Source organism: Pseudomonas sp. FSL R10-1339 (assembly GCF_009600545.1).
GTDB classification, from domain to species: domain Bacteria; phylum Pseudomonadota; class Gammaproteobacteria; order Pseudomonadales; family Pseudomonadaceae; genus Aquipseudomonas; species Aquipseudomonas bubulae.
On record NZ_WIVQ01000006.1, the window covers coordinates 57381 to 107310 of the forward strand.

The 49930-nt window shown below is 58.8% G+C and carries 42 protein-coding genes and 1 pseudogene (1 of these 43 running past the window's edge); 17 read left to right on the top strand and 26 right to left on the bottom strand.

All coding sequences use genetic code 11. The features are described from left to right. Window positions 1-1424 carry the 3' portion of a SurA N-terminal domain-containing protein gene (locus GHO03_RS03865; protein ID WP_153399197.1) on the top strand. The gene continues 448 nt to the left of window position 1, outside the view, so the window shows 1424 of its 1872 coding nt (coding positions 449-1872); the start codon falls outside the window, past its left edge; its stop codon occupies window positions 1422-1424. Window positions 1425-1664: 240 nt separating this feature from the next. Here GHO03_RS03865 and fabI read toward each other — a convergent pair whose 3' ends face one another. The 8 genes from fabI to gloB form a co-directional block, all read right to left on the bottom strand. Next, on the bottom strand, window positions 1665-2459 hold the full coding sequence (gene fabI, locus GHO03_RS03870; RefSeq protein ID WP_016782317.1) for an enoyl-ACP reductase FabI: 795 nt from the start codon (window positions 2457-2459) through the stop codon (window positions 1665-1667). Between the two features lie 19 nt (window positions 2460-2478). Then, window positions 2479-4089: an ABC transporter ATP-binding protein gene (locus GHO03_RS03875; protein WP_095020904.1), complete on the bottom strand. Its 1611-nt coding sequence runs from the start codon at window positions 4087-4089 to the stop codon at window positions 2479-2481. Window position 4090: 1 nt separating this feature from the next. Further along, on the bottom strand, window positions 4091-5110 hold the full coding sequence (locus GHO03_RS03880; RefSeq protein WP_095019320.1) for an ABC transporter permease: 1020 nt from the start codon (window positions 5108-5110) through the stop codon (window positions 4091-4093). Window position 5111: 1 nt separating this feature from the next. Next, window positions 5112-6185, bottom strand: coding sequence for a microcin C ABC transporter permease YejB (locus GHO03_RS03885; RefSeq protein ID WP_153399199.1), 1074 nt, complete (start codon window positions 6183-6185; stop codon window positions 5112-5114). After that, window positions 6186-8027, bottom strand: a complete 1842-nt coding sequence (locus GHO03_RS03890) for an extracellular solute-binding protein (RefSeq protein ID WP_095001703.1) — start codon at window positions 8025-8027, stop codon at window positions 6186-6188. Beyond that, window positions 8024-9829 carry an extracellular solute-binding protein gene (locus tag GHO03_RS03895; RefSeq protein ID WP_372241704.1) on the bottom strand — a complete coding sequence of 602 codons (1806 nt, stop codon included), beginning with the start codon at window positions 9827-9829 and terminating at the stop codon, window positions 8024-8026. The genes GHO03_RS03890 and GHO03_RS03895 overlap by 4 nt, the downstream gene beginning before the upstream one ends. Before the next feature lie 180 nt (window positions 9830-10009). Then, a complete protein-coding gene (locus tag GHO03_RS03900; RefSeq protein WP_095001701.1) occupies window positions 10010-11410 on the bottom strand; it encodes a lytic transglycosylase domain-containing protein in 1401 nt (466 codons plus the stop codon). A 97-nt stretch (window positions 11411-11507) separates the two neighbouring features. Next, window positions 11508-12287 (bottom strand): hydroxyacylglutathione hydrolase, encoded by a 780-nt coding sequence (gene gloB / locus GHO03_RS03905; RefSeq protein WP_153399203.1) that lies wholly within the window; start codon window positions 12285-12287, stop codon window positions 11508-11510. A 109-nt stretch (window positions 12288-12396) separates the two neighbouring features. Between gloB and GHO03_RS03910 the strand changes: the two genes are divergently transcribed. From GHO03_RS03910 to GHO03_RS03925, 4 genes are all read left to right on the top strand, one after another. After that, on the top strand, window positions 12397-13155 hold the full coding sequence (locus GHO03_RS03910) for a class I SAM-dependent methyltransferase (protein ID WP_095001699.1): 759 nt from the start codon (window positions 12397-12399) through the stop codon (window positions 13153-13155). Window positions 13156-13241: 86 nt separating this feature from the next. Continuing rightward, window positions 13242-13694 (top strand): ribonuclease HI, encoded by a 453-nt coding sequence (rnhA, locus tag GHO03_RS03915; RefSeq protein ID WP_095001698.1) that lies wholly within the window; start codon window positions 13242-13244, stop codon window positions 13692-13694. Beyond that, the gene (gene dnaQ, locus GHO03_RS03920) at window positions 13687-14445 is read left to right on the top strand and encodes a DNA polymerase III subunit epsilon (RefSeq protein ID WP_095001697.1); all 759 of its coding nucleotides are present in this window, start codon (window positions 13687-13689) and stop codon (window positions 14443-14445) included. Before rnhA ends, dnaQ begins: the two co-directional genes overlap by 8 nt. Before the next feature lie 67 nt (window positions 14446-14512). Then, complete coding sequence (locus tag GHO03_RS03925; RefSeq protein WP_095019315.1) at window positions 14513-15088, top strand: GNAT family N-acetyltransferase; 576 nt, start codon at window positions 14513-14515, stop codon at window positions 15086-15088. 53 nt (window positions 15089-15141) lie between these two features. Here GHO03_RS03925 and GHO03_RS03930 read toward each other — a convergent pair whose 3' ends face one another. Continuing rightward, window positions 15142-16053 (bottom strand): LysR family transcriptional regulator, encoded by a 912-nt coding sequence (locus GHO03_RS03930; protein WP_153399205.1) that lies wholly within the window; start codon window positions 16051-16053, stop codon window positions 15142-15144. A gap of 171 nt (window positions 16054-16224) precedes the next feature. Beyond that, window positions 16225-16446 carry a hypothetical protein gene (locus GHO03_RS03935; protein WP_095001694.1) on the bottom strand — a complete coding sequence of 74 codons (222 nt, stop codon included), beginning with the start codon at window positions 16444-16446 and terminating at the stop codon, window positions 16225-16227. A 196-nt stretch (window positions 16447-16642) separates the two neighbouring features. Here GHO03_RS03935 and GHO03_RS03940 point away from each other — a divergent pair, with 196 nt between their 5' ends. Beyond that, window positions 16643-17191 (top strand): NADPH-dependent FMN reductase, encoded by a 549-nt coding sequence (locus tag GHO03_RS03940; RefSeq protein ID WP_095001693.1) that lies wholly within the window; start codon window positions 16643-16645, stop codon window positions 17189-17191. A gap of 63 nt (window positions 17192-17254) precedes the next feature. On the opposite strand, the gene phnX is transcribed toward GHO03_RS03940, so the two are convergent. Further along, a complete protein-coding gene (gene phnX / locus GHO03_RS03945) occupies window positions 17255-18082 on the bottom strand; it encodes a phosphonoacetaldehyde hydrolase (RefSeq protein ID WP_153399207.1) in 828 nt (275 codons plus the stop codon). Window positions 18083-18154: 72 nt separating this feature from the next. Beyond that, window positions 18155-19264 (bottom strand): 2-aminoethylphosphonate--pyruvate transaminase, encoded by a 1110-nt coding sequence (locus GHO03_RS03950; RefSeq protein WP_095001691.1) that lies wholly within the window; start codon window positions 19262-19264, stop codon window positions 18155-18157. Between the two features lie 113 nt (window positions 19265-19377). Here GHO03_RS03950 and GHO03_RS03955 point away from each other — a divergent pair, with 113 nt between their 5' ends. Continuing rightward, on the top strand, window positions 19378-20235 hold the full coding sequence (locus GHO03_RS03955) for a LysR substrate-binding domain-containing protein (RefSeq protein WP_095001690.1): 858 nt from the start codon (window positions 19378-19380) through the stop codon (window positions 20233-20235). Between the two features lie 44 nt (window positions 20236-20279). Here GHO03_RS03955 and GHO03_RS03960 read toward each other — a convergent pair whose 3' ends face one another. After that, a complete protein-coding gene (locus tag GHO03_RS03960; protein ID WP_095001689.1) occupies window positions 20280-21149 on the bottom strand; it encodes a LysR substrate-binding domain-containing protein in 870 nt (289 codons plus the stop codon). Between the two features lie 291 nt (window positions 21150-21440). On the opposite strand from GHO03_RS03960, the gene GHO03_RS03965 reads away from it, so the two are divergent. The 3 genes from GHO03_RS03965 (at window position 21441) to GHO03_RS03975 (ending at window position 24985) form a co-directional block, all read left to right on the top strand. Next, window positions 21441-22766 carry an MFS transporter gene (locus GHO03_RS03965; protein WP_153399209.1) on the top strand — a complete coding sequence of 442 codons (1326 nt, stop codon included), beginning with the start codon at window positions 21441-21443 and terminating at the stop codon, window positions 22764-22766. A gap of 15 nt (window positions 22767-22781) precedes the next feature. Continuing rightward, complete coding sequence (locus GHO03_RS03970) at window positions 22782-24173, top strand: FAD-dependent oxidoreductase (protein WP_095001687.1); 1392 nt, start codon at window positions 22782-22784, stop codon at window positions 24171-24173. 107 nt (window positions 24174-24280) lie between these two features. Then, window positions 24281-24985 (top strand): YebC/PmpR family DNA-binding transcriptional regulator, encoded by a 705-nt coding sequence (locus GHO03_RS03975; protein ID WP_016782338.1) that lies wholly within the window; start codon window positions 24281-24283, stop codon window positions 24983-24985. 56 nt (window positions 24986-25041) lie between these two features. Here GHO03_RS03975 and GHO03_RS03980 read toward each other — a convergent pair whose 3' ends face one another. From GHO03_RS03980 to GHO03_RS03990, 3 genes are all read right to left on the bottom strand, one after another. Then, window positions 25042-26352, bottom strand: a complete 1311-nt coding sequence (locus tag GHO03_RS03980; RefSeq protein ID WP_153399212.1) for a protein kinase — start codon at window positions 26350-26352, stop codon at window positions 25042-25044. A 173-nt stretch (window positions 26353-26525) separates the two neighbouring features. Then, window positions 26526-27677, bottom strand: coding sequence for a M14-type cytosolic carboxypeptidase (locus GHO03_RS03985; RefSeq protein WP_153399214.1), 1152 nt, complete (start codon window positions 27675-27677; stop codon window positions 26526-26528). Between the two features lie 535 nt (window positions 27678-28212). Continuing rightward, complete coding sequence (locus GHO03_RS03990; RefSeq protein WP_095001684.1) at window positions 28213-28680, bottom strand: Lrp/AsnC family transcriptional regulator; 468 nt, start codon at window positions 28678-28680, stop codon at window positions 28213-28215. A gap of 170 nt (window positions 28681-28850) precedes the next feature. On the opposite strand from GHO03_RS03990, the gene GHO03_RS03995 reads away from it, so the two are divergent. Further along, window positions 28851-29903, top strand: coding sequence for a Glu/Leu/Phe/Val dehydrogenase dimerization domain-containing protein (locus GHO03_RS03995; RefSeq protein ID WP_153327878.1), 1053 nt, complete (start codon window positions 28851-28853; stop codon window positions 29901-29903). 47 nt (window positions 29904-29950) lie between these two features. Here GHO03_RS03995 and GHO03_RS04000 read toward each other — a convergent pair whose 3' ends face one another. Next, complete coding sequence (locus GHO03_RS04000) at window positions 29951-30298, bottom strand: DUF6124 family protein (protein WP_095001682.1); 348 nt, start codon at window positions 30296-30298, stop codon at window positions 29951-29953. A 129-nt stretch (window positions 30299-30427) separates the two neighbouring features. Here GHO03_RS04000 and GHO03_RS04005 point away from each other — a divergent pair, with 129 nt between their 5' ends. After that, a complete protein-coding gene (locus GHO03_RS04005) occupies window positions 30428-31087 on the top strand; it encodes a LexA family transcriptional regulator (RefSeq protein ID WP_095001681.1) in 660 nt (219 codons plus the stop codon). Window positions 31088-31147: 60 nt separating this feature from the next. On the opposite strand, the gene GHO03_RS04010 is transcribed toward GHO03_RS04005, so the two are convergent. The 4 genes from GHO03_RS04010 to GHO03_RS04025 are packed head-to-tail and all read right to left on the bottom strand — an operon-like array spanning window position 31148 to window position 36713. After that, window positions 31148-33088: an acetyl/propionyl/methylcrotonyl-CoA carboxylase subunit alpha gene (locus tag GHO03_RS04010; RefSeq protein WP_133144182.1), complete on the bottom strand. Its 1941-nt coding sequence runs from the start codon at window positions 33086-33088 to the stop codon at window positions 31148-31150. After that, window positions 33085-33903 carry a gamma-carboxygeranoyl-CoA hydratase gene (locus tag GHO03_RS04015; protein ID WP_095038682.1) on the bottom strand — a complete coding sequence of 273 codons (819 nt, stop codon included), beginning with the start codon at window positions 33901-33903 and terminating at the stop codon, window positions 33085-33087. Before GHO03_RS04015 ends, GHO03_RS04010 begins: the two co-directional genes overlap by 4 nt. Window positions 33904-33930: 27 nt before the next feature. Continuing rightward, window positions 33931-35538, bottom strand: a complete 1608-nt coding sequence (locus tag GHO03_RS04020; protein WP_095022893.1) for a carboxyl transferase domain-containing protein — start codon at window positions 35536-35538, stop codon at window positions 33931-33933. Window positions 35539-35549: 11 nt separating this feature from the next. After that, window positions 35550-36713 carry an isovaleryl-CoA dehydrogenase gene (locus GHO03_RS04025; protein ID WP_153399216.1) on the bottom strand — a complete coding sequence of 388 codons (1164 nt, stop codon included), beginning with the start codon at window positions 36711-36713 and terminating at the stop codon, window positions 35550-35552. A 204-nt stretch (window positions 36714-36917) separates the two neighbouring features. Between GHO03_RS04025 and GHO03_RS04030 the strand changes: the two genes are divergently transcribed. Further along, complete coding sequence (locus GHO03_RS04030) at window positions 36918-38600, top strand: AMP-binding protein (RefSeq protein WP_095019305.1); 1683 nt, start codon at window positions 36918-36920, stop codon at window positions 38598-38600. Window positions 38601-39272: 672 nt separating this feature from the next. On the opposite strand, the gene GHO03_RS04035 is transcribed toward GHO03_RS04030, so the two are convergent. The 3 genes from GHO03_RS04035 to GHO03_RS04045 form a co-directional block, all read right to left on the bottom strand. Beyond that, a complete protein-coding gene (locus tag GHO03_RS04035; protein ID WP_153399218.1) occupies window positions 39273-40169 on the bottom strand; it encodes a hydroxymethylglutaryl-CoA lyase in 897 nt (298 codons plus the stop codon). 108 nt (window positions 40170-40277) lie between these two features. Then, complete coding sequence (locus GHO03_RS04040; RefSeq protein ID WP_095001674.1) at window positions 40278-40688, bottom strand: MerR family DNA-binding transcriptional regulator; 411 nt, start codon at window positions 40686-40688, stop codon at window positions 40278-40280. A 26-nt stretch (window positions 40689-40714) separates the two neighbouring features. Next, window positions 40715-41668: a LysR family transcriptional regulator gene (locus GHO03_RS04045; RefSeq protein WP_095019303.1), complete on the bottom strand. Its 954-nt coding sequence runs from the start codon at window positions 41666-41668 to the stop codon at window positions 40715-40717. A 155-nt stretch (window positions 41669-41823) separates the two neighbouring features. Between GHO03_RS04045 and GHO03_RS04050 the strand changes: the two genes are divergently transcribed. After that, on the top strand, window positions 41824-43029 hold the full coding sequence (locus tag GHO03_RS04050) for an acyl-CoA dehydrogenase (protein WP_095019302.1): 1206 nt from the start codon (window positions 41824-41826) through the stop codon (window positions 43027-43029). A gap of 27 nt (window positions 43030-43056) precedes the next feature. Here the strand turns inward: GHO03_RS04050 and GHO03_RS04055 are convergent, their stop codons facing one another. Further along, a complete protein-coding gene (locus GHO03_RS04055) occupies window positions 43057-44364 on the bottom strand; it encodes a substrate-binding domain-containing protein (RefSeq protein WP_095019301.1) in 1308 nt (435 codons plus the stop codon). Window positions 44365-44486: 122 nt separating this feature from the next. Next, the gene (xthA, locus tag GHO03_RS04060; protein ID WP_095001670.1) at window positions 44487-45299 is read right to left on the bottom strand and encodes an exodeoxyribonuclease III; all 813 of its coding nucleotides are present in this window, start codon (window positions 45297-45299) and stop codon (window positions 44487-44489) included. A 182-nt stretch (window positions 45300-45481) separates the two neighbouring features. On the opposite strand from xthA, the gene GHO03_RS04065 reads away from it, so the two are divergent. From GHO03_RS04065 to GHO03_RS04075, 3 genes and pseudogenes are all read left to right on the top strand, one after another. After that, entirely contained in the window at window positions 45482-46132 is a 651-nt protein-coding gene (locus GHO03_RS04065) for a GNAT family N-acetyltransferase (RefSeq protein ID WP_095001669.1), read from the top strand. A 64-nt stretch (window positions 46133-46196) separates the two neighbouring features. Further along, entirely contained in the window at window positions 46197-47924 is a 1728-nt protein-coding gene (locus tag GHO03_RS04070) for an autotransporter assembly complex family protein (RefSeq protein ID WP_095001668.1), read from the top strand. Continuing rightward, a pseudogene (locus tag GHO03_RS04075) lies at window positions 47921-49930 on the top strand (translocation/assembly module TamB); the annotation flags it as partial. The gene GHO03_RS04070 and the pseudogene GHO03_RS04075, both read left to right, overlap by 4 nt.

Below are 49930 nucleotides of genomic sequence, written 5' to 3' on the forward strand. Positions count from 1 at the left end.
TCCGTAACATGCTGGGCGAAGAAATGCTGATTGGTCAGCTGCGTGCCGGTCTGGCGGGCAGTGGTTTCGTGACCGACGAACAGGTGAATGCGTTCGCCCGTCTTGAGAAACAAACCCGTGATTTCGCTTCGCTGAACATCAAGGCCGACCCGGCTGCGGTGAAACTGAGCGATGACGAAATCAAGGCTTACTACGACGAGCACGCCAAGGAATTCATGACCCCTGATCAGGTCGTGATCGACTATATCGAGTTGAAGAAATCTTCTTTCTTTGACCAGGTAGCCGTGAAGGATGATGAGCTTCAAGCGTTGTATCAAAAGGAAATCGCCAACCTGGCCGAACAGCGCCGCGCTGCGCATATCCTGATCGAAGTGAACGACAAGGTCAGCGACGAGCAGGCCAAAGCCAAGATCGCCGAGATTCAGCAGCGTCTGGCCAAAGGTGAAAGCTTCGAAGCTCTGGCCAAGGAGTTCTCCCAGGATCCGGGTTCGGCTGCCAATGGCGGTGACCTGGGCTTCGCAGGCCCTGGTGTTTACGATCCTGTGTTCGAAACGGCTGTTTACGGGTTGAAGCAGGACCAGGTTTCGGAGCCGGTACGCACCAGCTTCGGTTATCACCTGATCAAGCTGCTGGGTGTTGAAGCACCTGAAGTGCCGAGCTTTGCCAGCCTGAAAGACAAGCTGACCCATGACCTGAAAACCCAGCAGGTTGAACGCCTGTTTGTCGATGCAACCAAGCAATTGGAAGACTCGGCATTTGAAGCGTCCGATCTGGCTCAGCCAGCTCAAGAGCTTAAGCTGACTGTGCATACCTCTGCGCCATTTGGTCGCGAGGGCGGCGAGGGTGTCACCGCCAATCGCGCTGTGATTCAGGCCGCATTCAGCACCGAAGTGATGGATGAGGGCGCGAACAGTACAGCCCTGGAGCTGGACCCTGAGACCGTAGTGGTGTTGCGCGTCAAGGAGCACAGCAAGCCTGAGCAGTTGCCGCTGGAGGCTGTTGCCTCGAGCATTCGTGCGCAACTGGTCAAGGAGCACGCCAGTGCTGCGGCCAAAGCCCGTGCCGAAGAAATCATCAAAGAGCTGCGCGATGGCAAGCTGCCGTTGAACCAGCCGGTTGATGGTCAGGCGTGGAAGGTCCAGGAAGCGGTTGCCCGTGGTCAGGAAGGTATTGATCCTGCCGTGCTGCAAGCGGTATTCCGCATGCCGAAACCTGCAGCCAAGGACAAGCCGACATTCAGCAGTGTCACCCTGGCAGATGGCACTGTGGTTGTATTGCGTTTGAACGGCGTCAACGATGCAGTAGCGCCGACTGAAGAAGAGAAAGCGTCGTATCGCCGCTTCCTCGCTTCGCGTGTTGGCCAGCAAGACTTTGCTGCCTACCGCAAGCAGTTGGAAAACGAAGCCAAGGTTGAGCGCTACTAAGTTCAGCCTGCTTCGCTAAAAATGGCCGCTCATTGAGCGGCCATTTTTTTGCGCCGGTTTTTTTGTGGGAGCGGGCTTGCTCGCGATGGCATCCATGCGCTCTGTCTGGCGTATCGCGTCGTTTGTTTCGCGGGCAAGCCCGCCCCCACAGATCATCTCCCAGAGATTGTCGCGAGGCAAAAAAACGCCCGATGCAATCTCTGCACCGGGCGTTTTTGAGTAGCGCTTGTAACGAAGGGTTTACTCTTCGAGGCTGCCCATGGCGGTAGTGTTGAAGCCACCGTCTACGTACATGATTTCGCCGCTGATGCCCGATGCCAGATCCGAGCACAGGAAGGCGCCGGCATTGCCGACTTCGTCGATGGTCACGTTGCGACGCAGTGGCGTCTGCGCTTCGTTGGCCGCCAGCATTTTGCGGAAGTTCTTGATGCCCGACGCTGCCAGGGTACGGATCGGGCCTGCCGATACGCAGTTAACGCGAGTACCCTCAGGGCCCAGGCTGCCTGCCAGGTAACGTACACCGGCTTCCAGGCTGGCCTTGGCCATGCCCATCACGTTGTAGTTAGGCATGGTGCGCTCGGCGCCCAGGTAGGACAGGGTCAGCAGGCTGCCGTTGCGACCTTTCATCATCGGGCGACCAGCCTTGGCCAGGGCCACGAAGCTGTAGGCGCTGATGTCGTGAGCGATGCGGAAGCCTTCACGGGTGGTGGCGTCGGTGAAATCGCCATCCAGCTGGTCGCCAGGAGCGAAACCTACGGAGTGAACGATGCAGTCCAGACCGTCCCACTTCTTGCTCAGGTCTTCGAAGACCTTGGCGATTTCTTCATCGCTGGCAACGTCGCAAGGGAAGCACAGCTCAGGGTTCGAACCCCAGCCTGCGGCGAATTCTTCAACACGACCTTTCAGCTTTTCGTTCTGATAAGTGAAAGCCAGCTCGGCGCCTTCACGGTGCATGGCGGCAGCAATGCCAGAAGCGATGGACAATTTGCTAGCGACACCAACGATCAGTACGCGCTTACCGGTGAGAAAACCCATGTGTTGTTCCTCTATCAGGTTAATCGACAGCCACTGGTGCCAAAAAGGCGGCTTCCAGCAGCTGTTGTGTATATGGATGTTGCGGTGAGGCAAAGATACTTTGCGCATCACCCTGTTCGACCACTTGGCCATGCTTGACCACCATCAATTGGTGGCTCAGCGCTTTGACGACAGCCAGGTCATGGCTGATAAACAAATACGTCAGGTTGTGCCTGGCTTGCAGTGAGCGCAGCAGTTCAACAACCTGGCGTTGTACTGTGCGGTCCAGCGCAGAGGTTGGCTCGTCCAGCAATATCAACTCCGGCTTTAACACCAGTGCGCGGGCAATGGCGATTCTTTGCCGTTGTCCGCCTGAAAACTCGTGAGGGTAACGGTGCCGGGTTTCCGGATCCAGACCTACTTCTCGCAAGGCTTCAATAATTGCACTTTCCTGTTCCGCTTCGGTGCCCATACGGTGAATGCGCAACCCTTCACCGACAATCTCGCTGACGCTCATGCGCGGGCTGAGACTGCCAAACGGGTCCTGGAATACCACCTGCATTTCCCGTCGCAATGGCCTGACTTCTTTCTGTGACAGACAGTCTAGCCGTTTGCCTTCAAAGCTGATCAGGCCCTTGCTGGCAATCAGACGCAAAATCGCCAGGCCCAGCGTTGATTTGCCCGATCCGCTTTCACCCACAATTCCCAGGGTCTGCCCCTGGGGCAAGCTGAAATTGATACCGTCCACCGCTTTCACGTAATCGACGGTCTTGCGCAGCAGGCCTTTCTTGATCGGGAACCATACCTTCAGGTCCTCGACTTGCAGCAATGGCGGACCGGCAATGGTGCTGGCCGGGCCTCCGCTGGGCTCTGCGCTGAGCAGTTCCCGGGTGTAAGGATGCTGCGGCGAACGGAACAGCTGCTCGCACGATGCTTGTTCGACGATTAAACCGCGCTGCATGACACATACGCGATGCGCAATTCTTCGTACAAGGTTCAAATCGTGACTGATCAGTAACAACGACATGCCCAGGCGGGCTTGCAGATCCTTGAGTAAGTCGAGGATTTTAAGCTGAACGGTCACGTCCAGGGCGGTGGTAGGTTCGTCGGCAATCAGCAGTTCGGGTTCATTGGCCAGGGCCATGGCGATCATCACGCGCTGTCTCTGACCCCCTGAGAGCTCGTGTGGCAGCGCCTTGAGGCGTTTGTGAGGCTCGGGTATGCCTACCAGCTCCAGAAGCTCCAGGGTGCGCAGGGTAGCGGCCTTGCCGGTGATCCCCTTGTGAATGCCGAGCACCTCATTGATTTGTTTTTCAATGCTGTGCAGCGGGTTCAGGGAGGTCATGGGCTCCTGAAAAATCATCGCAATGCGGTTGCCGCGAATGTTGCGCAGCTTTTTCTCGTCCACGCTGAGCAAATCCTCGCCGCCGTAGGCGATGCTGCCGCTGGGGTGGCGTGCAAGGGGGTAGGGCAGCAACCTGAGGATCGAGTGCGCGGTCACGGATTTGCCCGAACCGCTTTCGCCCACCAGGGCCAGGGTTTCGCCGCGCCTGATATCAAAACTGACGCCTTGCACCACCCGCTGCGGTGTGTCACCCGCTACAAACTCGACGCTGAGGTCGCGCACTTCGATCAGATTGTCCTGCGTCATCTTATTTCCTCGGGTCGAAGGCATCGCGAGCGGACTCACCGATAAACACCAGCAGGCTGAGCATGATGGCCAGCACTGCGAATGCACTGATGCCCAGCCAGGGCGCTTGCAGGTTGGACTTGCCCTGGGCCACCAGTTCGCCCAGCGACGGCGCGCCCGGGGGCAGGCCGAAGCCCAGGAAGTCCAGGGCAGTGAGGGTGCCGATGGCGCCAGTGAGGATAAACGGCATAAAGGTCATGGTGGAGACCATGGCGTTGGGCAGGATGTGGCGGTACATGATGGCCATGTCCTGCATGCCCAGGGCGCGGGCGGCGCGCACATACTCCAGATTGCGCCCACGCAGGAATTCGGCGCGCACGACGTCCACCAGGCTCATCCACGAGAACAGCAGCATGATGCCCAGCAGCCACCAGAAATTGGGCTGCACAAAACTGGCGAGAATGATCAGCAGGTACAACACGGGCAAGCCTGACCAGATTTCCAGAAAGCGCTGACCGGCCAGGTCGACCCAGCCACCATAAAAGCCCTGCAAGGCCCCGGCGATCACGCCGATGATGGAGCTCAGTACCGTCAGGGTCAGGGCGAACAGCACCGATATGCGAAAGCCATAAATCACTCGGGCCAGCACGTCGCGGCCCTGGTCGTCGGTGCCCAGCCAGTTCTCGGCGGAGGGCGGTGCAGGGGCAGGGACTTTCAGGTCGTAGTTGATGCTTTGATAGCTGTAGGGGATGGGTGGCCACACAACCCAGGCATCTTTCTTGGCCAGCAGTTCACGGATATACGGGCTTTTGTAGTTGGCTTCGAGGGGGAATTCACCGCCGAAGTCGGTCTCTGGATAGCGCTTGAGCGCCGGGAAATACCACTCCCCGTCGTAATTGATCACCAAGGGTTTGTCGTTGGCAATGAACTCGGCGTTCAGGCTGAGCCCGAACAGCACCAGGAAGATCCACAGCGACCACCAGCCACGCTTGTTGGCTTTGAAACGGGCAAAACGGCGTCGATTGAGGGGGGATAGCTTCATCTCAATGCTCCCTGCTTTCAAAGTCGATACGCGGATCGACCAGGGTGTATGAGAAGTCACCGATCAGCTTCACCACCAGCCCGACCAGCGTAAAGATAAACAGGGTGCCGAAGACAACCGGGTAGTCGCGATTGATAGCAGCCTCGAAACTCATCAGGCCCAGGCCATCGAGGGAGAAAATCACTTCGACCAGCAGTGAGCCGGTAAAGAAAATTCCGATAAAGGCCGACGGGAAACCGGCAATAACCAGCAGCATGGCATTGCGGAATACATGGCCATAGAGCACCCGGTGGTTGGTCAGGCCCTTGGCTTTGGCAGTGACGACATACTGTTTGTTGATCTCGTCGAGAAAGCTGTTTTTGGTCAGCAGGGTCATGGTGGCGAAGTTGCCGATAACCAGTGCCGTAACGGGCAAAGCCAGATGCCAGAAGTAATCGAGAATCTTGCCGCCCAAGCTCAGTTCGTCAAAGTTGTTGGACGTCAGGCCGCGCAGGGGGAACCAGTCCAGGTAACTGCCCCCGGCAAACAGCACGATCAGCAGGATGGCAAACAGAAAGGCCGGGATGGCGTAGCCGATGATGATCAGTGAACTGGTCCAGACATCAAAGTGGCTGCCGTGTCGCGTGGCCTTGGCGATCCCCAGGGGGATCGACACCAGGTACATGATCAGGGTGCTCCACAACCCCAGCGAGATGGAGACCGGCATTTTCTCCTTGATCAGGTCGATGACCTTGGCGTCGCGGAAGAAGCTTTCGCCGAAGTCCAGTCGGGCGTAGTTTTTAATCATGATCCACAGGCGTTCCGGCGCCGACTTGTCGAAACCGTACATCTTTTCGATTTCCTTGATCAGTTCCGGATCCAGCCCTTGGGCGCCACGGTAGTTGGAGCCAGCCACCGATACTTCCGAACCACCACCGGCGATGCGGCTGGTGGCGCCGTCAAAGCCTTCGAGCTTGGCGATCATCTGTTCAACCGGGCCGCCGGGGGCCGCCTGGATAATGATGAAGTTAATCAACAGAATCCCGAACAATGTCGGAATGATCAGCAGCAGTCGCCTGAAAATATAAGCCAGCATTTAAGGCTCCTGGCTTGCGCTTGAAGGTTTGGTAGAGGGCGCAGGTTTTGCGTCAGGTTTGGCCCACCAGGTGTTGGTGCCGATATCGTATTTGGGCGTAACTTCGGGATGGCCGATATGGTTCGAGTAGGCCACGCGCCAGGTTTTGATATGCCAGTTGGGGATCACGTAGAAGCCCCACTGCAACACACGGTCTAGCGCCCTGGCATGGTTGATCAGGCTTTGCCGTGACTCGGCGTTGATCAGGCCCTCGGTCAACTGGTCGATGGCCGGGTCCTTGAGGCCGATAAAGTTTCGGCTGCCGGGTTTGTCGATACTTTGTGATTCCCAGTACTCGCGCTGCTCGCTGCCGGGTGAGCTGGACTGCGGGAAGCTGCCGACAATCATGTCGTAATCCCTTGAGCGCAGGCGGTTGAGGTATTGGGAGGTGTCGACCCGGCGAATCTGCAAATCGATGCCCAGGTCGCTGAGGTTGCGCTTGAACGGCAGAAGGATGCGCTCGAATTCGGTTTGTGCCAGCAAGAATTCGATCTTCACCGGCTTGCCCTGGGCGTCGACCATCTTGTCATCGACGATGCGCCAGCCGGCGTCTTGCAGCAGTTGGTAGGCGCGGCGCTGTTGCTCGCGAATCATGCCGCTGGCGTCGGTGACGCTGGGTTTGAACACCTGGCTGAACGCCTGCTCGGGAATCTGGCCGCGCAAGGGCTCCAGAATGGCCAGTTCAGCTTCGGTCGGCGGCGCCTTGGCGGCCATTTCCGAGTTTTCGAAGTAGCTGCCAGTGCGCGCATAGGCACCGTTGAACAGTTGCTTGTTGGCCCATTCAAAGTCGAACAGCAGGCTTAGCGCCTCGCGTACACGCACATCCTGGAACATTGGCCTGCGCAGGTTGAAGACAAATCCCTGCATGCCTGTTGGATTGTGGTTGCGGATTTCTTCTTTTTTCAGGCGGCCCTGAGTAAATGCCGGAGAGTTGTAGGCTCCGGCCCAGTTTTTGGCGCTGATCTCCAGCCAGTAATCAAACTGACCGGCCTTGAGGGCTTCGAAGGCAACGCTGTTGTCGCGAAAGTAATCGACCGTGATGGCATCAAAATTGTACAGGCCCTTGTTGATGGGCAGGTCCTTGCCCCAATAGTCCTTGTTGCGCTCGTAGCGGATCGAGCGCCCGGGCTTGATCTCGGCGATGGTGTAGGGGCCGCTGCCGGGAGGGATTTCCAGGTTGCCCTTGTTGAAGTCGCGGGTTTCCCACCAGTGCTTGGGCAGAACCGGGAGCTGGCCAAGGATTAGCGGCAGTTCACGGTTTTTGTTGTGCTTGAAGGTGAATTTCACTTGCAGCGGGTTTTCCGCGATGGCCTGGTCGACATCGCTGTAATAACCCTTGTACAGCGGCGAGCCACTTTTCATCAGGGTATCGAAGCTGAACACGACATCTTCGGCGCGAATCGGATGGCCATCGCTGAACTTCGCTTCCGGGCGCAGGTAAAACCGCACCCAGCTGTTATCCGGGGCTTTCTCGATTTTCCCGGCAATCAGGCCGTAGGACGTAAAAGGCTCGTCGAGGGTTTGCCGGGCCAGGGTATCGAAGGTCAGATCAATGTCGTCGGCTGGCACGCCTTTATTGATAAACGGGTTGAGGCTGTCAAAGCTGCCCAGCGCAGACTTGCGAAAGGTACCGCCCTTGGGGGCTTGCGGGTTGACGTAGTCGACATGCTTGAAGTCGGCAGGATATTTCGGCGGCTCGTCATAGAGGGTCAAGGCATGCTGGGGAGCGGCCATGGCCGTGCAGGCAAAACCGGCAAACAACAAGCTGGCAAGGGGCTTTAGCCATGTACGCAAAGGCATCATTGTTTTTTCTCCGTAGGCTTAAGCCACCACGCGCTGAGGCCCAGGGTGTAGGGCGGCGTAGTCACAAAGGCGAACCGGTTGCGGTACGCCAGGCGGTGATAGTTCAGATACCAGTTGGGAATGATGTAGTGCTGCCAAAGCAACACGCGGTCCAGGGCCTGGCCGGCAGACAATTGCTCGTCGCGGGTCCGTGCGGCCAGCAGGCGCTCGAGCAGTTGGTCCACCACCGGGCTGGCTACCCCTGCATAGTTTTTGCTGCCCTTGACGTTGGCCTGGCTGGAGTGGAAGTACTGCCACTGTTCAAGGCCGGGGCTCAGGGTCTGGTCAAGGGTCATCAGGATCATGTCAAAGTCGAACTGGTCCAGGCGCTGCTTGTATTGCGCGCGATCCACGGTGCGCAGCCGGGCATCGACGCCAATGCTGGCCAGGTTCTCCACATAGGGTTGCAGGATGCGCTCAAGGTTCGGGTTTACCAGTAATATTTCGAAACGCAGGGGTTTGCCTTCACTATTGACCAGGCGCTGGTCCGACAGTTTCCAGCCGCTTTCATCCAGCAGTGCCAGTGCCTGGCGCAGAGTTGCGCGGGGGATGCCGCGGCCGTCGGTTTGCGGCAAGGTAAAGGCCTGGTTGAACAGTTCGGGCGGTAGTTGGCTGCGCCAGGGTGACAGCATCAGCCACTCATGCCCCTGGGGAATGCCGCTGGCCGAGAATTCGCTGTTGGGGTAATGGCTCACGGCGCGCTGGTAGGCGCCGTTGAACAGGGTGCGGTTGGTCCATTCAAAATCAAACATAAGGCCCAGGGCCTCACGGGTTTTGTTTTGCGCAAAGGTGGCGCGGCGACTGTTCATAAACAGCCCCTGGGTTTGTGTCGGGATCTGGTGGGTAATTTCGGCCTTGATCACATCGCCGCGGCGTACCGCCGGGAAGTTATAGCCATTGGCCCAGTTCTTGGCCTGGTGCTCGATGTAAATGTCGAACTCGCGGGCCTTGAACGCCTCGAAGGCGACATCGCTGTCGCGGTAGAACTCCACTTCAACCCGGTCGAAGTTGTATTTGCCGCGGTTGACCGGCAGGTTGGCGCCCCACCAGTTCTTGACGCGCTCAAAGACCAATTGGCGCCCGGGGGTAACCCGGGTAATGCGATAGGGGCCGCTACCCAGCGGTGGCTCGAAGGTGGTGGCTTTGAAGTCGCGCTTTACCCAGTAATGCTGGGGCAACACGGGCAGTTCGCCCAGGCGCAAAATCAGCAACGGGTTGCCTGAGCGCTTGAAGACAAAACGAATTCGTTTGGGGCCCAGGATATCGACCCGCTGGACTTCCTGAAGATTGGTGCGGTACTGCGGATGACCTTCTTTTAGTAACAGGTCGTAGGAGAAGGCAACATCGTAGGCAGTGATCGGCGTCCCATCATGAAAGCGGGCTTCGGGTCGCAGGTTAAAGACGACCCAGCTGCGGTCCTCGTTGTACTCCACTGATTGAGCGATCAAACCATAGCTGGATGTTGGCTCATCGCCGGAGGGGGCATATTGGCCCGTACCGGCCATCAGGGTTTCGTTGAGTTCATTGACCCCGTACTGCAGGAAGTTGGGAGTCGAAACCGGGCTGGTGCCTTTGAAGGTGTAGGGGTTGATCGTGTCGAACGTGCCGAACGCCATGACCTTCAAGGTGCCGCCCTTGGGGGCGTCAGGGTTTACCCAGTCGAAATGGGTAAAGGTGGCGGGGTACTTGAGTGTGCCGAACTGCGCATAACCGTGGCTTTCGCTCAGGTTTGCGCTGGCGGTGAAGCTCAAGGCCAGGCAGATAAATAGCGTAAGGAGGGGACGCGTCAAGTCAGAGATCCGATCCAGGCATTGGGCTTAAGGTTTCCGTACAGTAACAGCTTGTATCTGTAGGAAAAAGGCCACGCTGGTAAGCACGACCGGCAAGCTGCGGCCTACTTTTGTGTAGGAATCAGCTTGCCCGCGGGGATGTCAGCGCTGTGCTTATCGGGGTTTGGAAACGGTCAGCATTTGCCCCGGCTTGAGGGCTTTTGCGCTGTTTGGATTCCAGCGCTTGAGATGCTGCATTTCAACGTTGAAACGCTTGGCCACCATATACAGCGAGTCGCCTTTCTGGACCTTGTATTGGGTCGGCTTTTTGCCCGAGGGCTTGCGTGTGTCCTGCATCACCAGGACCTGGCCGGCCTTGAGGTTGTTGCCGCTGAGCTTGTTCCAGTGTTGCAAGTCTTTGACATTGACCTTGTTGGCCTTGGCAATCAGGGTCAGGTTGTCGCCGCTCTTGACCCGGTACTTGCGGTTCAGGCGAGCTGGGGATGTGCTTGCAACCTTGTCAAATACCGGCTTGTTGGGGCGCAGACTGACCAGTTGGTCGGAGCTGAGATTGGACAGGCTGGCAGTCAACAGCTGGGCTTTGGCCGTAGGTACCAGCAGATGCTGGGGGCCATCGGTGGTGGCGCGCTGTTTGTAGGCCGGATTGAGCTGGAACATTTCGTCTTCGTCGATTTCGGCCAGGGCTGCCACGCGGGACAGGTCCATGGACTGTTTGATCTCGACCATTTCGAAGTAGGGTTCGTTGGCGATCGGGTTCAGGTTGATGCCGTAGGCTTCAGGGGCCAGAACCACTTGTGACAGGGCCAGCAGTTTTGGCACGTAGTCTTTGGTTTCCTGCGGCAGTGGCAGGTTCCAGTAGTCGGTCGGCAGGCCGAGCTTTTCGTTGCGCTCGATGGCCCGGCTGACGGTACCTTCGCCAGCGTTGTAGGCCGCCAGGGCCAGCAGCCAGTCGCCGTTGAACATGTCATGCAGACGGTTCAGGTAGTTCAGGGCTGCCAGCGTCGAGGCGGTAATGTCACGGCGACCATCGTAGGCACGGGTTTGACGCAGGTTGAAGTAGCGGCCTGTCGACGGAATGAACTGCCAGAGCCCGACCGCATTTGCATGGGAATACGCCATTGGGTTGTAGGCGCTTTCAATGGCTGGCAGCAGGGCCAGTTCCAGCGGCATATTGCGTTCTTCGAGGCGCTCTACAATGTAGTGGATATAAAGGCTGCCGCGCTCGCCCGCATTCTCGAGAAACGACGGGTTGCTCGCAAACCACAGGCGCTGTTGTTCAATTCGGGGGTTGACGTTCTGGCCGTCCTGCAACTTGAAACCCTGGCGCATGCGCTCCCACACATCTTGAGGGGGGAGGGGGCTGGGCTTCTGGCTGAGCCAGAGTGGATCCTGGGGAATGCGTTTGGCGATTTTAAGGCTGGCCCGCTCCGTGGTCTGCGCCGAATGATCCATGGACTGGCAGCCCGCGAGCGTGGCGCAGACAGCCACCGCAATGGCTTTGACCATGCGCGTCAATGCGTCTGAATTGATGGAGTTACCTTTAAATGACGACATTGTTTTGAAAAAAGTCAGGAAAAAATGTCGGGGGATTCTAGAAAGCAGGGGGGGCGCGGTCAACTGTTGAGAATTTTTGTTCTGACCGCGGCCGGTTTTAGAACCTGTCTTTCCAGCTGCGCAGGCTGGCGAAGACCGCACTGGGCGAGTCGTTGTCGCGGGAGTTCCACTCGTCAGCTTTTTCTTTAACAGATGTTTCGTGGACTCGCAGAAAGGGATTTGTGCGTAGTTCCAGTGCCATAGATGATGGCAAGCTGATACGACCTTCAGCCCGCCACTGCGTGACTTGCGCTACACGCGCGGCAATATCCGGGTTGTTCGGTTCCACGGCCTGGGCGAAGCGCAGGTTGCTCAAGGTGTATTCGTGGGTGCAGTACACGCCGGTGTGGGCGGGCAGCGCGGCCAGGCGAGTCAGGGAGTGATGCATCTGTTCCGGGGTGCCCTCGAACACTCGGCCACAACCCGCGGCGAACAGGGTGTCGCCACAGAACAGCAGGGGCGCCGTCAGGTCTTGGTGATAGTAGGCGATATGCCCAAGCGTATGGCCGGGTACCAGCAGGATCTGGAACTCCAGGCCCAGTACCTCGATGCGGTCGCCGTCGTTGAGTGCCACTTGTCGGGCCGGTATGGTCTCAAGCGCCGGCCCCCAGACCTTCGCGTTAGTGTGTGCGTGAAGTTGCGCGACACCGCCTACATGATCGAAATGGTGATGGGTGATCAGAATGTCGCTGAGGACCCAGTCCGGGTGCCTGGCCAGCCACTCCAGAACAGGCGCGGCATCACCCGGGTCGACCACGGCGCAGCGCTTTTGGGTAGTGTCCTGTAACAACCAGATGTAGTTGTCGTTGAAGGCGGGCAGGGCGTCGATCTGTAACATGGTGCAATTCCCAAGTGTGAAACAATGGCGCATCTTAGGGGCTGTTGACGTTTTATTGCGAGTCGCGTCGTCAGGGCTTGCGACAGATAAAGGGCGAGTTGGAGGAGCAATGACCGATAAAGCATTGGCTCAGGCTGATCCTGAGTGGCTGGCACTGATCAGTTCGGCGCGTGAGTGGCTGTCTGGCCCCCATGGGCAGTTGTTGCTCGAAGATGAGCAACGGGTGCTTGAGGACGAGCTGGGACGCTTTTTCGGCGGCTATCTGGTGCATTACGGCCCTGCTGCCGACACCCCGCCCAAGGCCCCGCAGGTTCAGCGCAACGTACGCTTGGGCGCGCCATTACCGGGTGTTGAAATCATCTGCGAAGAACAGGCCTGGCCATTGTGCGAGCACGCTGCCGACGTGGTGGTGCTGCAGCACGGGCTGGATTTCTGTCTGTCGCCCCACGGTCTGTTGCGCGAAGCGGCCAGCAGCGTACGCCCTGGCGGGCACCTGCTGATTGTCGGGATCAACCCCTGGAGCAGCTGGGGCTTGCGCCATGTCTTCGCCAAGGATGCCCTGCGCAAGGCACGCTGTATCTCACCTTCACGGGTCGCCGACTGGCTGAACCTGCTGGGCTTTGCGCTGGAGAAACGCCGCTTCGGGTGCTATCGTCCGCCGCTTGCTTCCAAAGTGTGGCAAAGCCGCTTGTCCGGCTGGGAACGCAAGGCCGGTAGCTGGCAATTGGCAGGTGGCGGCTTCTATGTATTGGTTGCTCGCAAAATGGTGGTGGGCTTGCGCCCTGTCAATCCGATGCGCCGGGAACCGATGGGCAAGCTGATTCCCTTGCAGATGGCCAAGGTCAATCGGCGCCACACAGACTCCTAAATTTATGTTGGGCCGGGTTTGCCCGGCTCAGGTGCTGGCCATTGCTGATGGTCAGGCCATAAGCAGCCTTACCTGGATAGTTTGCAATGATTGATAGCGTTGAAATGTTCACCGATGGTGCCTGCAAGGGCAATCCTGGCCCGGGTGGCTGGGGTGCCTTGCTGATCTGCCAGGGTGTCGAGAAAGAGCTCTGGGGTGGCGAGGCCAATACCACCAACAACCGCATGGAACTGATGGCCGCCATTCGCGGGCTTGAAGAGCTCAAGCGTCCGTGTGAGGTGCTGCTGGTGACTGACTCGCAGTATGTGATGAAAGGCATCACCGAGTGGATGGTCAACTGGAAAAAACGCGGCTGGAAAACCGCCTCCAAGGAGCCGGTAAAAAATGCCGACCTGTGGAAGCTGCTCGATGAGCAGGTCAGTCGTCACACCGTGAAATGGCAGTGGGTACGCGGTCACATCGGCCATCCCGGCAACGAGCGCGCCGACCAGTTGGCCAATCGTGGGGTCGATCAGGTACGGGGAATCAAGCATGCGTAGTGTTGTACTCGATACCGAAACCACCGGTATGCCGGTCACCGACGGCCACCGGGTGATCGAGATCGGTTGCGTCGAGTTGATGGGGCGCCGTTTGACCGGTCGCCATTTTCACGTGTATCTGCAACCCGACCGTGAAAGTGACGAAGGCGCCATTGGCGTCCACGGCATTACCAATGAATTCCTGGTGGGCAAGCCGCGTTTTGCTGAAGTCGCCGATGAGTTTTTCGAATTCATCAAGGGCGCACAGCTGATTATTCATAACGCTGCGTTTGACGTGGGCTTCCTCAACAACGAGTTTGCCCTGATCGGCCAGACCGATCGCGCCGACCTGACTCAGCACTGCACCATCCTCGATACCCTGGCCATGGCACGGGCCCGTCACCCGGGCCAGCGCAACAGCCTCGATGCGCTGTGCAAACGCTATGGTGTCGACAACTCGGGCCGTGAGCTGCACGGCGCCTTGCTCGACTCCGAGATCCTGGCCGACGTTTACCTGACCATGACCGGTGGCCAGACCAGCCTGTCGTTGGCCGGGAATGCTTCTGACGGTAATGGCTCGGGTGAGGGGTCGGGCAATCAGGCCAGCGAAATTCGCCGCCTGTCGGCGGACCGTCAACCGGGCCGGATTATTCGTGCAAGTGAAAGCGACTTGACCGAGCATGCGGCTCGACTTGAAGCCATTGCCAAATCGGCTGGCGGCCCGTCGTTGTGGGCGCAACTCCTCGACGCGAAAGGGCAGACGCTGCAGTAACCTGGCGCCTACCTGACTGCCGCTGCCGCTTATTGTCAGCGTCGACGACAGGAAAGAAGGATTTTTCATGCATCTGGTTATCAACCCCCAAGACCCTCAAGTCTCGGTACGCCTGGCCGACGAGGGTTTTGCGCCCTATGTCTGGTGCAACGATTTCAGCTTTGAAGTTCGTGCCTATGCCCGTGCCGACCGGTATAAAAAGGTCGAGCATTGGCCGCTGGAGCTGATTACGCCCTATCGCAAGTGCTACGGCATCGACCCGGATGAGTTCGCCAGCTACCGCGGTGGCAAGGGCAGCGACATCTTTATGGCGTATCTGGACAACCAGCCCGTGGGGCATGTGGTTGTAAGCACCCACTGGAACGGCTTTGCCCATGTCGATGAACTGGCCGTTATCGCGGGCGCCCGTCGCCACGGTGTGGCCAGGTCATTGCTGGAAGTGGTGAGGTTCTGGAGCCATAAAAAAAACCTGCCGGGGATCATGCTCGAGACCCAGAACAACAACCTGGGCGCCTGCCGGTTGTATGAGCGTTGCGGGTATCAGGTAGGGGGCATCGATGATTTGCGCTATCGCGGTATTGACCCACAGACCCGTGAAGTGGCTATTTTCTGGTATTTGATATTTGAGCGCAGGGATCTGTAGCAGTTGTCGAGCTCTGCGAGGCTGCGTTCGGCGGCTGCTACAGGGCTCGTGTTTTAAAGCACCACCAAGCCCTGATCCGCCAGCAATGCCTCGGCCTTTTGCCGCACAATCTCCAGCAAGGCATCCAGTGCCAGCCCGTGCCGGGTGCCTTTGCGTGTAAGCGCATAGAGCGTCACCGGGATCGCCGGTGAGATCGGGCACACATCCAGCCCGTTTGCCCTGGCACCCACTGCCGTGAACGGGTCGACCAGCGCCAGTCCTTCTCCCGCTTCGACCATGCTGCGCATCATCTGGTAACTCTGCACCTGAATCTGCACCACCGGTGCCGGACGCAAGGCTTGCAGCTTGCTGTCGAGCAGGCGGCTCAACGGGTCGTGCTGATGCAGGCCGATCATTGCCTGTCCCGCCAGCTCTTGCAGTGCGATGTATTTGTGCTTGGGTGACAACCAGCCATGAGGCGCCAGAAACTGCACCTTGCCTTGAACCAGTGGCTGAGATTCGATCCCGGATTGCTCCGATTGCTGCAGGCTCAAGCCCAGATCGCATTCGTCCATTAACAGACGGCGCACAATTTCGGCGCAAGGCTGGCTGCTCAAGGTTGTCGGGGTATCGGGAAAGCGCCGTCTGAGGGCGCCTATGCAATGAGGCAGCAGCGGTTGGGCCAGGGTTTCGCTGCAGGCTATGCGCAAGGCCGGTTCCTGATGCTGGCGCAGCTCGTTGCCCAGCTGGCGCAGAGGCTCAAGTGCCTGGTACAGCTGATTGATAAGGGGTTGCAGCACAAGGGTGTCGCGGGTGGCTTGCAGCCTCCCGCGAATACTGGCAAACAGCATAAAGCCCAATTGCTGTTCGGCTTCCTGCAGCGTTGCGTTGAGGGTGGCCGTGGGCAATTGCAGCAATTCGGCAGCATGGCCGAGGTTGCCGGTTTGCAAGATTGCTTGAATCACTTCGATGTGGCGTAGACGCATACTGGTGTCCTGTCTCGCAAATACTGATCCTTTTTGACGGCGTCTGTTGTCGTCAAAAAGGATCGTAATCATGAGGCCGGACACCAGTGCCCGGCAGATGAGGTTTCAGCGTTGCGAAGCCTGATCCGTCTCTCATCCTTTGACTTCAACCTGTACGCCCTGAGTGGCAGGTCAGGCTGCGACGACGGGCGACGGGTCGCGAACCAGAATGACACCCGACTGCACCAGCTCGAAGTTGTTGTCATCGTTCTTTTTGACACGATCGCCAATGGCCAGTTTGTAGGTCATTACGGGTTGATCGCCGGTTGCTTGTGAATCTTCAAACTCATGCACGGAATAGACGCGACCTTCCGCATCTCTTGCATGAAATTGTCCAACGAGAACTGCCGCCATTTGTAGAGAACCTCTGGAGATAAACACCCAATTTGCGGTTCTGTAGACCGTTGTTCAGCAGGGGAAGTTTAACCATGTGAAAAAAATAGTCCCCCTACTTTACAGGCTTGCAGGCCGATAGGGTGAACTGGGGTGCAAGAAAGCCGTCCGATCATCTATAACTACTCTTCCTACAGCTACTGACTCGGGGTTTTCCATGAGCAAGGTCTACAGCGTTGCAGTGTTGGTTGGCAGTTTGAGGAAGGATTCCCTCAATCGAAAAGTGGCTCAGGCTCTGGCCGAGCTGGCTCCGCCAAGCCTGAAACTGTTTATTGTCGAAATCGGTGAGCTGGCGCTTTACAACGAAGACATTGATGGTGCGTCGCCACCTGCGCCATACACGGTTTTTCGCGATCAGATCCGCCCGGCCGATGCCATCCTGTTTGTGACCCCCGAGTACAACCGCTCGGTGCCAGGGGTGTTGAAAAACGCCATTGATGTCGGTTCGCGGCCCTATGGGCAGAGTGTGTTCAGTGGCAAGCCGGGCGCGGTGATCAGCGTTTCGCCTGGGGCCATTGGTGGCTTTGGGGCTAACCATCACTTGCGCCAGTCGCTGGTGTTTCTCGATGTGCCGTGCATGCAGCAGCCTGAGGCCTATCTGGGAGGAGCCGGTGATGCGTTTGATGCATCCGGTAAACTGTCGGATAAAACCCGACCGTTTTTGCAGAAATTTATCGATCAGTTTGCCGGGTGGGTAGAGCGCTAGGACTACAGCAGTCGCAAGCCGCAAGTCAGAAACTTGCAGCTTGCAGCTATCAACCTGCAGCTATCAGCTGCTCTGCGGCATCTCGCCCTTGGCCAGGCGCTGGTTGATATCGCTAATCACTGCGGGCAGGTCGCTGATGGTGTCGATCAGATAGTGGGGGCGAGAGCCGGCGAACAGGGCGTGAATGCGGTTGCGTTCGCTGTCCAGGGTTGCCGGGGCCAGTGCCTTGTAATGTTCCCAGGTCAGGCCCAGGGCGTTGCCCGAGCACACCAGCGCCACGGTCCACATGCCGGCGCGGCGACCTTCAAGAATGCCCGGTACGGTGTCGTCGATCTTGACGCAGGCACCCACATCATCAATGCCCAGCGCGATCACGTTGGCCAGTGCCTGGGCCGGCCAGGGGCGACCGTTAGGGACTTCATCGGTGGCCACGACGTGGTCGGCCACATAGCCATTGGTGGCGGCCAGTTCAACCACTTTGGCCATGACCTGCGCGGGGTAGCCCGAGCAGGAACCGATCTTGATACCTTGCTCACGCAGTTGGGCAATGGTGTCCAGTGCGCCGGGAATCAGGGCCGAATGCTCGGCGATCTTTTCGATCTGCAGCGGCATAAAGCGCTCATAAATCGCGGTGACGTCATCGTCGGTCGGTGCACGGCCAAACACTTTTTTATAGCGCTCGGTTATCTGCGGCTGATCACACAGGGTACGAATGTGGTCCCACTTGCCCATGCCCATCGGCCCGCGAGCTTCTTCGATGGACACCTGCACGTCAAACTCGGCAAAGGCTTCGACAAAAATCTGGGTTGGGGCGAACGAGCCGAAATCGACCACGGTGCCGGCCCAGTCGAGGATGGCGGCTTGCAGCTTGCTCGGGTTGGTGTAGTTCATGTCTGTTAATCCTGTAAGAGCGGGCTGTGCCGCACGATATAAATAGGGTTGTTCTAGCCTGTTCCTGCACCATCAAATATCGAAGACTTCCATTTCCTGCAGCACCTGGCCTATGGCGTCTACGGCTGCCTGCATCTCGGCCTGATTGACGTGGCCGATGCAGCCCACACGAAAAGTCTCAACCTGGGTCAATTTACCCGGATACAGGATGAAACCCTTGGCCTTGACCCGCTCGTAGAACTCCTTGAACTGATAGCGGGGGTCTTTTGGCGCATGGAAGGTGACGATAATCGGCGCCTGGATAGCCTCGGGCAGAAAACTGCTAATGCCCAGTTTGGCCATGCCGTCGAGCAGGGCCTGGCAGTTGTTGGCGTAACGCTGATGGCGGGCAGGCAAGCCGCCTTCTTCGTTGTATTGCAGCAGTGCCTCGTGCAGGGCGGCTACCACATGGGTCGGCGGGGTAAAGCGCCATTGTCCGGTTTTGCTCATGTAAACGTGCTGATCGTGCAGGTCCATTGCCAGTGAATGGCTGTTACCGGCGGCATTGCCCAGGGCTTCTTTGCGGGCGAATACAAAGCCCATGCCGGGCACACCTTCGAGGCATTTGCCGGAGGCAGCGATCAATGCATCAAAAGGGACTTGCCGGGCATCGATCGGCAGGGCACCGAAGGAACTCATGGCATCGATGATCAGGCGTTTGCCGTGCTGAGCGATCACTGCGGCAATGTCGGGCAGCGGGTTAAGGATGCCGGTGCTGGTTTCGCAGTGGATCAACGCCACGTGGGTGATGCTCGGGTCTGCATGCAGCAGGCGGTCGACGTCTGCCGCCGTGGTGGGCTCGTCTTCAGCGGTTTCAAAGGTGCTGTAGCGACGGTCCAGCACTTCGCAGATTTTCGCCAGGCGTTTGCCGTACGCACCGTTGATCAGCACCAGTACATTGCCATCCCGTGGTACCAGGGTGCCGATGGCGGCTTCGACGGCAAAGGTGCCGCTGCCTTGCAGGGGCACGCAGTGATGGCTGTCGGCGCCGTTGATAATGGCCAGCAGTTGCTGGCACAGGCTGGCAGTCAGCTGGTTGAAGCTGTCATCCCATGAGCCCCAGTCAACCATCATCGCCTGGCGGGTACGCGCCGAGGTGGTCAGTGGGCCAGGGGTCAGCAGGATCGGCGCGGCAGTACTCATTCTGAATTCCTCACAAGCATGGGATGGCTACTTGGTACAGGACATAAATTGCAGTTTGTGTTGATATCAATCAAATTGTTTGTTGTTATGCCTGCCATCAGTGAGGCTTATAAATGAATTTATTCCAGCTCCGTGCGTTTGATGCCGTGGCCCGCGAGGGCAGTTTTACCCGGGCTGCGGCCCGGCTGTTTATCAGCCAGCCGGCGGTGACCGGGCATATCAAGGCGCTTGAGGAGCACTACCAGATCACCTTGCTGCGGCGTACGGCGCGGCGGGTGGAGTTGACTGAAGAAGGCACCAAGCTGGCGGCCATCACCCGGGCCATGTTCGGTTTGGTGGATGAAGCGCAGGTCATGCTGGAGGCCAACCGCCAGTTGCTCACCGGGCGACTTGAGGTGGCGGCCGATGGTCCGCATCTGGTGATGCCGATGCTGGCAAGCCTGCGCGCACGTTATCCGGGGGTTACCGTGAATTTGCGCCTGGGCAACGCTCAGGAAACCCTGGCGGCGTTGCTGTCGGAGCATGCCGATGTGGCGGTGCTGACCGAAGTGGAGCCGCGCAAGGGCCTGGCCTTGCGTGCGCTTAACGAGTCACGGATTTGTGCGCTGGTTCCCGCCAACCACCCGTGGCTGGCCTTGCCTGATGGCATCGCGATCGGGCAACTGGATCAGGTGATCATGGTGCTGCGTGAACCAACCTCGATTACCCGTCGCACTTTCGACAATGCCTGTGAGCAGGCTGGAGTCAATCCACGGGTATTACTGGAACTGGACAGCCGGGAGGCGGTGACTGAAGCCGTCGCTGCGCAGTTGGGTGTGGGCATTGTGTCGTCGGTGGAAGTCAGTCATGACCCCCGCGTGCGTGCGGTACCGATCAACGGCGCGGGGCTGGTCAACCTGCATATGCTCGGCTGTATGGAACGGCGGGCCGAGTTGCGGTTGATCAAGGCGTTTATGGAGCTGGCGGTGTGATTTGTGCGGGGATAACACGCGTAGCAGCTGCTACGAATGGTGTGTTACAGGTCTGCCCGCACAATCTCCAGAAACGTTGCCACTACCCGCCGTGAGCTCTGCTCCTGCAGGCACACCAGGGTTTCGGTCAGGCGCCTTTTGCAGTCGATGATGGGCAGGGCGCACACCCGGGAGTCCGAGCCAAACTCCGCCGCCGATACCACCCCCACGCCAATCCCGACCACCACTGCTTCACGCGCCGCTTCACGACCCTCTACCTGGATCGCGGCGCGGATGCGCAGGCCGGCCTGGCTCATTTCTTCTTCCAGGGTTTGCCGGGTTACCGAACCGACTTCGCGCAATACCAGCGGTGTGTCATCCAGGTCGGCCAGGCAGATCGAACGGCGGCTTGCCCAAGGGTGCGTGCGTGCTACAAACGCCACCATCGGGTCGCTGCGCAAGGGCACGCTCAGCAGCCGGTCATCATTCACATCGCGCCCCAGCAGGGCCAGGTCTGCCTGGTAGTTGAACAGCCGCGCCAGACATTCGTCGGTGTTGCCTGTTTCGATTTTTACCGTGATCCCGGGGTAGCGCTGGCAAAAGCGGGCGATTTGCGGCAACACATGAACAGGGGCGTCCACGGCCAGGATCAGGCTCCCGGTTTGCAGGGCCTGGGAGTCCTGCAGTAACTCCTGGGCCTCGGCCTGTACCCCGAACAGGCGCTGGGTGATGCTCAGCAACCGCTCACCCAGGTCGGTAAGGCGCACCGAGCGCTTGTTGCGGTGGAACAGCAACACCCCGAAGCGTTCTTCAAGTTTTCTGACCTGATCGGAGATGGCCGGCTGGCTTAAAAACAGACGTTCGGCAGCCCGTGTGAAACTGCCGTGAACGGCGACGGCATGAAAGGCCTTCAACTGCGCATGGGAAACTGACATTGAAAAACCTCTTACAAGCTGAGCTTATGAGTGAAATACGATAAATCGATTTTACCTATTAGTCAGTAATTGCTTTGATCGACCTCAGCCCGGCGTTATGTCCTCGATAACGGTGGGTCGCGACACACTGATGTGCAGCCCCTAACTCCAACAAAAAACGGGCCGTTCAGGGTGTGTCTGTCAAATACGGCTCTTGTCTGAAGGGCGGTATTGAAGTGCTCAACACAATAAAAAAACAGGCGTTCTCTTCTGATTCTGCCGGCACATTCCACCTCTGAGGTCAGACCCGACATGAACAACTCCTTTGCCACCATCAAGCGCTGGCGCGTGCAGATTTTTGCCATCACCTGGCTGGCCTACGCGGCCTTTTACTTCACTCGCAAAGCCTTTTCCGTGGCCAAACTGGGGATTGCTGATGACCCCGGCTTTCATCTGGACAAGATGGCAATGGCCAACCTCGATGCCATCTACCTGGCAGCCTACGCCGTAGGGCAATTTACCTGGGGCATTCTCGCCGATCGCTTCGGCCCGCGGGTTGTGGTGCTGGGCGGCTTGATCATCTCTGCACTGGCGGCGTTGGTGATGGGCACTTACGCCACCTTGCCGATCTTTGCCACCTGCATGCTGATCCAGGGTCTGGCGCAATCCACCGGCTGGTCGGGGCTGTGCAAAAACATCGGCAGCTTTTTCCCGGCGCAGCAACGTGGTCGGGTGCTGGGACTGTGGAGTTCGTGCTACGCCTTTGGCGGGCTGGTGGCCTCACCCTTTGCCGGGTGGTGGGCGTATACGCTGATCGGCAGCTGGCATGCGGCGTTTATTTCCAGCGCGGCGGTGGTGGCGCTGGTGGCGGTGCTGTTCTTTATCTTCCAGCGCAATACGCCGCAAGATGTCGGCCTGCCGGCGGTTGAGCCCGAGCCGCCAATGAGCGCCGATGAAATCGCTGCCGAAAAGCGCATCAGCGTTTGGGCACCCTTGCGCGAGATCATGCGCAATCGCACGGTGCTGACCCTGGGTCTGGCGTACTTCATGCTCAAGCCGGCACGCTACGCGATTCTGCTGTGGGGGCCGGTGATTGTGTTCGAGCAAATGCCGCAAGTGGGCAAGGTCGGCGCCGCGATTATTCCTACGGCCTTTGAGTTGGCGGGTTTGCTGGGGCCGATCATGATCGGCCTGGCCTCCGACAAGCTGTTCGGTGCCCGGCGCATGCCCGCCTGCATTTTGAGCCTGTTGGCGCTGACCGTTTCCCTGGCGTTTTTCATGGGTGCACTGCATTCCGGCAGCGTGGTGCTGGTGGTGGCCTTGCTGTTTGTCATGGGCCTGACTCTGTATGGGCCTGACTCCATGATCAGCGGCGCTGCAGCCATTGATTTCGGCACCGCCAAAGCCGGAGCCACGGCGGCGGGGTTCGTCAATGGCTGCGGCTCGGTCGGGGCGATTCTGGGCGGCCTGCTGCCCGGTTATTTCGACACGGTCACGGTGTTTATCGTATTTGCCTGCTGCGCGCTGTTTTCCTCGTTGGTGCTGATTCCGCATAGGAACAGCCGACCTGCGGGGCTCAAAGCCGCGTGCCCGTTTGTGCCCAATCATCCATTGCTGATCAAGCCTTTACGCACCTGAGCAGGAGAATGACCCATGCGACCTTTTTGGCTGGAACAGGCACTGGCCCTGGAAAATGAAGCACCCTGCGAGGCGCTGGCGGGTGAAACCCGTGCCCAGGTGTGCATTGTGGGGGGCGGTTATACCGGGTTATGGACGGCGATCATGCTCAAGGAGCAAAGCCCTGAACTGGATGTGGTGCTGATTGAAGCCGATATATGCGGCGCAGGTGCCAGCGGGCGCAACGGTGGCTGTGCGCTGTCATGGTCGGCCAAGTATTTCACCCTTGAGCGGTTGTTCGGGGTGGAGGAGGCCGTGCGGCTGGTCAAAGCCTCGGAACAGAGCATTTACGCAATCGGTGCATTTTGTGAGCGCTATGGTGTGGAGGCTGATTACCGCCTCGATGGCACGTTATACACCGCGACCAATCAGGCCCAGATCGGATCGACGGATGGCGTGATTGCTGCGCTGGAGCGCCAGGCCATCAACTCGTTCAGCAAGCTGGCGGTTGATGAAGTGCAGCGCCGGGCCGGTTCTGCCCAGCATCTGGAGGGCTGGTTTTCTCCCGCTGCTGCCAGCGTACAGCCTGGCAAACTGGTGCGTGGTTTGCGTCGGGTGGCCTTGCAGCTGGGGGTTAAAATCCACGAAAACACGCCAATGACCGGGCTGGAAGAGGGCGCGCCGGCGCTTATCCGCACGCCTGGCGGAAGCATTCGTGCTGACCGCGTGGTGCTCGCGATGAATGCCTGGATGGCCCGGGCATTCCCGCAGTTCGAGCGCAGTGTGGCGATTGTCTCCAGCGATATGCTGATCACGGAACCGCGCCCGGACCTGCTGCAGGACATCGGCCTGACCAGTGGTGTCACCGTGCTCGATTCGAGAATATTCGTGCACTACTACCACAACACCCCGGACGGACGAATCATGTTGGGCAAGGGTGGCAATACCTTCGCCTACGGCGGGCGCATGCTGCCTGTGTTCGATCAGCCGTCGCCCTACGCCGGGCTGCTGGGCAAAAGCCTGGAGCAGTTCTTTCCGGCGTTTGCCGGGGTTGGGATCGAGGCGACATGGAATGGTCCTTCAGACCGCTCTGTCACCGGTTTGCCGTTTTTTGGTCAGATGAGCAGCCACGGCAATGTGTTTTATGGCTTTGGTTATTCGGGCAGCGGGGTGGGGCCTTGCCATATGGGCGGGCAGATTCTCGCCTCGCTGGTGTTGGGGCTGGCCAATGACTGGACCCGCTCGCCGCTGGTCAACGGACCGTTGGGGTATTTCCCGCCCGAACCCATTCGTTACCTGGGGTCGCTGATGGTGCGCAACGCCATTCGGCGCAAGGAACGGGCCGAAGATCATGGCCGCCGACCTCGGCATCTCGATGTGCGCCTGGCCAGATTTGCTGCGGCGGCGGGCAAGGCTGACAAGGGTTAAGCAGGTATCAATTGGATTTTTTGGTCGATTGCCGACTTCTTGCCGTATAAACTTGCGCCCATTCGACGGCCGACAGGCTGCGACACACCAGATTGAGAGAGTGAGTAATGGGCGCACAGTGGAAGGTTAAACATAAAGCGGACGCCGCCAACAGCCGCGGCAAGATTTTTGGCAAGCTGGCCAAGGAATTGACGGTTGCTGCGCGCAACGGCGCCGACCCGGACATGAACTCGCACTTGCGTCTGGTCTATGAGCAGGCCAAAAAAGCCTCGATGCCGGCTGACACCATCAAGCGCGCGATCAACAAGGGCGCCGGTATCGGCACCGAGGCCGTGCAATACCACCGCGTTACCTACGAGGGTTTCGCTCCCCACCAGGTGCCGCTGATCATTGAGTGCCTGACGGACAACATCAACCGTACCGTCGCTGAAATCCGCGTGGCCTTCCGCAAGGGCCAACTGGGCGCTTCAGGGTCGGTGGCGTGGGACTTCAATCATGTCGGCATGATCGAGGCCAAGCCTGATACCCCGGACGCAGACCCTGAAATGGCCGCGATTGAAGCCGGTGCCCAGGATTTCGAAGAAGGCGAAGAAGAAGGCACGACCTTGTTCATCACCGAGCCGACTGACCTCGACGCTGTACAGAAAGCATTGCCCGAGCAAGGTTTTACCGTGGTTTCAGCCAAGCTGGGCTACCAGCCGAAAAACCCGGTAAGCGGTTTGACGGACGAGCAAATGGCCGAAGTACAAGAGTTTCTGGCCAAGCTGGAAGAGCAGGACGACGTGCAGGACATGTTTGTAGCGTTGGCGTAAGCCATCGAGCCTATCCCGTAGCAGCTGCCGAGGAACGAAGGCAGCTGCTACGGGACTTACTGTAATGCCCGTATAACCTCGGCAAATCCCGGCCGTGCCAGTACCTCTGGCTGAATACAGCGCTGTTGCAACCCTTGCAGCTCAATGCGCTGTTGATCGCTCAAGCCCGAGTCGATCCGCTCCAGCAACTCGCCCAGCAAAATCCCGAATGCTCGCACTTCGATGCGTTGCAGCGCCCGGCTTTGCGGGCTGTCGTCCAGGGCATGGAAGCACGCGGCACCGAAATCGCCCAGCAGGCAGTCACCCCGGGCATTGAATAAAATATTGTGTGCGTACAAGTCGCCATGGCAGATGCCCTGCGCGTGCAGGTGGCCGGCCGCCGAGGCAATACCGCGGGCAATGCGCAAGGCGCTGTCGCGGGTGAAACGGGTGCTGTCGGCATACAGGTCGCGGCTACAGGTGTCGAAGCTGGGCAGGGCCGCGAGATTGATAAAGGACGGGTCGATCAGTTCCATCACCAATGCGGCCTGATCGTCGGGATGACCCGTGACGCGGCCCAGTACCTTGATCAGGTTTGGATGCTGGCCTGCCGCGATGCAGGCATTCATTTCATTGAGCGGCGAGCCATCACTGGTGATGCTGCCCTTGTACAGTTTGACCGCCACCGGTTGCAGGGATTGCCCCGGTGCGCGCCACTGCGCCTGATAAATGATCCCGGAGGCGCCTTCGCCCAGCTTTTGCTCAAGCTCGAGCTGCGACCAGTCAATATTTGGCGTGGTGTCGGGCTGGTGCCGGGTGCTGGCATCTTCAAGCAGCGGGTTGCCGGCATACGCCAGCCAGCTCAGGCCCGGCAAGGCCAGCAGGGTGTCGGGCAGTTCGCTGAACTGGTTGGCAGCCAGGCGGATCAGCTCCAGGCGCTCGCACTTGGCCAGACTGGCGGGCAGTTGCTGCAAGCGGTTACCGGCCAGCATCAGCTTTTGCAGCAGTGACCGCTGGCCCAGCTCTTCGGGCAGTTGCTCGATGCAGTTGTCGGTCAGGATCAGCCAGCGCAGTAAAGGAGGCAGTGCCGCACCGGGTACGTTGGCGATCCGGTTGGCCTTGAAACCAATCATGCTCAATTGCGCACACTGCCCAAGACAAACCGGCAGCTCGGTGAATTGATTGTCCGAGCAAAACAGGATGCGTAACCGGGTCAGGCGATGCAGGTCAGCGGGCAGGCTGCTCAGGGCGTTGCCGCTGAGGTTGAGGATTTCCAGGGTGTCGGCCAACTGGAATATCTCGGCCGGAAACTCGGTCAGCCCGCACGACAGATCAAGACGTTTGAGGCCCGCCAGTTGGCCAGCGCGCAGTTTAGCGAGGGTATCCATATGCAGGGTCGGGACTCGTAAGCAGGACAAAAAGTGTCGCGCATGATAGCGATTTATCGGCTTGGGGCCGAGGATTTGTCGGCGGGTTATGAGCGCAAAACGTGATGCTCCTGGGCTCTGGCCAGTCAGCGGTAAAGGGCCCTTGGTCGGGCCCGGTACTGCTTATGCAGCTTTTAACGCAGCTCTCTGACCATCGTCGAAAGGGTGGTCAGCACGTCCTTGGCCAATTGCTTAGAACGCTTGCCATCCCAGCCGGTCTGCGGGTCCGGCGCATCGTTGTTGTCCTTGAACGGCATCTCCAGGGTCAGCGACAGGCAGTCGAAGCGATGGCCAACGCTGTTGCAGGCCAGGGTCATATTGGCTTGCCCGGGTTCGTCGCGGGTGTAGCCGTGGGTGGTCTGGAAATCTTTGGTCAGGGCGCTGAGGTGCGTGCGAAAGCGTTCTTCCAGAGTTGCCAGGCGCTGGGTGTAGCCCGGGTTACCTTCGCAGCCTGCGGTAAACACGTAGGGGATTTCTTCGTCGCCGTGGATATCCAGGAAGAGATCGACGCCGTACTGGCTCATCTGCTCCAGGGCAAAAAACACTTCGGGGCTGACCTGCGGGCTGGTGTTTTGCCAGGCGCGGTTCAGGTCCTGACCGTTGGCATTGGTCCGCAGGTGCCCGTGGAAGGCGCCATCAGGGTTCATGTTGGGAATCAGGTAAAGATCGGCGTAGTCCAGCAGCTTGCGCATTTGCGGGTCGCTGCCTTGCTCCAGACGCTCCAACAGGCCTTCCATAAACCATTCGGCCATATGTTCGCCGGGATGTTGCTGGGCGATGATCCAGATCTTGCGCTTGTGGCTGGCGCCGCTACCTTTGCGCAACAACTGGATGTCGCGACCTTCAACGCTCTTGCCGGTGGCCAGCAGCTCGCAACCTGACCACTGCAGGGCATTTTTGATCAACTGATCATGACGTGCGCGGCTGTAGGGTTCGAAGTAGGCAAGCCAGGCCTGAGGTTGCTCGGCTGCAAAATGAATATTCAGGGATGTGCCGTCGAAATCGCTCGGTACCCTGAACCAGTTTTCCTGATCGTAAGACGCCACTGCCTGGTAGCCATCCCACGCTTTATTGTAGGAAGACTGGCTGGCGTTGCTCAATTGGAAATGGTGGGTGTGACCGGGTGTCAGGCCATCGACCTTGAAATGGAACCACTGAAAATGCGGGCTCTTGGTGTCCGGCTTGATGGCAAGTTTTACCTGCAACGGGTTGCTGGTATCCAGCACCTGGATATTGCCGCTGTCGAAGTCGCTGCTGATATGAAGTGAAGAGGGCGCCACGGTCATCGTCCAAATCCCGAAATCTGATAATTGTGGACGTTACTGTACCGTGCTATGGCGATAGGCCAATACAGAATTTTAGGCGGGAGGAAGAAGGAAATAGCGAAGGGGGGCGTCATCCTTGACGCATCGCAATTGTAGGGTTTTTGCGATTGATTCTCAAGTGCTAGATTGCCATTACGGCTATAGTCCTAGACTTCAGGCTTCCGTTTCTCGATGTTCTTTTGCTATCATCACCCTATCGTGACGGCCACCCAAGAAAATGGCTGCACACCAGACTTCATTAGCCTGAAGCACGCAGAGCCAGATAACTGGCCGCAAAAAAAAGACCCGGCCAGAAGCCGGGTCAAATAACCGTGATTAGCCTGATGAGGAGGTAATTCAAAAGACCGACCTAAGGTCCCTTGAATTATCGACTGATCTCGCGACCAGCTGCATGCAATAATAATCATTATCATTTGCAAATCAAGCTATTTCCCACGCTTTTCCGAAATTAATTTTTCGCTCCCCGGCCCAATGCTCTATCCAGCGGCCTGCAGACCTAATCGAGTAACAGTTCCGTGGTGCGTTTGACCTCACTCATGGCGATATTGGAGTGGGCTTCCTGTACGTGTGGTTTCTGCAGCAAGTGATCGCGCAAAAAACGTTCGTAGCTGTCGATATCGTGGGTGACCACCTTGAGCAGGTAGTCCATGTCCCCGGCCATGGTGTAGCACTCGATCACTTCGGGGTAATCGGTAATCGCCTCTTCAAACTCGGTCAGATGGCGACGGCCGTGGCCCGACAGCCGCACATTGACGAACACCACTACATTGAGACCGAGTTTTTTCGGGTTGAGCAGGGCGACCTTGCGCTCGATCAGCCCTTCCTCTTGCAGACGGTGGATACGCCGCCAGCAGGGTGATTGCGACAATTCCACGCGTTCCGCCACCTCGGCGGCAGACAGGTCGGCATTGTGCTGAAGCAGGCGAAGGATCTTGCGGTCGATGGCGCTTAACTTTATCTGCATGAATTGATCTGTTTTCTTATTGTTTTTGAATGATGCATGCAGATTAGCAGAACAATTCCTGCAATTTAGAAAGAAAAATCCTAGGTAAAACCCTCACTCTTTTGCCACGGGTCACAGACTGACTTTAAGGTCTGGCTCGCATTCTGGCTAAAAACAAGAGAGAGAACGCAATGCCGATTTTTACCCACCCCGAATTCGATCACCACGAACACGTCCAGTTCTGTCATGACAAGGCCACGGGCCTCAAGGCCATTATTGCGGTGCACAACACGCGCCTGGGGCCAGCCCTGGGCGGTTGCCGCATGTGGCCCTATGCCGACGAGCAGCAAGCCTTGAACGATGTGCTGCGCCTGTCCCGTGGCATGACGTACAAGTCGGCGCTGGCCGGGTTGCCATTGGGTGGCGGCAAGGCGGTGATCATTGGTGACCCGCGCAAAGACAAGAGCGAGGCGCTGTTTCAGGCAATGGGTGGTTTTGTCGAGAGCATGGGCGGACGCTACATCACGGCGGCGGACTCCGGCACCGGGGTTGCTGAAATGGCCCTCATGGGCCAGCGCACCCGCCACGTGGTGGGTGCTGGCACCCGCGAACAACTGGGCGGTGGCACGCGCAGTGGTGACCCGTCTCCGGCTACCGCCCTCGGGGTCTTTATTGGCCTGCGTGAGGCAGTGTTGCAGCGTTTGGAGCGCCACGACCTGACGGGCCTGCGGGTGGCCGTTCAAGGGCTGGGTCAGGTGGGATACAACCTGGCCCGGCACCTGAAGGAGGCGGGCGCCGAGCTGTGGGTTCACGATATCCAGGAGGCCAATGTGCGCCGTGCTGTCGACGAACTCGGTGCCCATGCGGTCAGTGCACTGGATATTTACGGGCTCGATGTCGACGTGTTCTCGCCCTGTGCCATGGGTGCCATCATCAACGATGAAACCTTGCAGGTACTGCGTGCACCGGTGATTGCCGGTGCGGCCAACAATCAATTGGCCAAGGCTTCCCATGCCGATGAATTGTGGCGTCGGGGTTGCTTGCACGCACCGGATTACGCAATCAATGCGGGCGGCATTATTGACGTGTCTTACGAGTACAACGGTGGCACGCCTGAGCAGGTTCGCCAGCACGTTGAAGGCATTGGCGAGACGTTGCGTCAGATCTTTCTAAGGGCTAAAGCGCAGGACATGAACACCACGCGCATTGCCGACAGCCTCGCCCAGGAGCGTCTGAACGCGTGATAGCCAGGGCGCTGGTGCCCGCAGCAGGCAATCAGCGCCTTTTCACTTCAGCGGGCAGTCAGTTGTTGCATGTCGATAGCCTTGTCCAGCAATTGCCGGGATGGCTCCATAAGCAGCAGCAGGCTCAGCAGCAGATCCCGTTGAGAGCCCTGCTGATGCTCGCTGGCGCTTTGCGCATTGGCAATTGCGCAGCGCAAGTAATCCGAGGCCAGCACCAGAGCTTCTTCTTGGCTCACGTCATCGCTGACCTGGAAAATTTTCTTACCCGTAGCGTGTTGAGAAACAGGAGGTTTCAAATAATAGTCGAGGGCACGCTGGGTCGCGATGCTGTCCTTGATGGATTCAAGCCCGGCATCGGACTCGGTTTCGAAAGGGATTTTTGTTATGGGAGTCATGATTTACCTGCGTCTCAGGAGTTGATCGAGTCAGCTAAAGCAGATTAGTACATTAAGTATTTTTGTCTTATAAGTAAATAATACAATTCGTGTATTGTTGCGTCGAATTCAATCCGTATTGTTCGGCAGATGGATAAATGGATCGCTTTAGTCAGAACCAAATTGCGCGAGCTGAAACTCACGCAAGAAAAACTAGCCGAACGCGTCGGGGCTTCCCAGGGCGGAGTCGGCCATTGGCTCAATAAACGCCGTCAACCCGACTTGCCGACGATGAACAACGTACTTCACGCCCTTGGGCTGGAGCACCTTGAGGTCGCCCTGGTGATTCGTGAGCGCAACGAGGCGGGCGACAAGCCCGGGGTTGACGAATACACCTACGAGATCACATCGGCATTCCGCTACCCGGTGCGCGACTGGGTAGCGGCGGGTCACGTCAGCGAAAAGCTGCTGCCCGGTTATGCACCGCCCGGTACGCTGTTTGAAGTGAGTGATCACTACGCCAAAGGCGCTGCGTTCTGGCTGCTGGTCACGGGAGACGCAATGACTGCCCCGGTGGGGGTCAGCATTGCGCAGGGGATGATGATTCTGGTTGATCCGGACATCGAGGCCACGCCAGGCAAAATGGTCATCGCTCTTACGCCGGAATCCGATGCCACGACTTTCCGGCAGTTGATCGAAGAAAGCGGGCAACGTTACCTCAAGCCACTTAATCCGACCTACCCGAAAACCCTGTTTGATGAAAACTGCCGGATTATCGGCGTGGTGGTACAGGCCACTGCCAAGTTTTAGAAGCGGTGTGTCCATGCTGCAAGTGAAAAGGCGGATACCGGTCACGGTACCCGCCTTTTCTCATTCCAGCTCGACCAGTGCCGAACCCTCACTGACCATTTCACCTTCCTGGAAAAACAGCGCCTTGATCACGCCTGCATGGGGGGCTCGCAGGCTGTGTTCCATTTTCATGGCTTCCAGTACCACCAGCTGAGCACCGGCCTCGACGGTTTGCCCAACCTCGACCAGCACACGTACGATGCTGCCGTTCATCGGTGCAGTCAGGCCGCCCTGGGCCGTGTGACTGGCGTCCACGGCGCTGATCGGATCGTGCAGACGCACGCAGTGCAGTTCACCGTCCCAGCGCAGGTACAGCGCATCGCCCCGACGGATGGCCAGGTGCTGACGGCGTACACCGTCCTGCTCGATGAGCAAGTGTTCATCGCGCAAAGTGGTGGTGTTGCCACTGAGGTGGATAACCTGCTGTTCACCCTTGCAGGCCAGAACCAGCAAGGTGTTTGCCGGCAGGCCGCTACGAAAGCCATTGGCTGTCGACCAGGGCGATGCCGGGTCATCGTTGCGCACCCGTAGCGGTTGACTTTGGCTGAATGCCTGGGCAGCGGCAGACCAGAATGCCGTAGGCAAAGGTTCGGCAGCAGGCAGTAATTCTTCTTCGTAGCGTGGGATAAATCCGGTATCGAGTTCGGCTGCGGCGAAGGCAGGGTGGCCGATAATGCGGCGCAAGAAATTCAGGTTGGTTTTCAGCCCGCCAATAGCGAATTCATCGAGCATGGCCATCAGGCGCAAACGTGCCTGCTCGCGGTCTTCACCCCAAGCAATCAGCTTGCCCAGCATCGGGTCGTAGAACGGTGAAACTTCGTCGCCCTCGCTGACACCGCTGTCCACGCGACGGCCCGGGCCAGCGGCCGACTCGCGATACACCTCAAGACGGCCGGTTTGCGGAAGGAAATCATGGCCCGGGTCTTCTGCATACAGTCGCACTTCTATGGCATGGCCGTTCAACGGGACCTGAGCCTGGCTGATGGGCAGGGTTTCACCCCGTGCCACGCGGATTTGCCAGGCCACCAGGTCGAGGCCGGTGATGGCTTCAGTGACCGGGTGCTCAACCTGCAGGCGCGTATTCATCTCCATAAAGAAGAACTCGCCTCGCGCATCCAGCAGGAACTCTACAGTGCCCGCGCCCACATAACCGATGGCCTGGGCCGCACGCACGGCGGACTCGCCCATTGCCTGACGCTGTTCGACACTCAGGCCCGGTGCTGGCGCTTCCTCTACGACTTTCTGGTGGCGGCGCTGAATCGAGCAGTCGCGCTCATTGAGGTACAGGCAGTTGCCGTGCTGGTCGGCAAAAATCTGGATTTCCACGTGTCGTGGCTTGAGTACGTACTTTTCCACCAGCATGCGCGCATCGCCAAAGGACGACAGGGCTTCGCGCTGTGCCGAGGCCAGCGCCTCTGCCAGCTGGGCGACGTCCTCGACCACCTTCATACCCTTGCCGCCGCCTCCTGCCGTGGCTTTGAGCAGCACCGGATAGCCGATGCGTTCTGCGGCGAGGCGAAAGGTTTCCAGATCCTGGGCGTCGCCGTGGTAACCCGGCACCAGCGGTACGCCCGCCACTTCCATCAAGGTCTTGGCGGCGGACTTGCTGCCCATGGCATCAATGGCACTGGCGGGCGGGCCGAGAAATATCAGCCCGGCAGCTTCAATGGCACGGGCAAAGCCTGCGTTCTCCGACAAAAAGCCATAACCGGGATGAATGGCCTGGGCCCCACTGGCCTTGGCGGCTGCAATGATCTTGTCGATTTTCAGGTAGCTGTCGGCCGCTTTGCTGCCCCCCAGGTCTACGCAGATATCGGCTTCGCGGCAATGCCGCGCATCGCGATCGGTCGCGCTGTGGACGGCTACTGTGGTGAGGCCCAGGGCCCTGGCTGTGCGCATTACCCGGCAGGCGATTTCGCCACGGTTGGCAACCAGTACGGATGTCAGAATAGGGGCGCTCATGAACGCGGCTCCAGGGTCGATGGATCGGCTTGCCAGCTGGGGGCACGTTTTTGCAGAAAGGCGCGCAAGCCCTCCTGGCCTTCGGGGCTGACGCGGATGCGAGCTATGGCGTTTTCGCAGTAACGGCGAATAGCCAGGGTCGGTGCTCCGTGGCTGACTTCCCGCAACAGGTCCTTGCATGAGCGCATGGCCTGGGGGCTGTTGAGCAGCAGGTTGTCAATCCAGAGGTCGATGTGCTGTTCAAGCTCGGCGAGCGGGTAGCACTCCGATAGCAAGCCCAGTTCCCGGGCACGTTCGCCGCTGAAGCGTTCAGCCGTCAAGGCGTAGCGGCGGGCAGCGCGCTCACCGATGGCCTGCACCACGAAGGGGCTGATCACCGCAGGTGCCAGGCCGATACGCACTTCCGACAGACAGAACTGCGCGTCTTCGGCGCCGATAGCCATGTCGCAGGCACTGATCAGGCCCAGCGCACCACCATAGGCCGCGCCCTGGACCACGGCCAGGGTGGGCATTTTCAGCTTGGCCAGGTTGTACATCAGCTCGGCCAGGTGGCGGGCGTCGTCAAGGTTGGTGTGGTAGTCCAGTTCGGCCGATTGCTGCATCCAGGCCAGATCGGCACCGGCGCTGAAATGCTTGCCGCGCCCGCGCAGCACCAGAAAACGCAGGGCAGGGTCGGCTTGTACGGCCTCCAGCGCCAGAATCAGCTCACGAATCATCTCGGCATTGAATGCATTGTTCTTCTGCTCGCGGCTCAACCACAGGGTGGCAAAGCCCCGGGGATCGGTGTGCAGTTCGAGGGTGTTGAAATCCATCATGTTTGTCAGTCCTGAAAGGCTGTGGGGTTACATCCGGAACACACCGAAACGGGTGGCTTCGACAGGGGCGTTCAAGGCCGCCGACAGGCCAAGGGCCAAAACCTCTCGGGTTTGCGCCGGATCGATCACGCCGTCATCCCACAAGCGCGCGCTGGAGTAGTAGGGGTGGCCTTGATGCTCGTACTGGTCGAGGATCGGCTGCTTGATCTCGGCCTCTTCCCGGGCTGTAAACCCGACGCCATTGCGCTCGGCCTGTTCGCGCTTGACCTGCACTAGCACACCCGCGGCTTGCTCCGCACCCATCACGCCGATTCGGGCATTTGGCCACATCCACAAGAAGCGTGGATCGTAGGCGCGGCCGCACATTCCGTAGTTGCCGGCGCCAAAGCTGCCGCCAATGATCACGGTGAATTTGGGCACCCTGGCGCACGCAACGGCGGTGACCAATTTGGCACCGTGTTTGGCAATCCCACCGGCTTCGTATTTCTGCCCGACCATAAAGCCGGTGATATTTTGCAAAAACACCAGGGGGATGCCGCGCTGACAGGCCAGCTCGATAAAGTGCGCGCCCTTTTGCGCGGCCTCGGCAAACAGGATCCCGTTGTTGGCCAGAATCGCCACCGGGTAACCCTGCAAATGGGCAAAGCCGCACACCAGCGTGGTACCGAACAGGGCCTTGAACTCATCGAATACCGAGCCATCCACCAGCCGCGCAATCACTTCGCGTACATCAAAAGGCTGCTTGGCATCAGCCGGGACTATGCCGTACAGCTCATCACGGTCGTACAGCGGTACCTGTGGTGTGCGCTGCTGCAACTGGCCCAGCTTGCGCCAGTTGAGGTTGGCAACGCTGCGCCGGGCCAGCGCCAGGGCGTGTTCGTCGCTGTCGGCATAGTGGTCGGCCACCCCGGAAATCTTGCAGTGCACATCGGCCCCGCCGAGGTCTTCGGCGCTGACCACTTCGCCCGTGGCGGCCTTTACCAGCGGCGGGCCAGCGAGAAAAATCGTTGCCTGTTGACGCACCATAATGGCTTCGTCGGCCATGGCGGGTACATAGGCACCGCCTGCGGTACAGGAGCCCATGACCACGGCAATTTGCGGGATACCCGCTGCGCTCATGTTGGCCTGGTTGAAGAAGATCCGTCCAAAGTGCTCGCGGTCCGGGAACACCTCGTCCTGGCGCGGCAAGTTGGCACCGCCCGAGTCCACCAGATAAATGCACGGCAAGCGGTTCTGCTCGGCGATGGTTTGCGCCCGCAGGTGTTTTTTGACCGTCAGTGGGTAGTACGAACCACCTTTGACCGTGGCGTCGTTGGCGACAATCATGCATTCAACGTCTTCGACACGACCTATACCGGCAATGATTCCGGCGGCCGGAACGTCTTCGCCGTACACGTTGTAAGCCGCTAACTGACTCAATTCAAGGAAGGGCGAACCGCTGTCCAAAAGGCGGTCAATCCGTTCGCGAGGCAACAACTTGCCCCGCGAGGTATGCCGCTCCTGCGCCTTGGCGCCACCGCCTTGTTGCACCTGCGCTAGCAGGGCATGCAAGGCGTCGACCTGTTTGAGCATGGCGTCGCGGTTAAGCCCGAACTCGGCCGAGCGCGGGTTGATTGTCGTCTGCAAGATGGACATGCCTGCGCTCCTTAGCGGGTTTCGTTGAAGAGTTCGCGACCAATCAGCATGCGTCGGATTTCGCTGGTACCAGCGCCGATTTCATACAGTTTGGCGTCGCGCAGGAGGCGCCCGGCAGGGAATTCATTGATGTAGCCGTTGCCGCCGAGAATCTGAATGGCATCGAGGGCCATTTGCGTGGCGCGTTCGGCGCTGTACAAAATCACGCCGGCTGCATCCTTGCGCGTTGTTTCGCCACGTTCGCACGCGGCAGCCACGGCATACAGATAGGCACGGCTGGCATTGAGCTGGGTGTACATGTCAGCCACCTTGCCCTGGATCAACTGAAATTCGCCGATGCTCTGGCCGAATTGCTTGCGGTCGTGAATGTACGGCACGATCAGGTCCATGCACGCCTGCATGATCCCGGTGGGGCCGCCCGAGAGCACCACACGCTCGTAGTCCAGGCCGCTCATCAGGACCTTTACGCCGGCGTTGAGGGTGCCCAGCAGGTTCTCTTGAGGCACTTCGACGTCGTCGAAAAACAGCTCGCTGGTGTTGGAACCGCGCATGCCAAGCTTGTCGAAATGGCTACTGCGGCTGAAGCCTTTCCAGTCACGCTCAACGATAAATGCGCTGATTCCGTGCGGGCCTTTCTCCAGGTCGGTCTTGGCATAGATCACATAGGTGCTGGCGTCCGGGCCATTGGTGATCCAGGTTTTGCTGCCGTTGAGGACAAAGTGGTCGCCGCGTCTGTCGGCGCGCAGTTTCATCGAAACCACATCGGAACCGGCGTTCGGTTCGCTCATGGCCAGGGCACCGACGTGTTCGCCGCTGATCAGCTTGGGCAGGTATTTGAGTTTCTGTTCGTGGGTGCCGTTGCGGTTGATCTGGTTGACGCACAGATTGGAGTGGGCGCCGTAGGACAGGGCCACCGATGCCGAGCCGCGGCTGATTTCTTCCATGGCCACCACATGGGCCAGATAGCTCAGGCCGGTGCCGCCGTACTCTTCTGAGACGGTGATGCCGAGCAACCCCATGTCACCGAACTTGCGCCAAATGTCGGCCGGGAACAGGTTGTCCTTGTCGATTTGCGCCGCCCGTGGCGCCAGTTCGGCAGCGACGAATGCCTGGACCTGATCGCGCAGCATATCGATGGTTTCGCCCAGGGCGAAGTTCAGGGTGGGGTAGCTCATGGGGCACCTATATTCATTGTTCTTGTGGAGGCGGTTACTGCGTCGCCATTGATAACCTTTACGTTAACGTAAACTTGGCGCCTTTAACTGTCAACGACCTTTACGTTAACGTCAACTTAGGCCAGAGTATTTGTTGTTCTTCAAATGAGCCGGTGCAGTACGCGCCTTGCTCATGCTCCCAAAACAATCACAAGAGGAGTTGCCATGAAGTTGCAATCCGTCCCCAGTTACAGCCAGGGTGCGCTGGACAAGCCGCTGCTGGCGATGACGATAGGCCAGGCTTTTGATCAGACTGCTGCGCGTTACCCGCAGGGGGAGGCGTTGGTGGTACGCCATCAGCAGCAACGTTATACATGGGCACAATTGGCCGAGGAGGTCGACCTGCATGCCAGGGCACTGCTGGCTTTGGGTTTGCAGGCAGGGGACCGGCTGGGGGTGTGGGCGCCTAATGGCGCCGAGTGGTTTATCAGCCAGTTTGCCAGCGCCAAGATTGGCGTGATTCTGGTCAATATCAACCCGGCATACCGGCTCTCGGAACTCGAATACGTACTCAAGCAATCGGCGTGTCAATGGTTGGTGTGTGCGGGCGCGTTCAAGACGTCCAACTATCACGCCATGCTCCAGGAGTTGATCCCTGAGCTGGCGGAGCAATCGGTCGGGGCGCTGGATTGTGTGCGCTTTGCCGATTTGCGTGGGGTCATCAGCCTCGCGGCTGAGCCGCCGGCAGGTTTTTTGCCGTGGTCGCACCTTGCCATGTTGGCTGACGAGGTCGAACCGGAGCAGTTACGCTGCCGCGAAGCCAGCCTGCACGTCGACCAGCCGGTCAATATCCAGTACACCTCCGGTACCACAGGCTTCCCCAAGGGGGCGACCCTTAGCCATCAGAACATTCTCAATAATGGCTATATGGTAGGCGAAAGCCTGGGGCTGACGGCCAGCGACCGTCTGGTAATCCCCGTGCCGCTTTATCACTGCTTTGGCATGGTGATGGGTAATTTGGGTTGCGTGACCCATGGCACTACCATGATCTACCCTGCGGAGGCCTTTGACCCGGGCCTTACGCTGCAAGCGGTTGCGCAAGAGCGCGCCACCGGGCTGTACGGTGTGCCGACCATGTTTATCGCCATGCTCGACCACCCGCAGCGTGCCTCGTTTGATCTGTCGAGCCTGCGCACGGGGATTATGGCCGGGGCCACATGCCCGATCGAGGTCATGCGCCGCGTCATTAGTGAAATGCATATGGGCGAAGTACAAATCGCCTATGGCATGACCGAAACCAGCCCGGTATCGATACAGACGGGGCCTGCGGATGAACTGGAATTGCGGGTTACCACGGTGGGGCGTACCCAGCCACAACTTGAGAGCAAGTTGATCGATGCTGCGGGCAACACCGTTGCCCGGGGTGAGATTGGCGAGTTGTGTACCCGTGGCTACAGCGTGATGCTCGGTTACTGGAACAACCCGCAGGCCACCGCTGATGCCATCGACGGTGACGGCTGGATGCATACCGGTGACCTGGCGCAGATGGATGAGCAGGGCTATGTACGCATTGTGGGGCGCAACAAGGACATGATTATTCGCGGTGGAGAAAATATTTACCCGCGGGAGCTGGAGGAGTTCTTTTTTACCCACCCGGCAGTGGCTGACGTGCAGGTTGTGGGTATTCCTGACGCCAAATATGGCGAAGAGATCGTTGCCTGGATCAAGTTTCATCCCGGTCATACGGCCAATGAGCTTGAGCTGCAAACCTGGTGCAAGTCGCGGATTGCGCACTTTAAAGCGCCGCGTTTTTTCAAGTTTGTCGATGCATTCCCGATGACCGTGACCGGCAAGATCCAGAAATTCAAAATGCGCGAGATCAGTATTCAGGAGTGCCAACAGAAATGACCAAACCCGTGGGAACGGGCTTGCTCGCGATGGCATCACCGCGATTTGCCAGACAGACCGCGCCGCCTGAATCGCGAGCAGGCTCGCTCCCACGGGGGTATGCAGTTAAGCAAATTATCAAACCACAGATAGCACAAAGGGGAGCCGAGGCTCCCCTTTAATATGTCGTTGCGTGCTCTTTTTTTATTATTGAAGGGCGGTCTATTGTTGTTTTTGGAACTCGCCCTTTTGCTGCGTTTTTGTGCGACCCCCATCCGGGGTCAAGAGCAAACGTATTTTTTTGAGCGCTGATCCACTTTTATCACCGGCTATCAAACCCGTGATCCAACCTGTGCGGGTGCTACCTGAAGGTAGTTTTATTCTTCTCTGCCCGGTTGCGAGGTGGTTTTTAGGCGCCTCGGAAAAGTAAACCTTCTCCAAAAAAATCTGTTAGCTGCGTCTCTGCCGTGTTGTTTTTGTTATGTCAGAGTCGTTTCGTATTGTTTTTATTATGTTGCTGCGGTTTTTATTCTTGTTATGCCATAGAGATAGCAGGAGCCGTGCCAACTTTTAAAAACCCTTATAAATCAACTACTTGAAAAATAAGACAATAAAAAACCGGCCTTGGGCATGGCCGGTTTGTTTCCGTGTTACTCGTTTGTGTGGCGGCGAGGTAACACCCCGGAACACTTTTTAGCCCTGGCGGGCCTTTGCCACCCGTGATCCGGTAACACGACCCAGCACCTTGCAGATGTGCGCGCCGGCCAGTAACAGCTTGTCCATGTCGACCCCGGTATCGATGCCCATGCCGTTGAGCATGTACAGCACGTCTTCCGTGGCCACGTTACCGCTGGCACCCTTGGCATAGGGGCAACCGCCGAGGCCGGCGATGGAGCTGTCGAATACCGCGATGCCTTCCTGCAGGCTGGCGTAGATATTTACCAGCGCCTGACCGTAGGTATCGTGGAAATGCCCGGCGAGTTTTTCCCGCGGGATGCAAGCCGCTACCGTCTCAAACAGGGTGCGTGTGGCTGTCGGTGTACCGGTGCCGATGGTGTCGCCCAGTGACACCTCGTAACAGCCCATGGCGTACAGCTCCTGCGCTACCTGTGCCACCTGCTGCGCACTGACCTGGCCTTCATAAGGGCAGCCCAGCACACAGGACACATAGCCGCGTACGCTGATGCCGTGCTGCCTGGCCGCTTCAATAATGGGCACAAAGCGCGCCAGGCTTTCGCTGATCGAGCAATTGATATTGCGTTGCGAGAACGCTTCGGATGCGGCGGCAAATACCGCGACTTCCTTTACCCCGGCGGCCACGGCATCTTCAAAACCACGCAGGTTCGGTGCCAGCGCACCGTAGACCACGCCCGGCTTGCGGCGGATTTGTGCGAAGACTTCAGCCGAACCGGCCATTTGCGGCACCCACTTGGGGGAGACAAAGCTGCCGGCTTCGATATAGCCCAATCCGGCGTCGGTCAGGGCGTCAACCAGTTGCACCTTGTCCGCGACACTGATGGGTTGGGCCTCGTTTTGCAGTCCGTCGCGCGGGCCTACTTCGATCAGCCGCACATGGGTTGGAAGTGTCATGGGGATCACCGTGTCCGTTGAAATGGGGTCTTGCCCAACCCTCACCCCAGCCCTCTCGCGGAGGGAGAGGGGGCAGATGGGGGTGTGCTGGAGTTCGCAGGCGGTCAGTCAGAGCGAGGGACTGTTAGTCGTCTGTTTTTTTATGGTCTGTTCCAGCGCCTGGAGACACCGCTCTTCAGCGGTATCGAGCTCCAGCTGCATCTGCTGGATATCCAGCAACTGCTGCTCAAGCTGCTCGCGGCGTTCGGCGATTTTGGCCAGCATGCTGTTGAGCTGTTTCTGGTTGCCGCTGGTGGGATCATAAAGCTCGATCAGTTCGCGGCATTCGGCCAGCGAAAAGCCGATGCGCTTGCCGCGCAGAATCAGTTTCAGGCTGACTTTGTCCCGCGCCGAATACACCCGCTCCTGACCGCGTCGTTCAGGGGCGAGCAGGCCTTGCTCTTCATAAAAGCGAATGGCACGGGTGGTGATGTCAAGTTCACGGGCAAGGTCGGAAATACTGTACGTCTGGCTGCTCATGGGCGGGCTCTGGAGAAATCGTGTTGCTAAACTAAAGCTTGGTTGACGTATACGTCAAGCAGGCTTGCGGCTTCGAATTTCTGTTGTTGCTGGCACAGCTCTATCAGTTGCTCGCGCATCCAGCGATTGGCCGGGTCTTGCTCGGTACTTTCGTGCCAGTACAAATGGGTTTCCACATTGGGCAGTTCATTGAGGGGCAAGGCTACAAAGTGCAGGCCATGGCGGCGGGCAAAACGCTCGGGCACGGTCATTGCCATGTCGGTTTGCTGCAGCACATTAGAGGCCATCAGGTAATGCTGCGAGCGCAGGGTGATCTTGCGCTGCAGGCCCATCTTGCCCAGGGCCAGGTCGACCTCGCCGAGGCCGTTGCGTCGGGTCGAGATATGAATGTGGGTCAGCGCCAGGTATTCATCCAGGCTCAGGGTTGCCTTGCCGGCTGATGGGTGGCCCTGGCGCATGGCGCAGACGTAACGGTCTTCCATCAATTTGACATGGCGTACCTGCGGGTCGGTATTGAGGGGGGCATCTATCGCAAAATCCAGACGCCCGGCAGCCAGATCACTGGTGGTCTCACGCCGATGAGAGAGAAAACTCTCGACCACCACCGAAGGCGCCTGACGCCGTAGCCGCTGGAATAGCGGCGGCAAAATCACCGCTTCTGACAGGTCTGTCATGCTGATGCGGTAGGTCTTGTTGGCTTGCAGGGGGTTGAAGGTGCGGCTTTCCTGCACCGAAACACGCAACAGCGCCAGGGCACTGCGCACCGGGCTGATGATGTTCTGTGCCATGGGGGTGGGCACCATGCCCTGGGCGGTGCGCACGAACAGCGGGTCATTGAAGCTCTCGCGCAATCGCGCCAGGGCATTGGACACGGCTGGCTGGGTGATGCCGATAATCTGCCCGGCGCGGGTCAGGTTGGCTTCGGTATAGATGGCGTCGAAGACGATAAACAGATTGAGATCGACCTTGTTCAGGTTCATGACGCGCTGGCTCTTGTTATTGGAAAGGAAAACGCGCCCCGATCATATATTGCTTATGAATGGTAATACACGTCGTTAATAGATGGCGCAAATAAAGGGTGGCTAATCTAGCATCGGGTATCACTTTTCAGCAGCCCGGTAGAAGGTAGTCACTTATGGATTTCGCTTACTCTCCGAAAGTTCAGGCCCTGCGTGAGCGTGTGACAGCGTTTATGGACGCCCATGTTTACCCGGCGGAGGCGATTTTTGATCAGCAGGTGGCTGAAGGTGATCGCTGGCAGCCCACAGCGATCATGGAAGAGTTGAAACTCAAGGCCAGGGCTGAAGGGCTATGGAATCTGTTTTTGCCAGAGTCCGAACTGGGCGCCGGGCTGACCAACCTTGAATACGCGCCGCTGGCAGAAATCATGGGGCGCTCGATGCTGGGTTCCGAGCCCTTCAACTGCTCGGCACCGGATACCGGCAATATGGAAGTACTGGTGCGCTACGCCAGCGAGGCACAAAAAAAGCAGTGGTTGGAGCCGCTGTTGCGGGGTGACATTCGCTCGGCGTTTGCCATGACCGAACCGGACGTCGCCTCGTCGGATGCTACTAATATGACGGCATGCGCCGTGCGTGACGGTGACGAGTGGCTGATCAATGGCCGCAAATGGTGGACGTCGGGAGCTTGTGACCCTCGCTGCAAGATCATGATTTTCATGGGCTTGAGCAACCCTGAAAATCCGCGGCATCAGCAGCACTCAATGATCCTGGTGCCGGTAGACACCCCAGGGGTGAAAATCGTACGGCCACTGCCGGTATTCGGCTACGACGATGCTCCTCATGGTCATGCCGAAGTGCTGTTCGACAACGTACGAGTGCCGTATGAAAACGTTTTGTTGGGTGAAGGCCGGGGCTTTGAAATTGCCCAGGGGCGTCTTGGGCCGGGCCGGATTCACCACTGCATGCGCTCGATTGGCATGGCCGAGCGGGCACTGGCTTTAATGTGCAAGCGTTCGCTGGCACGTACCGCGTTCGGCAAGCCGCTGGCACGTCTGGGGGCCAATATCGACAAGATCGCCGACTCGCGCATGGAGATCGACATGGCGCGCCTGTTGACCCTCAAGGCTGCGTATATGATGGACACGGTAGGCAACAAGGTGGCCAGAAGTGAAATCGCCCAGATCAAGGTTGTCGCGCCCAACGTTGCCTTGAAGGTGATTGACCGGGCCATTCAGATGCATGGCGGGGCAGGGGTTTCGGCGGATTTTCCGCTGGCTTATATGTACGCCATGCAGCGCACGCTGCGCCTGGCGGATGGCCCGGACGAAGTACACCGGGCGGCAGTGGGCAAGTTTGAGCTGGATAAATATGCACTCTAGGGAGAGGGGGCATTTGACCTTGCACACTCAATAAACCCACACCTCAACCCGACGATTCTTCTGGCGCCCTTCATCTTCGATATTGGCTGCCACCGGCATTTGTGCGCCATAGCCACGAATTTCCCTGGGCACCACGCCGCTTTTCACCAGCTCGCGGCGTACGGCCATCGCCCGCAACGTTGACAGCAATTGTGCACGCTGCGGGTCATCCTTGGCATCGCCAAAACCCACCAGTGTGATCTGTTTGTCGAGTTTGCCATGGGCGCTCAGGTAGTCGGCCACACGCAGCAAGTCCTGACGCGCCTTGTTATCCAGTGAGGCGCTGCCTTCTTCAAAACGGAAGTTGACTGACAGGCGCTGTGCCTCCCGCGTCAGCGCCTGATACGCCTGGGGCATGTGCCCGCCCGGTAGCACGCTGCCAGCTTGTACGCTTTGGGCGACAAAGCCGTTTTGCCCGACAATGGCCTGACCTTGCGGGCTTTGGGTGAAGGCAACCAGTGCTTTTGCCCAGGGATTTATCGTCGAGGGAGGCAGGTAAAAGAACAGACGCCGCGACAAGGGGTAGTCTTCGCTGGCAATCAGGCTGGTGAGCGGCAGCATGGGCTGCGATGCGCCATCAACGATAGCCAGGGCCTTGGCCTCACGGATATACGGCAGGCCGATAAAGCCGATGGCTTGTGGGTCACGGCTGACGGCATCGGATAGCTCTTCGCTGGATTCGAAACGCTGTGCCGTACTGCTCAAGGACTGCCCGTTGCGGTTCAAGACCAGCTCTTTAAAGGTCTCCCAGGTGCCGGACTGGCCATCGCGGGCATATAAATGAATGGCACCACCGACCCCGCCCAGCTGTTCCCAGCGGCTGATCCGGCCACTGAAAACCTGTGCCAGTTGCTCGGTATCAAGCTGATTGAGCGGGTTGCGCGGGTGGAGAATGATCGCCAGGCCATCGATGGCAATCACTTGTTCGGCGCTCGGGCTTTTCAGGTCTCCCAGGCGCTCAAGGTCTACCAGTTCGCGGTCCTTGATGGGGCGCGAGGACGCCACCAGATCCGCATGCCCGGCGGCCAGGGCAGTAAAGCCGGTACCCGAGCCATGGGCGGCGACATCCACCCGGATCTGCCGGCCCTGCGCCGTGGTGCCGACAATAGTGTGCTCGTTGGGCGGGATGACCGGGACACTGTGGATGTCATGCAGGCCTTGCTCGGCGAGCATGGCGCTGACCAGTGCAGGGCCAAGGTTGGCGCCGATGGTGTTGGAGCCCTGGATGCGCAGGTCGGCAGCGCAGACCAGGCCGGTCAGCGCGCATAACAGGGTCAAGGACATAAGACGCAGCATCGGCAGGCACCTTCCTGGAGCCATAGAAAGGCCTGCAATTTAAGTCAGAAAGGTTTCAAGCCGATGACAGGCCCCTCTGTAGCAGCAGCCTCGTTCCTTCGGCAGCTGCTACGGGATTGTTCTTAGCTCAATTCCAGCCAGATCGGCGCATGATCCGATGGTTTTTCCATGCCACGCAGGTCGTAGTCCACACCCGCTGCCTTGATTCGTGGCACCAGCCCCTGGGAAGCAAGGATCACGTCAATGCGCAGGCCACGCTTGGGCTCATCCTCAAAACCACGGCTGCGGTAATCGAACCAGCTGAAACGGTCGGCCACGTCCGGGTGCAGGTAGCGAAAGCTGTCCACCAGGCCCCAGCCCTTGAGACGTTCCAGCCACTCGCGTTCTTCCGGCAAAAAGCTGCACTTGCCGGTCTTCAGCCAGCGCTTGGCGTTGTCCGGGCCGATACCGATATCGCAGTCCTGCGGCGAGATATTGATATCGCCCATTACCACCAGTGGTTGTTCATTGCTGAACTGGCTTTCAAGCAGCTGCTGCAGGTCGCTGTAGAAACGCTGCTTGGCCGGGAATTTGGTGGGGTGATCGCGGTTTTCGCCCTGTGGGAAGTAACCATTCATGATGGTCACCGGCTGGCCGTTTTCGTCAGCGAAAGTGCCCCAGATAAAACGCCGCTGGGCGTCATCTTCATCACCGGCAAAACCCTTGTGCAGCTCCAGAGGTGCCTGGCGCGAGAGCAGGGCGACCCCGTAATGGCCTTTTTGACCATGGAAGTGCACGTGATACCCCAGCGCTTCGATGTCGGCGATGGGGAACTGATCGTCATGGACCTTGGTTTCCTGCAGGCCGATCACGTCAGGCTGGTGTTTCTCGATCAGCGCTGCCAGCTGATGTGGCCGAGCGCGCAGGCCGTTGATGTTGAATGAAACGATTTTCATGGGCGGGCAGTCCTGAACAAAACTGCGATGCTAGCGGACTGACGCTCTGGCTGCCAGCGTGCAGTGGGGCAAATGCACTGCTAACGTAGGATGCACTTGGCCATGATGGAACTGTTGTGGCCCTCGGGGGTTCGTACGCATTAGAAGCGCCGCTATCCAGGCCGCGCCGGGGAGTTGATCGCATGACGCAAACGCCGAACGCCACCAGTCAGATCCAGTTGCTTGACAGTGGCTATTCAAGAGAAGCGCGCTCCTTGCTGTATCAGGCCTATCGCCATGAGCCGACATTCCGTTTTCTGTTCAACGCCGAGCGCAGCGGTTACGAACAACGGGTTCGCGCGACAGTGCGGGAGCTGGTCAGGCAACATTTTTTTCAGGACTTGCCGGCGCTGGGGTTGCTGGTCAATGACCGTCTGGTGGGCATTGCCCTGATTGCCCCGCCGCAGCGGCGCCTGGGGATTACCGAAAGCTGGGCCTGGCAGTTGCGCATGGTGCTCAGTGCCGGGCTGAACTGCACGCGGCGGTATCTGGACTATCACCAGGCAGTGCAGGCCTGCGTGCCGGGAGATGCCGTGCATATGCTGCCGTTGCTGGGTATTCATCCCGAATTCCAGGGTTTGCATTACGGTGAGCAGTTGCTTGAAGCAGTGCATAACTGGTGCGCCGAGGACGAGCACTCCGAAGGTGTGGTGCTCGACACCGGAAACCCGCATTACCTTGAATTCTACAAGCGCCAGGGCTATGTGGAGATCGGGGAAGTTGCGGTGGGGCCGGTGATAGAACATGTGTTCTTCCATGCCAATCCGCAGGTGTCACATACCGCAACGGTTTGAACACGAACTTTTTGCCCGTTGACGCGCTCTATGAGCACCCCAGCCCGTGATAGCATCCGCGCCTATGACGTTCCCAGGAAGATTTACCAGTGGTGTTGTCCTGCTGCTCAGCAGTTTTGCGGCGTGTGCCCAAAGCGAGTTGGTGGTCAAGGTCAAACCGGCAAACGACGCCCTCAAGGCCAACGTGGAAGGCTATATTGGCAGCCTCGGCGATCGTGACGAGAAAGCGCTTTTGCGTTTTCAACGTGGCGCGCAGGAGCAGGCCCTGAAAGCCTCCCAGGCCTTGGGTTACTACCAGCCCTCCATCGACGCCGAGGTCAAGCCCGGCGATCCGCCGCGTCTGGTGTTGAGCATCGATCCCGGCGAGCCGGTGCATCTGCGCAACGTCAACGTGCGCGTCGAAGGCCCGGCCGCTTCGCTGAAGGCCTTTCAGATACCGGCCAGCGATGATCTCAAACCCGGCGCGGTGCTCAATCAGGGCAACTACGAAGACGCCAAGCGCCTGATCCAGAACCGTGCCCTGCGTTACGGTTTTTTCAATGGTAAATTCACTCAGCATGAACTGCTGGTCGACCCCAAGGGCGGTTTTGCCGATATCAATCTGGTCTACGAAAGCGGCCCGCGTTTTTTTCTCGGTAAAGTCAGTTTTGCCGGCGATGCACCCTTTGACCAGACCTTGCTGCAACGCATGGTGCCGTTTACCCCGGATACCCCGTACGACTCGGAACTGGTTGCCGAACTTAACCAGAACCTGCAAAGCAGTGGCTACTTTGAAGTGGTGCGCGTCGATGCCGCACCCAGTACTGCGGTGGGGCAGGTGATCCCGGTCGACGTCGACCTGGAAACCCGCAAGCCGCGCACCATGACCCTGGGCCTGGGTTACTCGACCGATACCGGAGCCCGTGGCAAGGCCAGCTGGATGCGCCACTGGGGCAACCCGCGCGGTGACAGCTACGGCTTTGAATCCGAAATATCTCAGCCCAAGCAAAACGTCGGTGCCTGGTATGACATCCCGCTGGATCCACCGCTGACCGATAAACTGCGTCTTGCTGCGGGTTATCAAAACGAAGAAATCGCCAACACCGATACCTTGAGCAAGCTGCTCACGGTCGGCCCGGAGTGGCACAGCAAACTGGATAACGGCTGGACGCGCGTCATCTCGCTCAAATGGCAGCATGAAGAGTACCGCCTGGGCGATGACTCGGGCCTGAGTACCTTGCTGATGCCGGGCGTCAGCTATTCGGTATTGCGCAGCGACAACCGCATCGACCCCAGTCACGGCTACAGTGTGACCACGGATATGCAGGTGGCCAAGCAAGGGTTGATGTCCGATACCAACCTGCTGCATGGCGATGTGCAGTTCAAGGCGTTGACCACCCTGTGGGAAAAACACCGCTTTTTGGGCCGGATCCAGTTTGGTGGCAGTGCCACCAACGGCTACAAATCGATTCCACCGTCCCTGCGCTTCTTCGCCGGTGGCGACCAGAGCGTGCGTGGTTATGATTACCAGAGTCTGTCGCCGAAAAACTCCGAAGGTGATCGTATTGGCGGGCGCTACATGCTCGCGGGTAGCCTGGAATATCAATATCAGTTCGCCGAAAAGTGGCGCTGGGCGACCTTTGTCGACCAGGGCAATGCGTTCAACACACTGGACTTTCCGAGCCTGAAAACCGGGGTCGGCGTTGGTATTCGCTGGATCTCGCCGGTAGGCCCCATACGTCTGGATCTGGCCCATGCGCTGGATGACGATGGCGGTGTCCGTTTGCACTTTTCGATGGGGCCAGAACTGTGATTCGTGGTTTGAAAATAGCCGGGCTGGTGCTGGTGGCGTTGGTGCTGCTGGCCGTTGTCAGTGTGGGCGTGATTCTGGGTACGCAAGCAGGCAGCCGCTGGGTGCTGGGGCAGGTACCGGGTTTGCAGGTGGAGAATTTTGCCGGGCGCCTGGGCGGCCAGTGGGGTGCCGATCATCTCTTGTGGGAGCAAGGCACCAGCCGGGTGGAGGTAAGCCGGCCGATCTTTGCCTGGTCGCCGGGCTGTCTGACCCGCATGACGCTATGTATCGATCAATTGCAGGCTGACGCCATCAGCCTGCAATTTCCGCCCAGTGAAGACAGCAGCAGCGGGCCGATCAGCCTGCCGGAGCTGAAATTGCCGCTGGCGATTGAAGTGGGTGTGGTCAAGGTCGGCAATGTACTGTTCAACGGCATCGAGCAGCTCAAGGGCATGCAGATGTCGGCGCAGTGGACGGCCAAGGGCTTGCAGCTCGACTCGGTGCAGGTCGAGCGCGAAGACCTCAACGTTGACCTGTCCGGCCTGCTGCAACCCAATGGCGACTGGCCGTTGACCTTGCAAGGTAACGTCAGCCTGCCAGCTCCGGATGGCAAACCCCTGGCGATCGCGCTCAAGGTTGATGGCAATCTGCGTACTAGCTTGAACCTCAAGGCCGACACCACCGGTTACATCAATGCGCACCTGACGGGCGAGCTGCAGCCTTTGGCCGACAACTTGCCGGCGCAATTGAAAATCACCGCCGAACCGTTCAAGGCCAGCCCCGATCTGCCGGACACCCTGGTGCTCAATCAGTTGTTGCTGACGGCCAAGGGCGACCTCAAGGACGGCTATGAATTGAATGGCAGCGCCCTGTTGCCTGCCGAAAAACAGCCAGTGAACCTGCAGCTCAAAGGCCGCGTGGATGCCAAGGGTGCGCAGATCGCTGCGCTGGACCTGACCGCCAACCCGCAGCAGCGCCTGAAACTGTCGGGGCAAGTGGACTGGCATGAAGGCTTGAGCGCCGAGGCCAAAATCGACTGGCTGGAGTTTCCCTGGCACAACCTGTATCCGCTGATCGACAAGCCTGATGTGGATTTGCGCACGTTTGTGGGTGAAGTGTCCTATCGCGACGGTAATTATCTGGGCAACTTCAAGGCGGACCTTGATGGCCCGGCGGGCAAGTTCAGCCTCAGCAGCCCGTTCAGTGGCGATCTGGGCAAGGTCTTCCTGCCGCAGCTCAAACTGGTGGCCGGGCAGGGCAAAGCCGAGGGCCACGTCAATGTGCAGTTTGCCGATGGCGTGGTGTGGGACACGGCGCTGGACCTGAGTGCGCTCAACCCTGCGTATTGGGTGGCCGAGTTGCCGGGTACGCTGGCAGGACCGTTGCGCAGCAAGGGTTCATTTAAAAACGAGCGTCTGGAGCTGGATGCCAATCTCGACCTCAAGGGCCGTTTGCGCGGCCTGCCTGCGGTGCTGCAAGCCAAGGCCCAGGGCGCCGGTGAGGCCTGGACCGTCAGTGCGCTGGATATTCGCCTGGGCGATAATCGCATCAATGGTAGCGCCAGTTTGCAGGAGCAAATCAAGGCCCAGCTTGATCTCAATATGCCGCGTCTGGGCCAGCTGTGGCCCGAACTGCGCGGTCAGCTCAAGGGCCGTGTCGATGTAGGCGGAACCCTCAAGGCACCGCAAGGCAAAGTGGCGCTCAATGGGCAGCAACTTGCGTTTGCCGACAATCATCTGCAAAGCCTGACCCTGGATGCCAGCCTCGATCGCAACCAGCGTGGCCGCATCGACCTCAAGGGCAGCGGCATCCGCGCCGGTGACACCCAACTGGGCGTGCTCACCGCCAACGGCAGTGGCGATATCAAGCGTCAGCAGCTCAAGCTGGATTTGCAAGGACCGTTGGTGCAACTGGGCCTGGCCGTGGATGGCGGCCTGGACAAAGGCAACTGGCGCGGGCGACTGGCCAGTGGCGACGTCAAGGCCGGCGGCCAGGCCTGGGTGCTGCAAAACCCGGCACGGCTGGAG

Excerpts from the sequence above, each read along its gene's own strand:
- fabI (WP_016782317.1), bottom strand. The coding sequence starts at position 2,459 with ATGGGTTTTCTCACCGGTAAGCGCGTACTGATCGTTGGTGTCGCTAGC.
- GHO03_RS03875 (WP_095020904.1), bottom strand. The coding sequence starts at position 4,089 with ATGACGCAGGACAATCTGATCGAAGTGCGCGACCTCAGCGTCGAGTTT.
- GHO03_RS03880 (WP_095019320.1), bottom strand. The coding sequence starts at position 5,110 with ATGAAGCTATCCCCCCTCAATCGACGCCGTTTTGCCCGTTTCAAAGCC.
- GHO03_RS03885 (WP_153399199.1), bottom strand. The coding sequence starts at position 6,185 with ATGCTGGCTTATATTTTCAGGCGACTGCTGCTGATCATTCCGACATTG.
- GHO03_RS03890 (WP_095001703.1), bottom strand. The coding sequence starts at position 8,027 with ATGATGCCTTTGCGTACATGGCTAAAGCCCCTTGCCAGCTTGTTGTTT.
- GHO03_RS03900 (WP_095001701.1), bottom strand. The coding sequence starts at position 11,410 with ATGTCGTCATTTAAAGGTAACTCCATCAATTCAGACGCATTGACGCGC.
- gloB (WP_153399203.1), bottom strand. The coding sequence starts at position 12,287 with ATGTTACAGATCGACGCCCTGCCCGCCTTCAACGACAACTACATCTGG.
- GHO03_RS03910 (WP_095001699.1), top strand. The coding sequence starts at position 12,397 with ATGACCGATAAAGCATTGGCTCAGGCTGATCCTGAGTGGCTGGCACTG.
- rnhA (WP_095001698.1), top strand. The coding sequence starts at position 13,242 with ATGATTGATAGCGTTGAAATGTTCACCGATGGTGCCTGCAAGGGCAAT.
- dnaQ (WP_095001697.1), top strand. The coding sequence starts at position 13,687 with ATGCGTAGTGTTGTACTCGATACCGAAACCACCGGTATGCCGGTCACC.
- GHO03_RS03925 (WP_095019315.1), top strand. The coding sequence starts at position 14,513 with ATGCATCTGGTTATCAACCCCCAAGACCCTCAAGTCTCGGTACGCCTG.
- GHO03_RS03930 (WP_153399205.1), bottom strand. The coding sequence starts at position 16,053 with ATGCGTCTACGCCACATCGAAGTGATTCAAGCAATCTTGCAAACCGGC.
- GHO03_RS03935 (WP_095001694.1), bottom strand. The coding sequence starts at position 16,446 with ATGGCGGCAGTTCTCGTTGGACAATTTCATGCAAGAGATGCGGAAGGT.
- GHO03_RS03940 (WP_095001693.1), top strand. The coding sequence starts at position 16,643 with ATGAGCAAGGTCTACAGCGTTGCAGTGTTGGTTGGCAGTTTGAGGAAG.
- phnX (WP_153399207.1), bottom strand. The coding sequence starts at position 18,082 with ATGAACTACACCAACCCGAGCAAGCTGCAAGCCGCCATCCTCGACTGG.
- GHO03_RS03950 (WP_095001691.1), bottom strand. The coding sequence starts at position 19,264 with ATGAGTACTGCCGCGCCGATCCTGCTGACCCCTGGCCCACTGACCACC.
- GHO03_RS03955 (WP_095001690.1), top strand. The coding sequence starts at position 19,378 with ATGAATTTATTCCAGCTCCGTGCGTTTGATGCCGTGGCCCGCGAGGGC.
- GHO03_RS03960 (WP_095001689.1), bottom strand. The coding sequence starts at position 21,149 with ATGTCAGTTTCCCATGCGCAGTTGAAGGCCTTTCATGCCGTCGCCGTT.
- GHO03_RS03965 (WP_153399209.1), top strand. The coding sequence starts at position 21,441 with ATGAACAACTCCTTTGCCACCATCAAGCGCTGGCGCGTGCAGATTTTT.
- GHO03_RS03970 (WP_095001687.1), top strand. The coding sequence starts at position 22,782 with ATGCGACCTTTTTGGCTGGAACAGGCACTGGCCCTGGAAAATGAAGCA.
- GHO03_RS03975 (WP_016782338.1), top strand. The coding sequence starts at position 24,281 with ATGGGCGCACAGTGGAAGGTTAAACATAAAGCGGACGCCGCCAACAGC.
- GHO03_RS03980 (WP_153399212.1), bottom strand. The coding sequence starts at position 26,352 with ATGGATACCCTCGCTAAACTGCGCGCTGGCCAACTGGCGGGCCTCAAA.
- GHO03_RS03985 (WP_153399214.1), bottom strand. The coding sequence starts at position 27,677 with ATGACCGTGGCGCCCTCTTCACTTCATATCAGCAGCGACTTCGACAGC.
- GHO03_RS03990 (WP_095001684.1), bottom strand. The coding sequence starts at position 28,680 with ATGCAGATAAAGTTAAGCGCCATCGACCGCAAGATCCTTCGCCTGCTT.
- GHO03_RS03995 (WP_153327878.1), top strand. The coding sequence starts at position 28,851 with ATGCCGATTTTTACCCACCCCGAATTCGATCACCACGAACACGTCCAG.
- GHO03_RS04000 (WP_095001682.1), bottom strand. The coding sequence starts at position 30,298 with ATGACTCCCATAACAAAAATCCCTTTCGAAACCGAGTCCGATGCCGGG.
- GHO03_RS04005 (WP_095001681.1), top strand. The coding sequence starts at position 30,428 with ATGGATAAATGGATCGCTTTAGTCAGAACCAAATTGCGCGAGCTGAAA.
- GHO03_RS04010 (WP_133144182.1), bottom strand. The coding sequence starts at position 33,088 with ATGAGCGCCCCTATTCTGACATCCGTACTGGTTGCCAACCGTGGCGAA.
- GHO03_RS04015 (WP_095038682.1), bottom strand. The coding sequence starts at position 33,903 with ATGATGGATTTCAACACCCTCGAACTGCACACCGATCCCCGGGGCTTT.
- GHO03_RS04020 (WP_095022893.1), bottom strand. The coding sequence starts at position 35,538 with ATGTCCATCTTGCAGACGACAATCAACCCGCGCTCGGCCGAGTTCGGG.
- GHO03_RS04025 (WP_153399216.1), bottom strand. The coding sequence starts at position 36,713 with ATGAGCTACCCCACCCTGAACTTCGCCCTGGGCGAAACCATCGATATG.
- GHO03_RS04030 (WP_095019305.1), top strand. The coding sequence starts at position 36,918 with ATGAAGTTGCAATCCGTCCCCAGTTACAGCCAGGGTGCGCTGGACAAG.
- GHO03_RS04035 (WP_153399218.1), bottom strand. The coding sequence starts at position 40,169 with ATGACACTTCCAACCCATGTGCGGCTGATCGAAGTAGGCCCGCGCGAC.
- GHO03_RS04040 (WP_095001674.1), bottom strand. The coding sequence starts at position 40,688 with ATGAGCAGCCAGACGTACAGTATTTCCGACCTTGCCCGTGAACTTGAC.
- GHO03_RS04045 (WP_095019303.1), bottom strand. The coding sequence starts at position 41,668 with ATGAACCTGAACAAGGTCGATCTCAATCTGTTTATCGTCTTCGACGCC.
- GHO03_RS04050 (WP_095019302.1), top strand. The coding sequence starts at position 41,824 with ATGGATTTCGCTTACTCTCCGAAAGTTCAGGCCCTGCGTGAGCGTGTG.
- GHO03_RS04055 (WP_095019301.1), bottom strand. The coding sequence starts at position 44,364 with ATGCTGCGTCTTATGTCCTTGACCCTGTTATGCGCGCTGACCGGCCTG.
- xthA (WP_095001670.1), bottom strand. The coding sequence starts at position 45,299 with ATGAAAATCGTTTCATTCAACATCAACGGCCTGCGCGCTCGGCCACAT.
- GHO03_RS04065 (WP_095001669.1), top strand. The coding sequence starts at position 45,482 with ATGACGCAAACGCCGAACGCCACCAGTCAGATCCAGTTGCTTGACAGT.
- GHO03_RS04070 (WP_095001668.1), top strand. The coding sequence starts at position 46,197 with ATGACGTTCCCAGGAAGATTTACCAGTGGTGTTGTCCTGCTGCTCAGC.